The organism is Clostridium sp. CTA-7 (genome assembly GCF_054768095.1).
On sequence record NZ_BAAAAV010000003.1, the window covers coordinates 519,043 to 561,082 of the forward strand.

At 27.2% G+C, this 42,040-nt stretch carries 42 protein-coding genes and 1 tRNA gene (1 of these 43 cut by a window edge); 9 read left to right on the forward strand and 34 right to left on the reverse strand.

Annotated elements, in window-relative coordinates:
• The 4 genes from ACYUEX_RS08580 to ACYUEX_RS08595 form a co-directional block, all read right to left on the reverse strand.
• Positions 1-174: the start of a TspO/MBR family protein gene (locus ACYUEX_RS08580; RefSeq protein ID WP_411168157.1), read on the reverse strand. 414 nt of this gene lie to the left of the window's left edge; only the first 174 of its 588 coding nucleotides appear in the window; it begins with the start codon at positions 172-174; its stop codon lies off the left edge, out of view.
• Positions 175-234: 60 nt separating this feature from the next.
• Complete coding sequence (locus tag ACYUEX_RS08585; RefSeq protein ID WP_460287624.1) at positions 235-2,247, reverse strand: sensor histidine kinase; 2,013 nt, start codon at positions 2,245-2,247, stop codon at positions 235-237.
• A gap of 18 nt (positions 2,248-2,265) precedes the next feature.
• Positions 2,266-4,197 (reverse strand): sensor histidine kinase, encoded by a 1,932-nt coding sequence (locus ACYUEX_RS08590; RefSeq protein ID WP_460287626.1) that lies wholly within the window; start codon positions 4,195-4,197, stop codon positions 2,266-2,268.
• Positions 4,198-4,316: 119 nt separating this feature from the next.
• Positions 4,317-5,243 carry a lysophospholipase gene (locus tag ACYUEX_RS08595; RefSeq protein WP_460287627.1) on the reverse strand — a complete coding sequence of 309 codons (927 nt, stop codon included), beginning with the start codon at positions 5,241-5,243 and terminating at the stop codon, positions 4,317-4,319.
• Positions 5,244-5,454: 211 nt separating this feature from the next.
• Here ACYUEX_RS08595 and ACYUEX_RS08600 point away from each other — a divergent pair, with 211 nt between their 5' ends.
• On the forward strand, positions 5,455-6,813 hold the full coding sequence (locus tag ACYUEX_RS08600; RefSeq protein ID WP_460287628.1) for a MurT ligase domain-containing protein: 1,359 nt from the start codon (positions 5,455-5,457) through the stop codon (positions 6,811-6,813).
• A gap of 16 nt (positions 6,814-6,829) precedes the next feature.
• Positions 6,830-7,558: a type 1 glutamine amidotransferase gene (locus ACYUEX_RS08605; RefSeq protein WP_460287630.1), complete on the forward strand. Its 729-nt coding sequence runs from the start codon at positions 6,830-6,832 to the stop codon at positions 7,556-7,558.
• Positions 7,559-7,612: 54 nt separating this feature from the next.
• Here the strand turns inward: ACYUEX_RS08605 and ACYUEX_RS08610 are convergent, their stop codons facing one another.
• Positions 7,613-8,305 (reverse strand): polysaccharide deacetylase family protein, encoded by a 693-nt coding sequence (locus tag ACYUEX_RS08610; protein WP_460287632.1) that lies wholly within the window; start codon positions 8,303-8,305, stop codon positions 7,613-7,615.
• A gap of 264 nt (positions 8,306-8,569) precedes the next feature.
• Here ACYUEX_RS08610 and ACYUEX_RS08615 point away from each other — a divergent pair, with 264 nt between their 5' ends.
• From ACYUEX_RS08615 to ACYUEX_RS08625, 3 genes are all read left to right on the forward strand, one after another.
• On the forward strand, positions 8,570-9,862 hold the full coding sequence (locus ACYUEX_RS08615) for a D-alanyl-D-alanine carboxypeptidase family protein (RefSeq protein ID WP_460287634.1): 1,293 nt from the start codon (positions 8,570-8,572) through the stop codon (positions 9,860-9,862).
• Between the two features lie 257 nt (positions 9,863-10,119).
• Positions 10,120-10,764 carry a flavin reductase family protein gene (locus ACYUEX_RS08620; RefSeq protein WP_460287635.1) on the forward strand — a complete coding sequence of 215 codons (645 nt, stop codon included), beginning with the start codon at positions 10,120-10,122 and terminating at the stop codon, positions 10,762-10,764.
• An 83-nt stretch (positions 10,765-10,847) separates the two neighbouring features.
• Positions 10,848-11,714, forward strand: coding sequence for a 50S ribosomal protein L11 methyltransferase (locus ACYUEX_RS08625; RefSeq protein WP_460287636.1), 867 nt, complete (start codon positions 10,848-10,850; stop codon positions 11,712-11,714).
• A 26-nt stretch (positions 11,715-11,740) separates the two neighbouring features.
• Here the strand turns inward: ACYUEX_RS08625 and ACYUEX_RS08630 are convergent, their stop codons facing one another.
• The 4 genes from ACYUEX_RS08630 to glsA form a co-directional block, all read right to left on the reverse strand.
• Positions 11,741-12,286: a lytic transglycosylase domain-containing protein gene (locus tag ACYUEX_RS08630; protein WP_460287638.1), complete on the reverse strand. Its 546-nt coding sequence runs from the start codon at positions 12,284-12,286 to the stop codon at positions 11,741-11,743.
• 10 nt (positions 12,287-12,296) lie between these two features.
• Complete coding sequence (coaE, locus tag ACYUEX_RS08635; RefSeq protein WP_460287640.1) at positions 12,297-12,899, reverse strand: dephospho-CoA kinase; 603 nt, start codon at positions 12,897-12,899, stop codon at positions 12,297-12,299.
• A gap of 16 nt (positions 12,900-12,915) precedes the next feature.
• On the reverse strand, positions 12,916-15,528 hold the full coding sequence (gene polA, locus ACYUEX_RS08640; protein WP_460287641.1) for a DNA polymerase I: 2,613 nt from the start codon (positions 15,526-15,528) through the stop codon (positions 12,916-12,918).
• Positions 15,529-15,683: 155 nt separating this feature from the next.
• The gene (gene glsA / locus ACYUEX_RS08645) at positions 15,684-16,601 is read right to left on the reverse strand and encodes a glutaminase A (RefSeq protein ID WP_460287642.1); all 918 of its coding nucleotides are present in this window, start codon (positions 16,599-16,601) and stop codon (positions 15,684-15,686) included.
• A gap of 174 nt (positions 16,602-16,775) precedes the next feature.
• Here glsA and ACYUEX_RS08650 point away from each other — a divergent pair, with 174 nt between their 5' ends.
• Positions 16,776-18,008 carry an aminopeptidase gene (locus ACYUEX_RS08650; RefSeq protein WP_460287643.1) on the forward strand — a complete coding sequence of 411 codons (1,233 nt, stop codon included), beginning with the start codon at positions 16,776-16,778 and terminating at the stop codon, positions 18,006-18,008.
• 64 nt (positions 18,009-18,072) lie between these two features.
• Here ACYUEX_RS08650 and ACYUEX_RS08655 read toward each other — a convergent pair whose 3' ends face one another.
• The 12 genes from ACYUEX_RS08655 to ACYUEX_RS08710 all read right to left on the reverse strand — a co-directional run bounded on the left by ACYUEX_RS08655 (position 18,073) and on the right by ACYUEX_RS08710 (position 30,707).
• Positions 18,073-18,537 carry a DUF3284 domain-containing protein gene (locus tag ACYUEX_RS08655; RefSeq protein ID WP_460287644.1) on the reverse strand — a complete coding sequence of 155 codons (465 nt, stop codon included), beginning with the start codon at positions 18,535-18,537 and terminating at the stop codon, positions 18,073-18,075.
• A gap of 301 nt (positions 18,538-18,838) precedes the next feature.
• Positions 18,839-19,003, reverse strand: a complete 165-nt coding sequence (locus tag ACYUEX_RS08660) for a small, acid-soluble spore protein, alpha/beta type (RefSeq protein WP_411168172.1) — start codon at positions 19,001-19,003, stop codon at positions 18,839-18,841.
• A gap of 110 nt (positions 19,004-19,113) precedes the next feature.
• On the reverse strand, positions 19,114-20,331 hold the full coding sequence (locus tag ACYUEX_RS08665) for an NADP-dependent isocitrate dehydrogenase (protein ID WP_460287646.1): 1,218 nt from the start codon (positions 20,329-20,331) through the stop codon (positions 19,114-19,116).
• A 171-nt stretch (positions 20,332-20,502) separates the two neighbouring features.
• The gene (locus tag ACYUEX_RS08670; RefSeq protein ID WP_460287693.1) at positions 20,503-21,543 is read right to left on the reverse strand and encodes a YeiH family protein; all 1,041 of its coding nucleotides are present in this window, start codon (positions 21,541-21,543) and stop codon (positions 20,503-20,505) included.
• Positions 21,544-21,636: 93 nt separating this feature from the next.
• Positions 21,637-22,542 carry a LysR substrate-binding domain-containing protein gene (locus ACYUEX_RS08675; protein ID WP_460287648.1) on the reverse strand — a complete coding sequence of 302 codons (906 nt, stop codon included), beginning with the start codon at positions 22,540-22,542 and terminating at the stop codon, positions 21,637-21,639.
• 64 nt (positions 22,543-22,606) lie between these two features.
• Positions 22,607-22,897, reverse strand: coding sequence for a hypothetical protein (locus ACYUEX_RS08680; RefSeq protein ID WP_460287651.1), 291 nt, complete (start codon positions 22,895-22,897; stop codon positions 22,607-22,609).
• A gap of 132 nt (positions 22,898-23,029) precedes the next feature.
• Positions 23,030-24,460 carry an amino acid permease gene (locus ACYUEX_RS08685; protein WP_460287653.1) on the reverse strand — a complete coding sequence of 477 codons (1,431 nt, stop codon included), beginning with the start codon at positions 24,458-24,460 and terminating at the stop codon, positions 23,030-23,032.
• 288 nt (positions 24,461-24,748) lie between these two features.
• Complete coding sequence (locus ACYUEX_RS08690; protein ID WP_460287654.1) at positions 24,749-26,065, reverse strand: NCS2 family permease; 1,317 nt, start codon at positions 26,063-26,065, stop codon at positions 24,749-24,751.
• Between the two features lie 314 nt (positions 26,066-26,379).
• A complete protein-coding gene (tsaA, locus tag ACYUEX_RS08695) occupies positions 26,380-26,859 on the reverse strand; it encodes a tRNA (N6-threonylcarbamoyladenosine(37)-N6)-methyltransferase TrmO (protein ID WP_460287656.1) in 480 nt (159 codons plus the stop codon).
• Between the two features lie 399 nt (positions 26,860-27,258).
• Entirely contained in the window at positions 27,259-28,602 is a 1,344-nt protein-coding gene (locus ACYUEX_RS08700) for an RICIN domain-containing protein (protein WP_460287657.1), read from the reverse strand.
• A 393-nt stretch (positions 28,603-28,995) separates the two neighbouring features.
• Entirely contained in the window at positions 28,996-29,994 is a 999-nt protein-coding gene (locus tag ACYUEX_RS08705; RefSeq protein WP_411168181.1) for a GGGtGRT protein, read from the reverse strand.
• Positions 29,995-30,014: 20 nt separating this feature from the next.
• A complete protein-coding gene (locus tag ACYUEX_RS08710) occupies positions 30,015-30,707 on the reverse strand; it encodes an iron-sulfur cluster assembly scaffold protein (RefSeq protein WP_411168182.1) in 693 nt (230 codons plus the stop codon).
• 245 nt (positions 30,708-30,952) lie between these two features.
• On the opposite strand from ACYUEX_RS08710, the gene ACYUEX_RS08715 reads away from it, so the two are divergent.
• Positions 30,953-31,035 (forward strand) — tRNA-Leu (locus ACYUEX_RS08715).
• 375 nt (positions 31,036-31,410) lie between these two features.
• On the opposite strand, the gene ACYUEX_RS08720 is transcribed toward ACYUEX_RS08715, so the two are convergent.
• The 9 genes from ACYUEX_RS08720 to ACYUEX_RS08760 all read right to left on the reverse strand — a co-directional run bounded on the left by ACYUEX_RS08720 (position 31,411) and on the right by ACYUEX_RS08760 (position 37,534).
• Entirely contained in the window at positions 31,411-32,331 is a 921-nt protein-coding gene (locus tag ACYUEX_RS08720) for a toll/interleukin-1 receptor domain-containing protein (RefSeq protein WP_460287658.1), read from the reverse strand.
• Between the two features lie 42 nt (positions 32,332-32,373).
• The gene (locus ACYUEX_RS08725; RefSeq protein WP_460287659.1) at positions 32,374-32,736 is read right to left on the reverse strand and encodes a hypothetical protein; all 363 of its coding nucleotides are present in this window, start codon (positions 32,734-32,736) and stop codon (positions 32,374-32,376) included.
• Between the two features lie 144 nt (positions 32,737-32,880).
• Complete coding sequence (locus tag ACYUEX_RS08730; RefSeq protein ID WP_460287660.1) at positions 32,881-33,279, reverse strand: terminase small subunit; 399 nt, start codon at positions 33,277-33,279, stop codon at positions 32,881-32,883.
• Positions 33,272-33,499: a hypothetical protein gene (locus ACYUEX_RS08735; RefSeq protein ID WP_460287662.1), complete on the reverse strand. Its 228-nt coding sequence runs from the start codon at positions 33,497-33,499 to the stop codon at positions 33,272-33,274. The genes ACYUEX_RS08730 and ACYUEX_RS08735 overlap by 8 nt, the downstream gene beginning before the upstream one ends.
• A gap of 50 nt (positions 33,500-33,549) precedes the next feature.
• Positions 33,550-34,239: a hypothetical protein gene (locus ACYUEX_RS08740; protein WP_460287663.1), complete on the reverse strand. Its 690-nt coding sequence runs from the start codon at positions 34,237-34,239 to the stop codon at positions 33,550-33,552.
• Positions 34,240-34,460: 221 nt separating this feature from the next.
• The gene (locus tag ACYUEX_RS08745) at positions 34,461-35,213 is read right to left on the reverse strand and encodes a hypothetical protein (protein WP_460287664.1); all 753 of its coding nucleotides are present in this window, start codon (positions 35,211-35,213) and stop codon (positions 34,461-34,463) included.
• 149 nt (positions 35,214-35,362) lie between these two features.
• Positions 35,363-36,508 (reverse strand): Ig-like domain-containing protein, encoded by a 1,146-nt coding sequence (locus ACYUEX_RS08750; RefSeq protein ID WP_460287665.1) that lies wholly within the window; start codon positions 36,506-36,508, stop codon positions 35,363-35,365.
• Between the two features lie 220 nt (positions 36,509-36,728).
• Positions 36,729-37,049, reverse strand: a complete 321-nt coding sequence (locus ACYUEX_RS08755) for a hypothetical protein (protein ID WP_460287666.1) — start codon at positions 37,047-37,049, stop codon at positions 36,729-36,731.
• 308 nt (positions 37,050-37,357) lie between these two features.
• A complete protein-coding gene (locus tag ACYUEX_RS08760) occupies positions 37,358-37,534 on the reverse strand; it encodes a hypothetical protein (protein ID WP_460287667.1) in 177 nt (58 codons plus the stop codon).
• A 705-nt stretch (positions 37,535-38,239) separates the two neighbouring features.
• Between ACYUEX_RS08760 and ACYUEX_RS08765 the strand changes: the two genes are divergently transcribed.
• Positions 38,240-38,557: a hypothetical protein gene (locus ACYUEX_RS08765; protein ID WP_460287669.1), complete on the forward strand. Its 318-nt coding sequence runs from the start codon at positions 38,240-38,242 to the stop codon at positions 38,555-38,557.
• A gap of 134 nt (positions 38,558-38,691) precedes the next feature.
• On the opposite strand, the gene ACYUEX_RS08770 is transcribed toward ACYUEX_RS08765, so the two are convergent.
• The 4 genes from ACYUEX_RS08770 to ACYUEX_RS08785 form a co-directional block, all read right to left on the reverse strand.
• Positions 38,692-39,171 carry a hypothetical protein gene (locus tag ACYUEX_RS08770; RefSeq protein ID WP_460287670.1) on the reverse strand — a complete coding sequence of 160 codons (480 nt, stop codon included), beginning with the start codon at positions 39,169-39,171 and terminating at the stop codon, positions 38,692-38,694.
• A 77-nt stretch (positions 39,172-39,248) separates the two neighbouring features.
• A complete protein-coding gene (locus ACYUEX_RS08775) occupies positions 39,249-39,788 on the reverse strand; it encodes a nitroreductase family protein (RefSeq protein WP_460287671.1) in 540 nt (179 codons plus the stop codon).
• Between the two features lie 308 nt (positions 39,789-40,096).
• Positions 40,097-40,468, reverse strand: coding sequence for an RNA polymerase subunit sigma (locus ACYUEX_RS08780; protein WP_460287672.1), 372 nt, complete (start codon positions 40,466-40,468; stop codon positions 40,097-40,099).
• Entirely contained in the window at positions 40,440-40,829 is a 390-nt protein-coding gene (locus ACYUEX_RS08785; RefSeq protein ID WP_460287673.1) for a hypothetical protein, read from the reverse strand. Before ACYUEX_RS08785 ends, ACYUEX_RS08780 begins: the two co-directional genes overlap by 29 nt.
• 665 nt (positions 40,830-41,494) lie before the next feature.
• Between ACYUEX_RS08785 and ACYUEX_RS08790 the strand changes: the two genes are divergently transcribed.
• Positions 41,495-41,812 (forward strand): hypothetical protein, encoded by a 318-nt coding sequence (locus tag ACYUEX_RS08790; RefSeq protein ID WP_460287674.1) that lies wholly within the window; start codon positions 41,495-41,497, stop codon positions 41,810-41,812.
• The last annotated feature ends 228 nt before the right edge of the window (positions 41,813-42,040 follow it).

Consider the following 42,040-nt stretch of genomic DNA (forward strand, 5'->3'; position numbering starts at 1 on the left):
TATAAATCCTCCGCCCAATGGAATTAATATATTAATTATAAGTGGAATTAATTTAAATTCTCCATTAACTTTAAATATATTAAAGCTTTTTCTTTTTCTTACATCTTTTTTCTTTTTTACTTTCTTAGGATTATTTACAAGTTTTTTATTATTAGAATTTTCTTTATTTTTCATGTAATGCACCTCTATAAAATATTTATTATTATATATGCATTAATATTTATATTTATGTAGTTAAAAATATATGTCCGAAAATTCTATATTCACCTTTTCTTGTAACTCATTTATTTCAACATTATTATTAATATAATTACTCTTTCTCCTAATATTATCTTTATATGGAAAGGTTATTTTAAATATGTTTCCATATTTTTTCCCCGCAGCTATTGTAATTTCACCCTCATGCAGTTCAACTAATCCCTTTGTTAAAAACAATCCAAGACCACTACCTTCCGAAGGTCTGTTTAATGATGTATTTACTTTTGTAAATTTATCAAAAATAACCTTTCTTTTATCTTCTGGAATTGCTTCTGCATCATTCATAACTTCTATTACTATATTCTTTTTATCATCTATTCTTAAAATTACATATATATTACCTTTGTACTTCCCATATTTTAGAGAATTGGATAATATATTTAACATTATTCTTTCAACACAGTTTTTATCACAGTAAAAATATATTTCTTCATATTGTGGATCAAAGGTTAATTTAGTTTCTTTAAACTCCATATAAAAATTGCATGATAAAACAACATTTTCTATTATATCTACAATATTATAAACCTTTTTATTTACATCTAAATATCCTTCTGAAAGTTTATTACTATCCATAAAGTTATTTATTGTTCTAATTAATCTTAAACAATTTTGTTTTATAACATTATTATTTCTATTTATTTTTTCTATCTCACATTTTTTTAAATATATATCGTTTAACTGAAGTGCAGAGTATATAACATTTATAGGTGTTCTAAGCTCATGAGAAATATTTGAATAAAACTCTTCTTTGATATTTTCATCATTTATTGTCTTTTCAAGTTTAACTATTTCTTCTCTTTGTTTTATTATTTCTGTTACATCATTAAACATTAAGATTTTTTTGTTATTATAAATCTTTACTAAATCAATTTCTAGTTCTTTTATTTCTCCATTCTCATTAGCAACACTAATTTGCGCAGTAAATTCGTTTACTTCATCATCAACTGAATACTCCTCTTCAGTAATTTTACTTAGTATATTATTTAATCTTAATTTATCTTTATCATATGTTATTCCACCTGGTGTGTTATAGTATAACTCTCCACTGTAATTAGAATACATAAGAATATCATCTTCAAAAACTAATACTCCATCTGAAAAGGCTTTGACTACATCATAGTATTTCTTTTCACTCTTTTCTAAAAGTAGGTTTAATTCTTTCAATTCTTTTTCTCTTCGCTTTAAACTTTTATTTAAATTAATTTTTACTTTTTTTGCTCTATTTAAATTTTCATATGCACCTTCATATGAATTATACAAAAGAGCTTCTTCTACTTTATCATAAACAAAAAAATATGATGATAATTTAATTATCCATACAAAAAACCAAAGGTCTTTGTCTAAAATGGCTGTTAATAGGATAAAACAATTACTTAATACTGTGAATAAACTAGCATGTATAACCCACTTATATTTTATATCTATATTCATCTTATTATATATATATATTATTAAAAATAATAATATAATCATTATTATCCCATTAATAATAATTGGCTTATCAAATATATAAATACTTTCTCTAATATTTAAAAAATTACATGAACTTTCTATAATAGCAAAGATTATAGGTATAACTAGAATAAATACTATATTTTGAACTTTTGGAGAGTATTTTTTCTTAAATAATATAATACTTGATATTATATTTATAATCTCCAAATATGTTATTAGTTGAATAAAACTTAAAGTCATACTAATTTTGTGATTATTAAACATCTGCTCTAATTCTATAAATCTTACAATAGCTATATAAAAATACCCAATTCCCATATATCTTATTATTCCTAAATCTTTATTATTAATTTTAATAATGCTTATTATAAATATTAGGACAGATATTGAAAAACATAGTATTCTTGTTACAAAAGCATATTCATCCACCATTTCAAAAGATAAGTTAATAATAGTTAATACCAAAAGTACAGGTATAAATATATTAGACATTACACCTTTATGCCTATAATCTGTTTTCTTACTTAACATTTATTATTCAATCACCCTTCATTTATTGAACTTGATAGTGAAAATAGTTCCTTTTCCTAAATCACTCATTATTTCTATATTACCATTTTGAGCTTTTATTAAATTATAAATAACAAAAAGTCCTACTCCAAATCCACTACTATTACTATCTTTAGATCTTGATTCCTTTTCATACTTATTAAAAGCTCTTTTAGTGAAACTTTTGCTCATTCCTATACCAGTATCCCCAACTTTAATTAAAACTTCTTCTTTAGTGTTTTTAATATTTATAAAGAAAGTTCCTCCTTCATCAGTGAATTTTAACGAGTTTGCTACTAAATTCAATATAACTCTTTGCATCATTTCTTTATCAAAGCAGATAAAAATTTCTTCTTCATCTGTATCAAAAAGTACATTAAGTCCATTATTTTTAATATAAGGTGAAAGTGAAAATAAATAATCTTCAACAAATTCTACTATATTATCTAAAACTAGATTTGCTTCTAAGTTTTCTGAATCTATTTTACTAATATCTATAAGATTATTGGTAAGCTTGGTAAGTATAAAACAGTTTTGCTTACTTATTTCATTATATGAACTTAACTTTTCAGTGTCATTATTCTCTATTAATATCTTTTCAAGCTGTATAGCAGAATATATAACATTTATAGGAACTTTTAAATCATGTGAAATATTAGATAAAAAGTTTTTCTTTATTTCTTCTTTCATTTTTATACTTTTCAACTCTTCTTTCATAGAAGCTATTTTTATTTCCTCAGTCAAATCCTTCAGTAGTAATATACATTCTGCTTCTTCTTCATTCAAAGAAAAGAATCTTGCCTCTATCTTTTTATCATCCTTATCTATTGTCGTTGAATAAGGTTTTTTATTTATATCCCGAACAATTTTCCTTATATCACAATTAAAATTTATATAGTAATCTATTCTTCTGTTTACAACCTCTCTTAAATTATCTTTTCCTATTATACTTAAAAACTTCTCATTACAATAGGATATTCTTAGATTATTATTTATAATTACTATTGGATTAGGTAAACACATTAAAAATTCTTTATATAAATTTTGTCTATTACTTAACTTCCTATAAGCATTCTCTAACTCATAGTTGTTATATATTATTTCTTTATTTAGTTCCTCTAACTTTTTATTTGTATTAATAGTTTCTTTAAATATAAAATTATAATTTTCTTTTGTTATATTCACTATAATGGCAAATATTGAGCTTACGAAAATAATTAACCTTACAATACTTATTGAATCAGTTATTATATATAATTTCATATAATTCCCAAGTACCCTAGCAATAAAACTTATAGCTGCCATATTTACATTTAATTTAAATAAGTCTATTTTACTTTCAGAAAAAAAGTTGAATGTATCTAAGTATCTATATATATTTATTAAAAATATTCCCGTAATTGTAATATATATATAGTATATCCAAGTAGCATCTACTACATTGTTTATAAAGGTAATAGATAAAACTACTCCAAATAAAATCAAATATTCAAAATAAACATCACTATTATTTTCAATATTTCTGTATTTAGCTATCATATAATACATCATTATTATATTTAGCAAATAAAATTCACTGCTCTGGCCATATCCAATTCTGCTTAAAAATATCTTTATTTCTTGAAATTGGTATTTCGGAGTTAAAAAAATAATAGAAATTATACAAATTGTAAATAGAAATATTTGAATTACTCCGTATATCTCTCTTTTACTAATACTTTTTAAATGTATAGCAAACATAAGTAATATCATAATTATAATTAACTCAGCTGCGCTAATAAAGTCGTTAACAATTTTACTATCGTTTACTATAGCTATTTGAAGTAAACTAAATATAATTAAGCTTAGCAATATATATATAGCTAACCTTCTTTTTTCAATACAATAAATTTTTTCTCTAAAACTATTATAATCCACTATATTTTCCCTCATCTTTATATTATTACTACATAATTTTACATCATTTCCTTTTATATGTGAATAAGTTTAAAAATTTTTACAAATAAAATAAGTATATATATCTCTATAAGAAACATATATACTTATCTATACTATTTATTATGTTCTTCTAACCACTTTATAATGTCACTTATAACTTTATCTTTGTTAGTTTCATTTAGCATTTCATGTCTTCCATCTTTATATATCTTATAGGTTAAATCTTTTACACCTATCTTTTTATATCCCTCATAAAGATTTTTTACTCCTTCTCCAAAATATCCAACCGGATCTCTATCTCCTGAAAAAATGTATATTGGTATATTTAATTCTTTAACCCTCTCCATATTTTCCACTTTATGAATATCCCATAAACCATTTATTAAGTCATAATAAAAATGAGATGGATATATAAAGCCACAATAATCATCCTCTATATACTTGTCTACTTCACTATCATTTGAACATAACCAATCAAAATTAGTTCTTGAATTTTTAACACTTTTATTAAATCCACCAAAAGATAATTTATCCATTAAAGTACTTCTTTTATTTTCTCCATTAAAAAGTATTTGTAGCTTAGATACTATTAACCCTGCTTTAGTAAATAATTTTGGTTTTCCATTACTTCCAGATAGTATAAGAGCATCTATAGAATCTCCATATATTTGTATATATCTTTGGCTTAAAAAGGATCCCATACTGTGTCCAAACAGTATTAATGGTAACTCTTTATTTTCATTTCTGATAATATCATTAAGTTGTTTTATATCTTCAAGCATTGAATAAAATTTATTTTCTCCATTTATAAATCCTAATTTATCAGTGCTTTCTACACTATGACCATGTCCATCATGATCATGAGCATAAACTATATACCCTTCGTCGACTAGCTTTTTAGCAAAATAATCATATCTCTCAGCCAATTCTGACATACCATGGACTATTTGAATTATAGCTTTTGGTTTTTGAGAATTATTTATCCACTTATAGCAATTAATCTTTGCTCCAGCTTTATTCTTAAAAATAAAATTATCCATACTAATTCCTCCCATTTTTTACTTTATTATATTATCTTCTTTATATTTATAAGTGTCAAACATCAAGAAATTAATAAAATCTTATAATAACCTTGTTTTATATGTATATAAAGTTGTGATATACTATTCATAGTTAAAATCAAATTTATTTTTAATTATTGATTATCTGTTAATATTATTGTATATAATATTTGATAAGTATTATAGGGTGGTGAAGAAGATTAGTATTAAATCAATAGCAAGCATTATAGCTTCAAAAATTACAATTTTTCTAACAAAAACAATACTAAAAGGGGGAACAACCTTCCCTGGAAAAGTGGCCTTAAAAATAGATAAAAACATACTTTCTAAAGTATCAAAAGGCTATAAAGTAGTTTTAATTACAGGAACCAATGGTAAAACTACTACAACTAGTATGATTTATAACATAATAAAAGAATCTTGTAACAAAGTTATTACCAACAGTACTGGAGCAAATCTTTTTTCTGGAATAGTCACAACTTTTATTGACAACCATAAATTCTTCAGTAAAGTTGAAAATTCTTATGCAGTTATTGAAGTTGATGAGGCTAATTTAAAATATGTAACTGAATATATTTCTCCGGAAATAATAACTGTAACAAACCTTTTTAGAGATCAACTAGATAGATATGGTGAAGTTTATACTACCTTATCTAAGATATTGGAAGGAATTCAACTTTCTCCCAAAGCTACTTTAGTTTTAAATGGAGATGAATCTCTTTTAGGCAAATTAGATCTTCCAAATAAAACTGTATTTTATGGTTTTAATGCTAATATAGGAGATAATAAAGATATAGAAATAAATGCAGATGCAAAGTTTTGTAAGTTCTGCAAGTCTCCTTATGAATATAACCATATCACTTACAACCATTTAGGTGACTTCTACTGTACAGGCTGTGGATTTAAAAGAGCTTCTTTAAAATATGCTGTAGATGATGTATTAGAACTAACTCCTGATAGCTCAACAGTAAAATTTAATGATCTAGATATTACTATAAGTCAGTCTGGTGTTTATAACATTTATAATGGCCTTTGTGCTTATTCTGTAACTAAAGAAATTGGTATAAATGATGAAGCAATAAATAAATCTCTACAAAATCAAGATTCAAGCTTTGGAAGACAAGAAGCTTTAAACATAGATGGTAAAGATGTAAAGATTATTTTAGTTAAAAATCCTGCTGGATATAATCAAGCTTTAGATACACTTTGTTTAAACAAAGATTCCTTTGCAGCAGCATTCCTTTTAAATGATAATTATGCTGATGGTACTGATGTTTCTTGGATATGGGACGTTGATTTTGAAAAGCTACATAATCTTAGTATTGAAGAAATATTTATATCTGGTTTAAGATGTTATGACATGGCTGTTAGACTAAAAGTTGCTGGTTTAAATAAAGATAAGTTTATAATTGAAGAAACCTTTGAAGACTTAACAGAAAAGATTAAAAATAGTAGAAATGATAAGATTTACGTTCTTGCTACATATACTGCTATGATTAATTTTAGAAAATATCTTCATTCAAAAGGTTACATCAAAAAACTTTGGTAAAGAGGGAGGCTTATAAATGGAATTAAATATTTGTCATCTTTATCCTGATTTACTTAATGTTTATGGTGATGTTGGTAACATTTTGATACTTAAACATAGAGCAGAACAAAGAGGGATAAAAGTTAATATAATTAATACATCGCTAAATGATAATTTTGATGCTGAAAATACAGATATTTTATTTTTCGGTGGCGGACAAGATTTTGAACAATCAATAGTTTCTAATGATTTAAAAACTATAAAAAAACCAAGCTTACAAAAATATATAGAGGATGAAAAAGTTGTAATCGCCATTTGTGGTGGATATCAATTACTTGGAAAATACTATATAGCTCCAAATGGAGAAAAAATAGAAGGTCTTGGTATACTAGATATATATACTGAGGGCGGAGATACTCGTTTCATAGGAAATACAGTTATATATAACGAAGAGTTTAATGAAACATATGTAGGTTTTGAAAATCACTCTGGCCGAACTTACACTAATGGTTTAAATCCTCTAGGTAAATGCATCCATGGATATGGTAACAATGGTGAAGATGGAAATGAAGGTTGCATATACAAAAATACATTTTGTAGCTATTTCCATGGATCCCTACTATCTAAGAATCCTGATTTAGCTGATAGATTCTTAACTTTAGCTTTATCTAAAAAATATGGATATATAACTCTAGAACCGATTAATGATGACCTAGAACTAAAAGCTAAAGAAGTAATTATAAAAAAGTTAGATAATAAAAAATAAAAATAAGACAAATTATTATTTGGAAGAATAATGATTTGTCTTATTTTTTTATTTCTATTTATTCAAAACCTTTATATCTTTTAGATACTCAATTTCCCATTCTTCAATTTCATTTAAGGTTTTAAAAGTATATCCTTTATTTTTATAAAAACTTATTATGTCTTGAAGTGCTTCTACAGTAGTAAATTTGCCTCCTAAATCATGCATTAAAACTACTTCTACATTATATAGCCCACCTTCATCTCGTATTCGTGACTTTATAAAATCTGCTGAAGTTTCTGATAACTCAGCATCACCAGATGCTATTGTCCAATCTATATAATAATCACCATTATTTATTATAGTATTCTTTATATTAGTTAATATATTATCATTAGAAACAGTATTATCAGAACCACCCGGTAATCTTATAAAATTTAAATTTTTCTTACCTACTGTATCTTCTATAATAGATTTGCACTTATTTAAATCTTTAAAATATTTTTCTTCACTTTTATATAATGTAGCATAATCATGTATATTACAATGTGGCATTATACACATACCATTTTCATCTAAAGACTTTAAAACATATGGATATATACCTGCATAATCACCTACTATAAAAAAAGTACCTTTTACTTCGTTATTATTTAATACACTAATTAATCCCTTAGTTATATTTGCTGATGGCCCATCATCAAAAGTTAAATATACAGTTTTTCTATTATTCTCTGCATACAATGCAGAAACTGGGATATAATTCATATTATTAAAGAATATAAGCATTATGAAAAAATTAAAATATTTGTTAAACTTTTTGATATTAACCACCTCCTACTTATATTCCTATTTTGTTCAATTACTAAATTTATATTATATGTAAATTAAACCACTTAATAAACCTTCTTTATGTTGTGATTATATAAAGTAGATGTTATACTTTAAAGTATGTGTATAAAGCATATACTTAATAATGTGCTAAATTAAATGAATACATATATTAAAATCTTTAGAAATGGGGAGATGAAATTGAAAAGAAAAAATTTATTAAAATCACTGGCGGTTGCTCTTTCTATTTCATTATTAGCTCCTTTTGCTAATAAAGTTAGTGCACAAGAGACAAATATTCAAGCTCCAGAAATTATTGGAGAAGCTGCTGTAACTATGGATATTAATACAGGTGAAGTAATTTATTCAAAGAACGCTGATTTAAAGTTATCACCAGCAAGTACAACTAAGCTTATGACTTCTCTACTTTTTGCAGAAAACAAGTCAAAATCTGATTATTTAACTTTTAGTGATACAGTTTTAAAAGTTACTGAAACATCAATTAACTATTATAAAAAACTGAATCCTGGTGATAAAATTTCTGCAGAAGATACAATGAAAGCTGTAATGATATTCTCTGCAAATGATACTGCTTATTTAATGGCTGAATCAGTAGGTGGAACAGTAGATAACTTTGTCACTATGATGAATGAAAAAGCTAAGGAGTTAGGTCTTAAAGATACTCATTTTGTCAATCCTTCTGGATTAGAAATTGATCCTCTAAACCCAAACAATAAAGATATAAATCAAACTACAGCATACGATTTAGCTCAAATAGGTATTGCTGCTTTTAAAAATGATTGGGTTAGAGAAACTATGGCACCTAAAACTGGTCAAATTACTGTAAATCTTGCAGGGTCTCCAGTAATAATTGAATCTAGGAACAAAGTTCTTGGTAAAAATGGTAATATAGGTGGTAAAACTGGTACAGAAGATTTAGCAGGACATTGCTTTGTTGGTTTCTATGAAAAAGATGGAAGAGACTTAGTTACTGTAGTTTTAAAATCTGAATATGGTGCAACTGGACTTAATGTATTTGAAGATACTGAAAAAATAGCTAACTATGGATTTTTAGCACAAAAAGAAGTATATAAAAATGCTGGAGATGAAGTTGGTAGTATAGATTTATCTTATAAAGCATTTAAATTTTTTGGTCCTGAAAAACAAATTAAGGCTCCTATAGTTGTAAAAGAAAATGTAGAATATTACAAAAATGATTTTAACGATAAAAACGCTCTAATTTCTTATAATGGTGATGTAAAAGATGCTTGGAAGTTAAGTGGTGATAATGAAGTTAAATTAACTTTCTCTACTCCAGGTCATACTGAAGAGATATCTGGGATTATAAAGGTTTCTGCTTTAGAACTTATTAAAACAAATTTACCTATATATTTATTATCATTATTAATAATTATTGTTATATTGGTTTTAATAATATTTATAGTTAAAATTGTAAATATGAAAAAGAGAAAAAGAAGAAGATACTATTATTAAAATAAAAGGTAGATTAAATCTGCCTTTTATTATTTATTCTTTAGGAAATTATAAAAAGATTCCCCTGTGAATAACTTTTTATAATTTCCTTCCTTCAGTTTATAAGTGGACATATGTAAGTTTATGTTGACTTGGAGCGGAGCGACGGAATAAGTAAACTTACATATGTCCACTTTTTTATTTAAACTCTTGTTTATATAAATAATTATAAATATATGCTATAATCCTAAAGAAAATATTTTAAAGGGGAGATACTATTGAATAAAACTGATTTTAAAGGTAGTGTTGTTTTAAATCCTGTTCCAGTTGTACTAATTACTTCAAGAAATAAAGCTGGTAAAGATAATGTATTTACAGTTGGTTGGACTGGAACTATATGTACCAAACCTCCAATGCTTTCTATATCAATTAGACCTGAAAGATTATCTTATGAATATATATCAGAGACAAAAGAATTTATCGTTAATATGCCTTCCTCTAAAATGGTTAAAGCTGTTGATTATTGTGGAGTAAAGCCTGGTAGAAAGTTTGATAAAATAAAAGATATGGGCTTTACCATGAAAGAAGGTACTAATGTTAACGTTCCTTACATAGATGAATGTCCAGTTGCTATAGAGTGTAAAGTAAAGGATATAATCAAACTTGGTTCACATGATATGTTTATAGCTGAAGTTGTTGGTTCACATATAAATAACAATTTAATAGATGATAAAGGCAAAATCCATTTTGAAAAAGGTGATTTAATTTCCTATTGTCATGGGGAATACTTTAAACTTCCTCAAAATGCTATAGGCTCCTTTGGATTTTCTGTAGCTAAAAAGCCTAAAGAAAATAATAAGAAAACTTATTCAAATAAAAAAAGCTCCAAGAAAAAAACTTTAACACCTACTAGAAGAAAGTAAAAATTAAATGCTTTCCTTGACATAAATTAAAAATCTATCTATACTCTATAATGTTACAATTAATTAAATTGGGGGATTAAACTATGTTTATACTAACCTATAAAATTAAATTTGAAGAACTAGATGAAAAAATTGAAATATTACAAATAAATGATATCTTCAATATATTTTATGAAAGTCCTTTGGAAATAACCACAGATGAATATGGTTATGGTTATTTAGAGAAACCTGTAGACACTATCGATATTAAAGTTGCCTATGAATTAGATGATGCTAATTTAACTTTATTTAAAGAAAATGTTTCATCACTTTTAGAAACAGATTGTATAACTGTGGAAGAGGTAAATTATGATTATGAGAATTATGATTTCCCTGCAGTTCATATAAATGATAACTGGGTTTTAGCTTCTCCTGATGAAGTTATAAATGATAAGAATAAACATAAAATCACTTTTATTTCTCAAGGTGCATTTGGTACTGGCTTACATGAAACAACAAAGGATTTACTAAATATAATCTTAACTAAAATTGATCTATGTAATAAAACAGTATTAGATATAGGAACTGGCTCAGGAATTTTATCAATTGCATCTGCAATTATAGGAGCAGCTAAAGTTACTGCACTAGATATAAGAGATGTAAAAGAAGAAGTTGAGTTAAATGCTTCATTAAATGGATTATATAATGTTGAAGTTTTAGTTGGTAATGCTTTGACTGAAGAAGTTCAGATAAAAGATAAATATGATTGGATTTATATAAATATAGGTGGAGAAGAAACTGAATTATTTATGAATTTTATAAAAGACCATTTAAATATTAATGGTAATCTTCTTGTATCTGGATTAGTTGAGTGGAGTTTTGACAAAGTTAAAAGCATTGTAGAAAGCTACGGATTTGAATTAGAAAAAAAATATCAAACCAATGAGTGGATAACTGCTACATTTAAATAAAAGATGCACCAAAATAGGTGCATCTCTTATTTATTATATAAGTATTTATATATGTTATAATTTGCTTTTACTTTATCAACATATTTTTTAGTTTCTGGAAATGGTATATAATTTAAACTTTCTCCATCTGAAGAATACTCTTCATCACTTAGCCACTTATTAACATTCCCACTCCCACCATTATATGCTGCAAGAATTAAATCTAAATTATCAAATTCCTTTTCTAATGCTTTTAAATACCAACATCCCATTCTTATATTTAATTCTGGATCAAAAAGCATAGATGGCATAAAATAATTAATTCCTATTTCCTTTGCCGCCCACTGTCCTGTAGTATCCATTATTTGCATTAACCCTTTAGCCTCTCTTTTAGAAACTGCTTCTTTATTAAAATCACTCTCTGTTTTAATAACTGCCAATACAAGATATGGATCTATTTCATATTCCTCACTATACTTATTTACATACTCAGTATATTTGTAAGGATATATATATTTTTTCATTACTAATGTTATTCCTAAGTAAGTAATTAATATTACAATTAAAATAGTTACTATACGCTTAAACTTCATTATTTTCTCCTTACTTATTAATTACCTTTAAAAAATCAATAATTTTATCTACCTGATTTTTAGTCTTTATTAAATCTCCATTATTATCAATAACAATATGAGCATATTCTTTTTTTCTATCTAATGATATTTGTGCATTTAATCTATTTATAGCTTCATCCTTAGATAGCCTATCCCTATTTTTTAACCTAATTATTTGTGTATTGTTATCAACCCAAACTACGATTATATAATCCATATATTGGTGAAGATTATTTTCTATTAAAGTTGGTGCATCAAGTATCACCATAGACTCTCCATTTTTCTCATATTCCTCTAAGCTTTTAAAAATTTCTTCTTTTATATATGGAATTATTATATCCTCGAATTTTTTTCTTTGCTTTGGAAACCTAAAAATATGATTTCCAAATTCCCTCCTTCTAAATTCCCCTCTCCAATCGAAAAAACCTGATCCAAATTCTATATTTATTTTATCTAGAATTTCAGGGTACTTAATAAGGACATCTCTAGATATTGTATCTGCATCAATTATTTTAAAGCCCTTATCAATAAGCATCTTTGAAACAGTACTCTTACCTGAACCAATTCCTCCTGTTAACCCTATCTTAATCATTTTCAGTTAAGCCCCCTTACTTAGCTTCATACCATGTTTTACCTATATTAATATCTACTTCAAGAGGCACTTTCATCTCCAAAACACTTTCCATTTCTTCTTTTACTATTTGTTTTACCTCTTCAAACTCTTTTTCTTTAACATTTAATATAAGTTCATCATGAACTTGTAATATTATTTTACTTTCTAATCCTTTTTCTCTTAGCTTATTATAAACCTTAACCATAGCTAATTTTATTATATCAGCTGCACTTCCTTGAATAGGTGCATTCATTGCCAATCTTTCTCCTAAAGCCTTAACAATTCTATTTGAAGACTTAATTTCTGGTATAAATCTTCTTCTATTTAAAATTGTTAACACATATCCTTTTTCTTTTGCTTCTTCAATTGCACTATCTAAATATCCTTTAATTTTAGGGTATCTATCAAAGTAAATCTCCATATATTCTGAAGCTTCTTTTTTAGTTATGTGTAAATCTTGAGAAAGGCTAAAATCACTTATTCCGTAAACTATTCCAAAGTTTACAGCCTTAGCTCTACTTCTCATTAATGATGTTACCTCATTTAATGGTACTTTAAATACTTCTGAGGCCGTTTTTGTGTGTATATCACTATGATGATTAAACGCATCTATCATATTTTCATCCTTTGACATATCAGCAAGAACCCTTAACTCTATTTGTGAATAGTCACAAGATAATAAAATATCATTTTTCTCATTAGGTATAAATACCTTTCTTATTTCTCTTCCCATTTCATATTTTATAGGAATATTTTGAAGGTTAGGCTCTGTGCTTGATAATCTTCCTGTAGTAGTTACAGTTTGATTAAAACTTGAATGTATATGTCCATCATTATCTATAACATTCTTAAGGCCTTCCACATAAGTAGAATTAAGTTTTGTTATTTGTCTATAATAAGTTATTTTTGGTATTATTTCATGCTTATCTTGAAGTTTTTCTAAAACCTCTGCATTAGTTGAGTATCCTGTTTTTGTTTTCTTAATTACAGGTAAATCTAACTTTTCAAAAAGTATTTTTCCTAATTGCTTTGGAGAATTTATATTAAACTCCTCTTCTGATAAAGCGAAAATTTCTTTTTCTGTTCTAGTAATCTCCTCTTTAAATTTAACTGCTAAATCATCCAGCATATTTTTATTTATATTAAATCCTAAAGATTCCATTGAAGAAAGAACAAATATTAATGGGTGTTCAACTTCATAATAAAGTTCATCCATTTTTTCTTCTTGAATCTTTTTCTTTAATAACTCATAAATATCTTTTAGCTTAAAGTTTATCTTTCCTTCTAATAACTCTTTATCACCACTTATATCTTGACCTAAATATTCATTTATTAATGTTAATAAATCATATGATGACCTTGCTGAGTCTATTAAATAAGCAGCTATTGCAGTGTCAAATTCAAAACTCTTTATAGCAATACCCATTTTATTTAATATGGTAACTAAAGACTTTCCATCATGAATTACTTTTCTTAGGGATTCATTTTCCATAATTTCTTTTAAAGCTAAACAAGCTTCATTAGAATCAGAGCTTTGAACTTCTTTAAAATCAACTAAATATACTTTACCATCGTTTGATAAATAAAAGTTCTTTAATTCTATTTCTGAATATTTCCCACTATTTATTGATTCATAAGTAATATAGCATATATCTTTTAAGACTTTTGATAAACCCATTAACTCTTTAGAATCTTTAATTGTAATTAAATCTAACTCTTCTTCTTCTATGTTTAATTCTTCATTACTTTCAGGAAGTTTATCTAACATTGACTTCATTTGAAGTTTGAAAAATAATTTTCTTAATCCATCTTTATCGTAAGATTCTTGACTTTTTATCTCTTCTAAGTCAAACTCTATAGGCACTTCTGTAATTATGGTAGCTAACTTTTTGCTAAATATAGCTTGCTCTCTAAAATTCTCTAGATTTTCTTTTAATTTTTTCCCACTAATATTATCTATATTCTTTAATACTTCTTCTACAGAACCATAAGTTTGAATTAATTTATAGGCAGTTTTTTCTCCAACGCCTGGAACTCCAGGTATATTGTCTGACTTATCACCCATAAGACCCTTAACATCTATAAATTGAGTTGGTGTAACTCCAAAGTCCTCAACAAATTTTTTATAATCATATATAGCTGTCTCAGTAACACCCTTTTTAGTTATTACAACGTGTATATTTTCTGAAGCTAATTGAAGTGCATCTTTATCTCCTGTAACTATGTAAACTTCAATTTCGTTTTTCTCCGCATATTTTGCAAGAGAACCTATTATATCATCAGCTTCAAATCCATCAATTTCATATTTACTTATAGCCAATAAACCTAAAAGTTCCTTTACAATAGGAAATTGTTCAGCTAACTCTTGCGGCATTTTCTTTCTTCCAGCTTTATAATCTTCATATTCTTTATGTCTAAAAGTTGGTCCTTTTTTATCAAAAGCAGCAACTATATAATCAGGCTTTAACTCTTCCTTCATTTTAAATAGCATATTTGTAAACCCATAAACTGCATTTGTATGAATTCCATCTGTAGTTGTTAATTCTGGAACTGCATAAAATGCCCTATTTAAAAGTGAGTTAGAGTCTAAAATTAATAATCTTTCCATATCTTCCTCCAATTAAGGAATTAAATCCTTAAAGCTTTGTTTAATATAAATTATACTATTTTTACAATAACAAATCATTACATTTTAATTAATAAATAAATTTGTTTTCCTTATAAAAATCTCCACATTTCAATATATTAATTCATATATAAATATTAAAAAATACTTAAATCTAATTCTTCAGATAAATCTTTAATTGCATGTAGTCCTGATATACTATTTCCCTTTTCATCTAAAGATGGCCCATATATCCCTACTCCATATTTTCTTGGAGCAGCAGCAAGAATTCCTCCACCAACTCCTGACTTTGCTGGTATACCGACATGAACTGCAAATTCTCCTGATGCGTCATACATTCCACATGTCACCATAATAGTTTTTACGATTCTACACACTTCTCTAGACATAATTCTTTCATTAGTCCAAGGTATAACCCCATCATTTGCAAGAACTGAAGCAAATCTAGCTAAATCCCTTGCAGATACTTCTATTGAACATTGTTTAAAATATAAATCTAATATTTCTTCTACATCTCCATCTAATATACCTGTGCTTTTCATAAAATATGCTAAAGACCTATTTCTATTTCCAGTTTCTTTTTCTGATAAATAAACTCTTTCATTTACATATATATCTTTATTGTTAGTTACAGTTCTTATAAATTCTAAGATCTTTTCTAGCTTTTCATCAACTGTTTTTCCGTCTATTAAAGAAGTTGTTACAATTGCACCTGCATTTATCATTGGATTATATGGTCTTACTGTATCTCTAACTTCTAAGTTAACTATTGAATTGAACCCCATACCAGTAGGTTCTACATTTACCTTTTTAAAAACATTGTGTCTTCCATTATCTTTAAGAGCTAAAATCAAAGTAACAACCTTTGATATACTTTGAATTGTAAACTTTGTATCACATTCTCCTGCATAATATTCTTTTCCATTTAAATCAACTATACATATTCCTAAATCATTAGGATTTGCTTCTAATAAAGCTGGAATGTATGATGCAAGCTTTCCATCTTTCCCGTATTTTCTATTTTTATCAACTAATGTATTTAATAAATTAAACACTAATATCACCTCTTACTATCTTTAGATTATCCTACCTTTATCACTAAGTATTTCTATTATATTAATAATTATTATTATACACAAGGTAATTTATACCTCTATATTTTTAACTAGACTATTTTACTAAATTATGTAAGAATAAATAGTATAAAATTAAAAAACTGAGGTGATTTCATGGATATGAAAAATATGTTACAAAAATATGCAATGTTAGCTGTAAAAAAAGGTGTTAACTTGCAAAAAGATCAGGTTTTACTTGTCAACTCACTAGTTGAATGCTCAGACTTTGCTAGAGCAATTGCTGAAGTTGCATACAAAGAAGGTGCAAAAGAGGTTATAGTTCATTATGCTGATCAAAAACTGCAAAGACTTAAGCTTGATTATGCTTCTGTTGATACTTTAAAAGAAGTCCCAAACTGGGTATCTGAATCCTATAACTCTTATGCTAGAGAAGGATGTGCTGTTATATCTATTTCAGCTTTTGATCCTGATGCCTACAAAGGAATACCAATGGAAAAAATATCTACATTCCAAAAGCATCGTCAACTAGCGTTAAGAGAATACTACGATTATTCTATGGCAAATAAAATACGTTGGACTGTAGTATCTGCTCCTACTGAAGCTTGGGCATTAAAAGTATTTAATGATTCTAACTCTGAAGAAGCTATAGCTAAGCTTTGGGATGTTATATTTAATGTTGTTAGATTAGATAAAGAGGATCCAATTAAAGCTTGGGATGAACATAATAGCAATATAGACAAAAACTTAGAATTTTTAAATTCTAACAAGTTTGAAAAGCTTCGCTTTAGAAACTCTAAGGGTACCGATTTAACTATAGAACTTCCTAAAGAACACATTTGGCTTGGCGGTTCAGAAAAATGTTCTTCTGGAATAGATTTTAATGCTAATATGCCAACTGAAGAAGTTTATACATTACCTAAAAAAGATGGAGTTAATGGTACTGTAGTGTCATCAAAACCTTTAAGTTATGGGGGAAACCTAATAAATAACTTCTCTCTTACTTTTAAAGATGGTAAAGTTGTTGACTTTACTGCTGAAGAAGGATTTGAATCTTTAAAAGAATTATTATCTAGTGATGAAGGAGCAAGTTATTTAGGCGAAGTTGCTTTAGTTCCATTTGATTCTCCTATTTCAAACTCTAACTTAATTTTTTACAATACCTTATTTGATGAAAATGCTGCTTGTCATTTAGCCTTTGGTAAAGCTTATCCAACTTGTATAGTTAATGGAGAAGATTTAAGCACAGAGGATTTATCTAAAAAAGGAGCTAACGACTCTATAATCCATGTAGACTTTATGGTTGGTACAGATGATTTAGATATATTAGGATATACTTGTGATAATACTGAAATTAAAATATTTACTTCTGGAAATTGGGCATTTTAATTTTACTAATATTTTAACTCTTTAACAAAAAAGCTTCAGTCAAAATTTTGACCGAAGCTTTTTTTTATTCTTCTTCACCTTTGGAAATATTATTTCTTCTGTTTCTTCTTTCAATTTCCTCTTCTAATGCCTCTTTTATACCTTCCATCTTAGCTTTTATCTTCTTTCTTGCAGTAATTTTTTGAAAGAACAAAGCTACAGCAGATGAAAATGCGTATATTTCTTGCTTTTCATTTAAAACTATCTCTGTAGAATCTAAGTCTATTTCATTAAATATATACTTTGAAACATACTTATCATTATTTATTGTATTTGTTACTTCATATAATTTATTTTTTTCATACCCAGTTATACTAGTTACCATTTCGATCTTTTGTTTTCCTACATTTTTTATAACTTTCTTATAACTCACTTCTGTAGGATTTTTATCATTAAATTTAGGCATTTGCTTTTTGTTTAAATCTATAAATACTTTGAATACCCTTTCTATAGGTTTATTAACTACAATACTTCTAGTGTAATCACTCATTTGAATCCCCCTCTTTATACCTTATATTAATAATATTATTACATTTTTTCTAATAAATTTCTATAAGAAAGTGGAAATATATAAGTTTACTTATTCCGTCTCTTCGCTCCAAGTCAACGTAAACTTATATATTTTCACTCGAAAACTGAAGAGAAGAAAGGAAAGCATAAAACAAATCTACTTTTTCACATTGAATTACTAAAATCCTTATATAGTTACATTTTCAAAACTTTAAATTTTTATACTTTACTAATTATAAAAAAATAAAAGGATATTCTCCTTTTATTTTTCTATAGAAATTTTAATGTTTATCTTCAGATCTTGGCTTATTTTTTCCAAGCTTTCTAGATTCCTTAGAGTACCCAACTTCATCAGCTACTTCTACTTGCATTTTCTTTAATTCTGTCCTAGTTTTTTGCCCTGACTTCTTATTTTTCTTTGAATTTTTATTATTCTTATGTGCCATATAAAAACACCTCCTTGTCTTAAATATATTTTAAGCCAATTAACTGTTTTTATTCTAAGCAATATTTTAAAATTCAAGTTAATAATACTAGTATATTTTATTATTACAATTTAATTATTTTTATAAAATTTTTCTAATCTTTTTCTTATTTCTTTTATAAAATCATAAGAATTTGTAACTGTTATATTTTCTATGTTTGAAAGAATAGCTAAATCCTTTGTCATATATCCCTCATTAATAGTTTGCAGAGAAGCTTTTTCTAAATTATTTGCAAATTGAACTAATTCATCTATATTATCAAGTTCTCCTCTTTTCCTTAAAGCACCTGACCAAGCAAATATAGTTGCTATGGAGTTAGTAGAAGTTTCTTTGCCTTCTAGGTGATTATAATAATGTCTTTGCACAGTTCCATGTGCTGCTTCATATTCATAATAACCCTCTGGTGAAACTAATACTGATGTCATCATTGCAAGAGATCCAAAGGCTGTAGCAATCATATCACTCATTACATCACCATCATAATTCTTACATGCCCATATATACCCACCATTTGATTTAATGACCCTCGCTACTGCATCATCAATTAATGTATAAAAATACTCTATATTTAGCTCTTTAAATCTATATTTATATTCCTTATTAAATACTTCTTCAAAAATATCCTTAAAGGTGTGATCATACTTTTTAGAAATAGTATCTTTTGAAGAAAACCATAAATCTTGCTTTGTATCTATTGCAAAGTTAAAGCAACTTCTTGCAAAGCTTTCTATAGATTTATTTAAGTTATGCATTCCAAGAACTACTCCATCTCCATTAAAATTATGAACAAGTTCTCTTTTTTCCTCTCCATTTTCATTAGTATAAACTAACTCAACTTTTCCTTTGCCTTCTATTTTCATTTCGACATCTTTATAAACATCTCCATAAGCATGTCTTGCAATTGTAATAGGCTCTTTCCATGTGCTTACATAAGGTTTAATAGAGTCTACTATTATAGGTGCTCTAAATACTGTTCCATCCAAGAGAGCTCTTATAGTTCCATTTGGACTTTTCCACATTTCCTTTAAGTTATATTCTTTAACTCTTTCTGCATTTGCTGTAATAGTTGCACACTTTACTCCAACACCATATTTTTTTATTGCTTCTGCAGCTTCTACTGTAACACTATCATTAGTATTATTTCTATATTCTAATCCTAAATCGTAATATTCTGATTTTAAATCTATAAATGGAGTTAAAAGTTCCTTCTTAATCATGCCCCATAGAACTCTTGTCATTTCATCTCCATCCATTTCAACTAATGGTGTTTTCATCTTTATTTTATTCATTTTTAGCCCCCCAAGTGTATAATTTAAAAGTAATTATACATTATAACCTTCTATTTTACAATTATATTTAAATATATAAAACTAATATAGTTCATAGTGCAATAAAGGTATAGCAAAAATTGCCATACCTTTATAATCTTATTTTTTACTTAATAGTATTTATATATAGTTTTAGAATAAGAATGAAATAAGAGTTACAGCGAAAATTACTTGGCAAACCCCTACAGTACCTCCATAAAGCATTGCCTTTGGTCCTTCTTTTACTAAATCATTTATTTTCACTCTCATTCCTATACCTGCAAGGGCTATTATTTCAAAGTTACTACTAATCCATTTAAAGCTAACGGATATAAATTCAGGTACTAGCCCTATAGTATATAATATACAAATTATAAAGAATCCATTAATAAACCATGGAATATTTATTCTTTTCTTTTTATTTGATTTATTTTTAATTTTTTCTTCATTCTCACTTATTCTATCATTATTTTCTTGATTATTATTTTCTTTAGAAAAATCTATTTTTTCATAAACTAAAACAACTGCAACTAATAATATTATTCTTATTATTTTAAAAACAGTTGCTAATTTTACAACATCATCTGAAATAAATTTTGCAGAACCTATTACTTGTCCAACTGATTGCAGAATTCCTCCTATTAAAGCTGATGTGTGCAGTGCTTCATTATTATATAAAAAAGCTGTTAAAAAAGGCAATGAAATCATCATTATAGTTCCTATTACATTTACTATAGTTATTGCTATTACCTTATCAGACTCATCTGCATCAATAACAGGAGCTGTTGCACCTATAGCCGATGATCCACAAACAGCATTTCCTGATGCCATAAGTAAACAATACTTTCTATTAAATTTAAGTTTTCTCCCTATCCAATATGCTGCTGTAATTGTTAATGTCATTTGTATTATTATGAATATAAGTCCATTAAATCCAAGCTTTAATATTTCACTTAAGTTTAAATTGGCCCCCATAAGTACTATAGAATAGTTTAAAAGATCTTTTTCTGCAAACTTAGTTCCACTATCATATTTATTTCCTTTAAATATAGTATTTCCAACTAATATTCCAATAAATATGGCAAAAGTTGCAGCTCCTACTGTAGAGAATTTTTTACCTAACGCCTGAGAAATAATACCTATAACTAGACAAATTATTAATCCTGGCAATATACCTTTTACTTTTTTCACTATATGTTCACTCCTAAATATATAAATTAAATCATTTGTTTTCTAGACTAATTATAAATATTATTAATTAAAAGTTAAACTATTATTATTTTATTATTATGATAAGTAATTACTTATATATGAATATTTCTTCTTAGCGTAATCTATAAATATTCTCATATTATTTGAAATAAATTTATCCTTATGCATTATAAAATATAAATCTCTCTCAATTTTTCCTTCCTCTAATCTGAAGTAAAATAGTTTTCCAAGGTTTAAATTATCCTCTATTGCCCTATAAGATATGCATCCCACACCTAAGTTAGCTTCAACAGTTCTTTTTATTGCTTCTGTATTTCCTAGCTCTAAAAAGGTATTAAAGTTTATTTTATTCTTTTTTAAAAACATCTCTGTATGCTCTCTTGTTCCACTACCCTCTTCTCTCATTATAAGCTTTTCCCTTTCTAAGGTTTTAGCTGAAACAACATTAAAATCTTTAAGTTTATTTTCATCACCACAAATAAATACTAATTCATCCTTCCAAGCAACTTCCTTATGTATTTCATCAGAGTGGACTTCTCCCTCTACATAGGCAAAATCTATTTTATTCTCAAGTATTAGCTTTTCAATGTTTTTTGTATTTTCAATTATAAGTGATATTTCTATATCTTTAAATTTACTTGAAAAATCTTTAATTATATCTGGTAATATATAAATTCCTATAGTTGTACTTGCTCCAATTATTATTTTCCCCTTTTTATTATCTGCAAAATCCCTAATACTTTTTACACTTTCATCATATAAATTAAGTATTCTTCTAGTATAATTTAGAAACACTTCTCCTTCATGTGTTAAAAATAACTTCTTTCCTATTCTATCAAACAGCTTTACACCCAGCTCTGCTTCTAATTCATTTATGCTCTGACTTATAGAAGGCTGACTTATATACATTTCCTTTGCAACCCTTGTCATATTTAAGTATATAGCAGTTTCATAAAATATCTTAAGCTTCCTAAAATTCACAATATCCTCCCCTTATTATATAATAGAAGAACTCAGCAAATGCTGAGTTCTACAATATTATTTATTATTTATTATTTACATCTTCATATTCTACATCAATTACTTCTCCAACAGAATCGTCAACTTTAGTTGAATAGTCATTACTAAAATTTGTTTGAGCTCCTGAATTGTAACTAGTACTTGATGAGCTTTTACCTTTTTTATTATTGATATATCCTTTTATTTTAAAGAAAATATATAAACCTAATATAATAGGTAGCACCCAAACTAAAAGTTGCACAGCTAAAACTGTTATTACTCCTACTACTAAAACTGTACTAACTATGTATAATCCTGTCTTCAATCCATTACTCATAATAAATCTACCTCTTTTATTTAATATTGTTATTTTTCACTACATTAAAACTATTATACCATAGCAAAAAATCATTTTCAACAAGAGATAAAATTTATTTCTTTAAAAGGTTTATTATAACTCTTAATGTTATTAAGATGTAGTTTTATCTTTTCTTGCAATCTTTGGTAGTATTAACCCTAATCCTAATAATACAAATGGTGTTATTACATTAAGTGATATTCTAAACCACCAATCCTTTGAGTATAGTTCTACTCCAGTTGGGAACATACCCATTATACAAGCAAAAGCTGTAAAGAAGAAGCACCATATACCAAAGCCTAGTGCAATTTTATTATTCTTTACAAATTTATAGTCTGACTTAAACTTATCTGAATACTTCTTAAGCATAATAAATGCTAAGAATACCCATAAGTATCTTAATGGCATAACTACTGAATTAAGCTTTAGTAACCAATCAAATAATGAATTCATATCTCCAATTCCTAAAGCTGGAACTATTATTAATATACCAACTAATATAGCTGTCATTATATATCCATTAATTGGAGCACCGTGCTTATTCGTTTTAGTTAAACTTCTTGGTATATAATTTTCATCAGCATCTGCAATTAAAACTTTAAGCGGAGCATCTATTGAAAATACCAACGCTGAAATTTGAGCTAACATATTTGCAATAGCATATATTATTAATAAGAAATTACCTACACCGTAATATTCCCCTAACTTTTGAAATGCATAGTATTGTCCATTCATCATTAAGTCCTTTGGAATATTATTTGCATCAAACATCATTGACATAGCTATTGATCCAAGTAAAGCTGAAACTGCAACCATACCAGCTAATACAATCATTCCTTTTGGGAATTCCTTGCTTGGATTTTTCATGTTATTTACATATGGAGAGATTTTTTCTGCTCCACCAACTGCAAATACTAACATTGATAATGTTGTAAAATATGCAAAATTAAATTGTGGCATCATTGATTTAATAGTTATATTAGTAGTAGCAGGTTCTATACCTCTTATTGCAGGTGCTGCTACCATTAGTAATATATACAACATAGACATTACGAAAACTGAAGTACCTGCAATTGTTCCAATTTTCTTTAGTGATGTAACTCCTCTAGAAGCTATCCATAGGAATACTAAGAATACTGCTAATGTTAAGCCTTGTGCTACAAGTGTATTCATTCCTTTTATAAGAGTTCCATCTTGTTTTACAGCCCAACCAAGAGCTATTAAAACAGACTGAGGTTTTTGAGCTAAATAAGGCACATGCACAACCCAATAAGTCCAACCTGCAAAATATGCAAGAGTTGGTCCCATAGTTTGTTTAATCCATGTACTTACTCCACCTTTTCCATCTTTAAAGGTTGAGCCTAACTCTCCTACCATTAAAGCATAAGGTACAAAATATAAAGCGATTATTAATACCCATGATACAACTACGGTTAAGCCTTGTGTTGCAAAATTGTTAACTACGTTACCAAATCCCCAAACAGATACAAAGGCCATTAACGCAAGGTTATACCACCTAATTTTTTTAGCGTCTTCTCCCATAACGTGCCTCCTCAATTGTTAAATTATAAAAAATTAATTCCTAATAATTTTATCAATCTCAATATCTTCTCACAATATTAAAATTTTTATACTAAATATAAATTTATTATTTTGATATTTTTTTAACACTTTATTGATAATATTTCATTTTATAATGATTATTTATATTATATTCTTATAATATAGCAAAAATTCTTATGATATTACAAATTCCCTCATTTTTATTTATAATATTAAAAAGCTTAAGAATATTTAATAAATTATTCCTAAGCTTTTATGCTTACAGATTTATATTATAAACTTTAAAACAAATACTACTCCAACTATCACTGTTGGTATAGTTATATCTTTATATTTACCTGTAAATAATTTAATTAATATGTATGAAACAACTCCGAATACTATTCCATCAGAAATACTATAAGCTAATGGCATCATTATTATGGTTAAGAAAGCTGGAAGAGCTTCTGTCCAATCCTCTAAATCTATTTCCTTTATAGGTTCTAACATAAATAAACCTACTAAAACTAAAGCAGAACATGTTACAGCTGGAGTTATTACTCCAAATAAAGGAGCAAAGAATAAAGCAAAGGCAAACATAATAGCTGTTGATACTGCAGTTAAACCTGTTCTACCACCTTCTGCAACTCCTGATGCACTTTCAACAAAAGTACTTACAGTACTAGTTCCAAGACAAGCTCCAATTGTTGTTCCTATTGCATCTGCAAATAAAGCTTTCTTAATGTTTGGAACCTTACCTTCACTATCTAACATTTTAGCCTTTGTAGTAACTCCAACTAAAGTTCCTATAGTATCAAACATATCCATAAATAATAATGTAAATAATACTATTGCCATATCTACTGAAAATATATTATGCCATTCAAATTTCATAAATACAGAACTTATTGATGGTGGAGCACTTAAAACAGCTTCTGGAAGATGTGTTATTCCCATAGGAATACCTATTATAGCTGTTACTATCATCCCTATAAATAAAGCACCCTTTATTTTTCTAGCCATTAATATACCTGTTATAACTATTCCTATAATAGCAAGTAATGCTGGTCCATGTGTTATATCACCAAGAGAAATTAAAACCCCTTCTCCTTTAACCACAACTCCTGCTCCCTCTAAACCAATAAGAGCAATAAATAGACCTATACCTACTGAAATTGCCTTCTTTATATTGTCAGGAATTGAATCCACAATTGCTTCACGAACATTAAATAAAGTTAGTAGAATAAATATTATACCTTCTAAAAAAACTGCTGTTAATGCAAATTGAAATGAATATCCCATCTGTACTACTATTGTAAAAGCAAAAAAAGCATTTAAACCCATTCCAGGTGCTTGAGCAAAAGGAAGGTTAGCATATAATCCTGTTATTAATGTAGCAATAACTGCTGAGACTGCTGTTGCTGTAAATACCGCTCCACTATCCATTCCTGCAGCAGAAAGTATTGAGGGGTTAACTATTAATATATAAGCCATTGTCATAAATGTAGTAACACCTGCTAAAAGCTCTGTTTTAACATTTGTTCCTTTTTCAGTTAATCCAAAATAATTATCTAATAATTTATTTGTTTTTGATGTTTCCTTCATCTTATCCCTCTTTCGTCTTATTTTATAATTCCCTGAACTATAATACAACATTTTTCTATAAATGCCAAGTATATATGCGAATATTTTTTTATTTTTTTAAATTATTTTTTGTGATAATATTTACACAACTTTATTTTTTGAGTAATTATAGACTTATAATTCGGGAAATTTACAATGGAATATTAATGATTTAGATAATAGAAAATTGATATTCTTACAATGATATTTAAACATCAAAAGATAATTTAATGTGCTAAAAAGCCTTGTGCCTAGATTATTTTCTAAGCACAAGGCTAATATAAACTTTATTTAAATCAATCATCTGAAAGCCTTGTTGCAACATTTTGTATACTTTTTTCTAACCATCCTATTCTAATGTCTGACTTAGGTACATCAAATCCTGGAACAAAAGGCTTTATATCAATTACAGGTGTACCATCTAATACATCAATATTCTTCAAAAAAATATTATTTTCATTAATTTGATCAATTTCAACAATAGAAATTCCAATATGATTCGGCCTAACTGGAGTTCTAGTTGCAAAAACTCCATGAGTATTATCATCTAAAAATGGCTTTACAGTAAGTTTAACTTGTTCTGCTTTATGAAAACTATAAATAATTATTATATGTGAAAATTCATCTAAATCTTTTAGTCCTTCTAAATACTTAGAGTCTACTTCTATTCTACCCTTATCAGCATTATCACCAGTAGGTTGAATAGGCATGCTTTTTATATCCTTAAATTTACTGTGAATAATTCCTATAGGTTTTAAAATAATATCCTCTGCCAAAATAAATACCTCCGTTAAACATTTTTTATACCATTTTAATTATTATAACATAATTATTTAGTACTATTATTTCTATAGTTCATCATTTTCTTGTACATTTTTCTCTTTTTCTTTTCAACTTTAGTGCTTGTCACTATTTTTATAATAGCATCGTTATTTTCTCTAATAAATAGACACACTATATTATTTATACCAACAACGATGTTTTAATAACTATTACTCTACTAATAATTCATACTTTTAGAATTCTGATATAATATACTAACTACTTTAATAAAAAATCTCATGCACATATTATAAAAATCATGCATGAGACTTACACTTTTAAAACTTTATAAAAACATCATTTCAACCTTAGTCATAACTAATTAACAAAATGATAATAATTAAATTTCATTTTTACTCAGCCCTCTTAATATTCCAAAATTGATTTGCTGTGTTGTTATCTGAATATTGAATTAAGATAGTGCTATTGGAAGTTGAACTTCCAGGAACATCAATTATTTTGCTACTCTTCTTATTTATAAACTTATATACTCCGCCTTCCATATCTTCAATTTTCCAAAGTTGATTGTCAGCACCAGTATCTGTACATTGAGATAGTTTTGCATTATTATCTAGAGAATCATTAGTAACACATACAACCTTTCCAGTTAATCTACTTACAATTTTGTAATAACCATCTTCTGTACTAACAAATTTCCATTGTTGATTTAATTTATTATTAGGTGAATATTGAATTATATCTGCACCATCTGCATATGATTCACCTCTTACGTCCATTACTTTCTCACTAAAAATATTTTTTATAATATAATAGGCATTACTATCAAAAGGTGTTTCTGGGGCGCCATATTTAATAGTCCAACTTGATACTGTACTTTTATTTGAGAAGTCTCTTCCTTGAATAACTACCTTATCATTGTAAATATTAAAGAGAAGACCTTGACTTTGTTTTATAGTACCATCATTAATCATTTTAAATGATGACGATGGGAAAAAATTCATACTTGATGTTACAGGAGCATGAGTATGACCAGTAACAAGAATACTTTGAGGATATTTACTTAAAATACTTCTAAGTTGCTGATCTTGTACAACTCCATCAGGATATGACTTATTATATCCTTGTTCTGGATAGGTATCAGATACTGTTTTAACCAAAGCTTGATGTATAAAAATAAAAATTGGTTTATCTGAACTAGCATCCTCACTAAGCTTTGTATCCAACCAGTTTAATTGAGTATCTGAAAGTGTTGCCTGATCTTTAAGATCTTGATCTGAGGCTAAAAAGATAAAATGATACCCATTAATCCATTGATCATAATACATACCTGGCATATTTGTTTTTGATAAAAATCTATTTTTTCCCTCATTATATCCTCCTGATAACCATCTAAGATCATGATTACCAGTTACATAATATGGTGAAAGTGTACTGTTTGCTATATTTGTATTTACAGTGGATATTAATGAATTGTATTGAGAATCACTTCCCGATTCTGTTAAATCCCCATTAAATATTATTGCACTACAATTATTATTTTTTGCATCGGTAATAGCATTTTTTAAATTATCTAAGTAACCATGAATGTCGGAAACTACCATGAAATTTGCTATCGGAGTATCCGTAATAGTTTCAGCCTTTACTAAATTGTTATTTATACCTGTTAAAGAAATAGGATTAAAAATTAAGAATACCGTTATTATTAAGAACACTAAAATTTGCATAAGTTTATTCATATCTAAACCTCCAATTAATTATTTATTTAGTTTTTACAAGAAAACCTCATTCCTTAAATGTATACTAAAAAACAATATAATTATGAGTCTATATTATGCTTTTTAAATAATATTATAATACTTATGTAAACTATACTATTATATTACTGCTTTATATTTAGAAATATACCCCACCTAACTTACTAATTCTCCCGCTTCATATTCTTTTAAATCTTTAGATCACTCTCTTTACAAAACCAGCTATAAATTCTTCGAACCCATCTTCAAAAGTATTAAAATTATTTCTTCTAATAGTTAATCTTTTTTTCATTAATACTCCTTTCTAGGCATAAAAAAAGTACACGTTATGTCAAATTTAACATAACGTGTACTATATTTTTAAAGTCTTACTTACTATTTCATTGATTCTTCTATAGCAACTGCTACAGCAACAGTAGCTCCAACCATTGGGTTGTTACCCATTCCGATAAGACCCATCATTTCAACGTGAGCTGGAACTGATGAAGATCCTGCGAATTGTGCATCTGAGTGCATTCTTCCCATAGTATCTGTCATACCGTATGAAGCTGGACCTGCAGCCATGTTATCTGGGTGAAGAGTTCTTCCTGTACCACCACCTGATGCTACTGAGAAGTATTTCTTGCCCATTTCAACACATTCTTTTTTGTATGTTCCTGCAACTGGATGTTGGAATCTAGTTGGGTTAGTTGAGTTACCAGTAATTGATACGTCAACTCCTTCGTGATGCATTATAGCAACACCTTCTCTAACGTCATTTGCTCCATAGCATTTAACCTTAGCTCTTGGTCCCTTTGAGTATGGAACTTCTCTAACTATTTCTAATTTACCTGTGTAGAAATCAAAGTTAGTTTCAACATAAGTAAATCCATTTATTCTTGATATGATGTATGCAGCATCTTTACCTAAACCATTTAATATAACTCTTAATGGTTCTTGTCTTACTTTGTTAGCTTTTTCTGCTATCTTTATAGCACCTTCTGCTGCAGCAAAGCTTTCGTGTCCTGCTAAGAAAGCAAAACATTTAGTTTCTTCTCTTAAAAGCATAGCTCCTAAGTTACCATGGCCTAAACCAACTTTTCTATCATCTGCAACTGATCCTGGGATACAGAAAGCTTGTAAGCCTTCTCCAATAGCCTCAGCAGCTTCAGCAGCCTTTGTGCAACCTTTCTTTATAGCTATTGCAGCTCCTAAAGTGTAAGCCCACATAGCATTTTCAAAAGCGATTGGTTGAGTTGATTTTACGATATCGTAAACATCTATACCCTTTTCATCGCAAACAGTTTTTGCATCTTCTATTTTAGTCATTCCGTATTTTTCTAATACTGGAGTGATTTGATTAATTCTTCTTTCATAACTTTCAAATAATGGCATAATACTTTTCCCCCTTCAAACTATTCGTGTCTTGGATCAATAGTTCTAACTGCTTCGTCAAATCTGCCGTATTGGCCTGTTGCCTTTTCCATAGCTTCGTTAGCATCCATTCCCTTAGCAACCATTTCCATCATCTTTCCTAAGTGAACGAATCTATATCCAATAATTTCATTGTTCTCATCTAAAGCGATTTTAGTTACATAACCTTCTGCCATTTCTAGATATCTTGATCCCTTTGCAACTGTTCCGTACATAGTACCAACTTGTGATCTAAGACCTTTTCCTAAGTCTTCAAGTCCAGCTCCTATAGGTAGTCCACCTTCTGAGAAAGCAGTTTGGCTTCTTCCATAAACTATTTGAAGGAACAATTCTCTCATAGCTGTGTTTATAGCATCACAAACTAAGTCTGTATTTAATGCTTCTAATATAGTTTTTCCTGGTAAGATTTCTGACGCCATAGCAGCTGAGTGAGTCATACCTGAACATCCGATAGTTTCAACTAATGCTTCTTCGATTACCCCATCTTTAACATTTAAAGTTAATTTACAAGCTCCTTGTTGAGGTGCACACCAACCCACACCGTGAGTTAATCCTGAAATGTCTTTAACCTCTTTAGCTTGTACCCATCTTCCTTCAACAGGAATTGGCGCAGACCCATGATTTGGTCCCTTAGCAACAACGCACATTTCTTCAACTTCTCTTGAATACATCATATTATATCTCCTCCCTAATTATAGATTGCTATAGTCTTATTAGGTTTATGAACACCTTTTTAATATATGTAGACTACAAGTAATCGGGACAAATCTATACCCACTGGGATAAATTTATCCTATATCTATAATAACAGATGAATATAACTCTAACAATATAATCTTATAAAAAAATGTCTTTTATGGTATAAAATTTTACTTCTTGCTATTTTAATCCACATCTGATATAATAATTTTTGCAGTCAGTCGGCATGGCGGAACTGGCAGACGCACATGACTCAAAATCATGCGGGAAACCGTGTGGGTTCGATTCCCACTGCCGGCACCAATATTTAAAAGAAATGATCTTATCAGTAGGTTTAAACACCTTTTGATAAGGTCATTTTTCTTTTTCCCACTTCTTTTCCCACTATAAAATTAAAAAAGATACTAAACAATAGTATCTTTTTTAAATATTATTTATCATTTATTTTTCTAGTGGCAACAAACTGACTTGTCATTATACTTCCAGTTTCTTTATCACAATAAGGACATATTACTTCTTCTCGTTCCTGCATCCTGGATATAAATAGCCATGTATGACAATATCAAATTTTTCACAGCAATACTTACACTCTTCTATGCTTTTCCCCATAAAGTCCTCCATCGCAAATAATTTAAAATATTATTCTAAACTATAGTTAAGAGTTTCCTCATATAGCAATTAATCTTTTTTTACTGTAAATAAGATAGTACTATTAACTTCACTTGTATCAGGTTCAAATTCATAATAAGCTTTTTTTATTTTTTTTATATCTTCTTTGTCTAAATACTTGAAAAATCCAATAGACTCAAAATTATCACCAAATAAAGAAAGACCTTGTATTAATTTATAAATATCTTTTCTTTTCTTTAATGAATATCCACACTTGTTTGTGCATTGATAATATAATATAGCATTTTTTAACTCAACCAGTGCTTCTTTATGAGGATTAGTATTATATTTATAAATATCTATTACTTCCTCATATTTCTCTTTTGTAACCTCTTTAAATATTTCATGTATTGCTCTTATTATTATTTTAGTATCCAATGCCAACTCTTCATGTTTCTTAGTCTTTGTTTGATCAGAATACTCAATCAGTTTAGTAATTTCTTTAGCTTCCATTGCTACATTTTCAGCATTTTTATATAATCTTTTTGAAATAGCTAAATTTGTTATTACTTTATGTATATCTGGCCTAACTACTTCTATAATGCTTTTAGCTATATCATCTATTGTTTGGTTAGCACTATTTATAGCTACCTTATCTGTTAAAAACAGACTGAATTCTTCTATATCCTTCTTTGTAACATTGTGCCATATTAGTAATATAACCTTTCTATTATTTATTTCTTTACTTAATAAAGATCTTAATTCATAATCTGTCCATCCTTTTTTCATAAAATCTTTACTTATGACTATTAATCCATAATTAGACTTGATTAGCCCTTCGTCAATTTTTTTAGATAAGCTATCTCCAATCTTAAGTTCAGTCTTATCAAACCAAACATTTATTCCATAGTTTTTTAATATTTCAACAAGTGGAATTACAAATTGCTCTTTATCTTCTGACGCATGAGAAATAAATACATCCCATTTCATATTATCCTCTCCCTTTATTACCACATATAATCGATCGCATTTTTATCTGAAAACTTCCATTCCATAATTGCTCATATAATCTTCTATATCGTATAAATTGCTACTTAATGTTTCGTATGCTGTTGGCCTATTTTGTTTTGCAAATGCTTCATATAATCCGTTGTAATATGTCATGTACATATTATTAGCATTTATATATCTTTGTACTTTTGATTTACTATAATAACTAAATTCTTCTTTCATATATATTCTTATTTCTTTTAATACTTCCATAGCTACTTTTTTATTATTGTCATTAAGAAACTCAAATCCTTTTTTAGCCATACTAATATAATAATCTACATTCTCTCTTATCTCATCTATGCTTATTTCTCTTTTATCAAATTCAAGTATATTGTTTTTCATTCTATCAACTCCTTATAATTACAATTCTATAAATAATTATAAAATCCTCTAAAATAAAAAATGATACCCTATTTTAAGGTTCATATAAAAATAGATAACACCTTATTTATTTTTATTTTCGTATAATCATTATTTACTGAAATTCTAATCTTCTAATTCATCTTCTCCAGTAAACACTACTGTTTGATTTACATCTGCTTCAACTTTATCTACAAACAATCTATATCTCTTACCTAATAATTCAGCAGCTTTAGTTCTATCCTGAAGTGATGCATCTAATCCAAATTGGTCTTTTTCTTCTCCCCTCATTACCTTTGTGAGATATTGAAGGACTTCTTCTCCTTTGGCTATTCTTGCATCTTCTATTTTAGCTAGACGTTCTTCTATATATTGTTTTATGCTATCATTTGCTATCAGTCTTGCAGAATTTGCTCTAGCACCTTTCTTATTATATCCAGCCTTTATATAAGCTTCTGTACCATTTCCTAATTCTATATAGTAATCTGTAAATGCCTTTTGTTTAGGTGTTAATACCTTATTCATTATTAGAACCTACCTTCTTATATAAATCTGCTAAATATATTAGCATCTTAACCTTACTATAAAATACTACTCCATTTTTAGGATGGCTCTCATAAAGAATATACTTAGTCATTATTCTACTTTCATATTCTGATAAGAATTGTTCCGTATCTATCTTTAATATGTATCCTTTAATTCTAAATGCTTGTAGTAGTTTATTTATTTTGCTTTGTATATTCATTATTTCACCTTCTTTTATAAAAAAAGTAACTCTAGAGTTACTTTTAAATTCTAATCTATATAAAATTTACTTGCTTTCTTTATATATATATCATTCTTCCTTTCTATTATTTTTTCTATCTTTTTCTTTTCCATTGTGTATTCATCTTGTATACTATTTATCATAAACTTACTCATTTTTATAGATACAACGCTTAATCCCATACTTAGTATTATCATAAATATAGAACTAATAATATTATTTTTATTTAACATATGGTACCCCTCATTATAATAAGCATATATCGTTTCTAACAATATTTTTAAGTACATTATTCCAAATATTAAACTTGCTAAAGTACAAAGAATATATGTAAATATTATAACAAGAGTCATATGTTTATATACTGAATCTATAGTTTTTTTTACTATATTTGAATCATTTGGGAATTTGTTCGAATAGTCTACCACTAAAATTTTATGTAATAATTCTTTTTCATCATTTTCAACTAAATAAAAAACATAACTCGGTATAAAATAATCTTTCTTTTGATAATTTCTTTTTATGTATTTTACTGTATTTATTGTTTTATTTTCATTATATTTATTTATATACTCTACTAATACTTTCTCAAAATATTCGTCAGATAACTTGTAATACTTTTTCTGTTCATTATTAAAATATGATATAAAAAATGCTACTATAGCACTAATTGTTGCAATACATGTACCTAATATTTTTAAATAATCTAAATTCCCCATATTATCCCCCTTCTAATAATTTCGTTTTATTTATACGTAACTTTATATATTAAAAGCCAGTAGAGTTAGTATTAAATAAATATATTGTATAGTGGAAGGTCTTTCACCTACCTTTTCTTTTTATTATTTGTTGTATATTCATGGATCTTTTTTTCTACTGGCTCCTTCAGGCTATTTATATAAATAAAAAAACCCTATTTCTAGGATTCTTTTTAAGTGTATTATTTTTCAAAAATTTTTTCTAAATCACTGCACAATATTTTTATAATTTCTCTATAAATTTGTATAGACTCTCCTACTAAATTAACCTCTAGGGTTATTGTAATTTCATCTAAATCAATATTATCTAGATTTTCAAAATTTATAAAGCCTTCCAATTTCAAGCACTCAGACTTACTTATATTTCCCTTCCTATGTACTAATGCGTTTCTAATTTTACTGAATGCACTTATTGCTCCTATTAAATCTTTATCGATATTTGACTTACTATATCTAACTATAAATTCTATAATTTCTTTTATGTTTTTAGAATACATTATTGAATTAACATTCTTTTCTATGAGTTCTTTCATAATATCTTCTTTCGACTTTTCTCCTAGTAATTCACTACATTTAATTGAATTCTCTTTATTTAAAACAATTTGAGGTTTTTTATAGTGTATATATATTATTATTTCACTTATATTTTTTTCAAATAATTCATATGAATTCATGAAGCATCGCTTTTTTTCATTTTCTAATCCTTCTTCAGTATTAATGTATTCAATTAAATCATTAAAAGTTATTTCAGGCACCTCTTGAAATAAAGGCATTTCTGGTTTCTTATTAAATAGATCAATAAATTGAAGTTGTGTCGATGCAATTGAATATAACTTTGAATTACATAAAAACAGTTTTATTTCTTCATTAAAATCTATATCAGCATTATCTCTTATTATATCACATGCACCTTTTGTATATAATTCTTCAAACATATTAACTCCCCCTTATAACATTACTATTCTACAAATAAATGTAAAATCCTCCGAAAATCACCTAACATTTATTATGCTAAGTGCTTTTCTATAAAGGGGTGAGAATTTATAAATAAAAAAGAACCCTATTTCTAAGGCTCTTCACTCTATTAATTAGAACTTACATATTCTTTGATTTCAAAAGAAGCAATCTTATCTTGTGCTATATATTCCTTTATTTCCTTATACGGACTTCCCTTCTTAGAGAAAGCATATATATTTGATCCTTCTCCTTTAGTTCTTGTTTCATACCATTGTATAAATTTATTTACTTCTTCCATGCTTACATCATATTCCTTAGTACTTCCATTCACTAATGATATACTTAATATTGCATTTCCTGTTTCTTCTGGAACTTGTGGTTTTGTAACATTTACTACACAAGTAGCTGTTAATTCAGTTCCTTCTACTTTTGCCATTATAGTAGCTTGTCCTTCTTTAGCTGCTGTTACATTTCCATTTTCATCTACTGTAGCTATATCATTATTACTTGATGTCCATATAACCTTCTTATTAGTAGCATTGTCTGGTAAAACTGTTGCTGTTAATTTCTCTGAGCTACCTTCTAACAAATTCATAGATGTTTTATCTAAAGATATGCTTGTTGCTTCTATATCTTTAGAAACTTCACCATAAGGCTTAATTTCGCTATTCTCATCTATATCAAAACCTTTTATAAATATGTAATTATATTGACCTGTTTTAGTGCCTTGTATAACTATACTGTGCTCTTTAGATTCTAATCCTGTCTTTTCATAAAGTACTATAGGATTAGCAGCATTTCCCCCCTGGCAAGAGAATGAGCCTTCATCCTTACCATCAATAGTGACATTTACCTTTCCACTTCCACTCCACCATGTATTAGAAATAATCCTTATCTTATCTCCAGTAAAATTAAATTTTACATATGAACTATCATCAGACCAATTACCAAAATACGATTTTGTATTGTCACCATCATAGCGCCATTCTTCCCTTCCATATTCAATATTCTTATTGTTATATTTCACCCTTCCATATTCAATATTCTTATTGTCATATTTCACTCTTGCCCAACCCTTTTCAGGCGATTCTAATTTTGACCCTAATTGTGCACTGTTATTTTCTGTATTATTTAGATTGGAGGTTCCTATCATATAACCTTTACCTGAAGCACTTGTTGATAAAGCTCCCATTCCGATAAAGCTAAGTAGTAATGCTGCAATAACGCATCCTATAATCTTAAATTTCTTTTTAGTAGTTTTAATTATGTCCATTCTATACATCCCCTTATTTATTTTTCGTGTATAATATTATCAAATATCTTATTATTTTTCAATATTTATATTATTTTACATATAATATAATAAAAGACACCTATATTTCTACAAGTGTCTTTTAAATATAAAGGGTATTGAGAATTTATGAGAACTATGAAAATTTAATCATCTTCACAATACTATTATAAATCTTATTTTCTAATAAATTATGCGTCTTTTATGCGTTTTTTATGCTACTAATCCACATATCCCACATAGCTATTTTCTTTATTATTTGTTTTTTTCTTCTATTAACTTGCGATTGGTCCAAGTGCCTTTTCTGCCCTATCTTTATTTCATTTAGCCCTTCTTTGTATTTTAATTCTAATAACTGTTTTAATGAACCTTTAAAATCTCTTATCTTCCAATATATCTCATTATATTCTATTTCAAGGTTATCTAACTGCTCTAGTATATGTTCCCTATCTATACATTTTTGAGTTACTCTCCTTATTTTTAATTCTGCTACCCTCATTACTTCTCTTTCAGCATAGCTCATTCCATCTCCAGATGTTTGTACCCTGTCTTCAAAGCTAGAACTTTTACTCTCTGGTTCTAAATTAATATTACATTCTCTTAGATCTTTATTTATTGTTCTATCCGATTATCTAGTATCTCTAATCTTTGTTTTAATGACCTCTCATGTTCATCTTTTGAATAATATCTATATAATTTTCTTTCTATATCATCAAATAGTTCTTTATCCATTCTATCCCTCCTTAATAATAAAAAAATACCGCATATTCGTTTTTGAATAATACGGTATTCTAAAGTTTATCTTCATAATATATTAAACTTATTTGTTAATCATATACCAGATAAAAATATTGTGCTAATCCATAGATATATCAATGTTATACAACAAACAAATGTATTTTTAATTGTATCTTCTTTTCCATCCCTAACTTTATGCATAATAGATATAATATTATTTACAAAAAGTATTATACATATAATTCCAATAGATAATACTAATAAGATCATTCCCCTCAACCTCCTTATAGCATATTAACTCTATAATTAACAATATAATACAATTATACATAATTATTAATATATACTCCAATAAATTTCAAAAACCGCATTATTCAATTTTCAAAGAACATGTTTTATTATTTAGATCAATAATCCTTTTTATATTTATTAGAAATAAAAAGACCACAAGATAATATTCAGTTTAAACTGATATACTTCCCGCGGTCTCTTATATAAAACCTTCCACTAAAATAGTGGGGTACTAATTTTATTTAATTATTATGTTTATGTTTGCTTTGCATAAAATATCTTTAAAATCTAGTTATATCAACGATTTAAGTGTAGTTACTACATAAATTTATTGAATAACTACTATATACCCCATTCTTCTTCTAGCTGATTAACTATTTTCATCATTTCTCCATCATCTTTTACTATATCTGGATGGTATACCTTTGCTAAAGTTTTATATAGTTTCTTATATTTACTTTTGTCTTCTTCATTGTGGTTACTATGTTTATCTCTCTGATAACTACCATATTAATTATAATTATTAATAAATTTATTTACTTGTCTTTATTATAGTATCTATATAACTTTCCTTCTGTCTTTCTAAATAGTTCTTTATCTATTCACCCCATCCTTAATCTATACCTTTTTGTATATTTAAATATTTATCTAGCCAAAATAACCTTGAATAAGGCGGTTATTATAATGAGAAAATTTATTTCTGTTATTTTAGTTTCTTTATTTTTAAATTTGAATATTGTCAAAGCTCAGCCTAATCCTGCTTCTAATGTATATACTGAAGGAGTATATAAAGTATCTGATTTTAATTTTCCATCTGGACATGAATACATTATCCAAAATGTATCTAATAAAGATCAGGTTTATGTCCAAGTTTTTAATGAAAATTTAATTACTATGCAAACCATCCGTTTCGATCCTTCGTCTAAAAAATATACTCTAATTCCTTTATCACCTGATTATAGAGTTGTAATTATTGGTGCTGGAAATGTGTTTGTTTCTTAAGTAAATTATGTTATATAGAGTGAATTACTTACGTAGCCCACTCATTTATTATTTATAATTGCTAATAAAAAAATACCTTATATTCATTTTGAATAATACGGTATTTTAATTAAATTCCTATTTATATTAACAAATTATCTTTTATTTACAGTCAATCCTAATTCTTTTTTTTGAATTATATAACAAGCTACCTCTCCCTTTTCATCTTTAACAACACCAATAGTAAATTTTGATAAGTCTAATAAACCTTTTAGTATTTGAGGAATTTCTATATTCCATTCAATATTATCTAGATTGTAAGGAAATTCTTCATTTGGACTTTTGGTGTTAAAGTAAATAGCATCATCTATACCATCATTTTTATCTAAAAATATCCATGTTTGAAACTCTCTTTTTACTCCCTTTGTTTGTTCCTCAATTTTATCAAAAATCTTAAAGTAATATAAAATATGATTCTTTCTATGCTTACTACTTGAAGAAGTTATTCCATTCCAATCTAAATGAGTGTGCCATAATTTATACCACGAATTCTCACTTATGTCTATCCTAAAATCTCTTACTTCTCTTTCTACATTTCTATAGTGTTGCTTTAGAACCCTACTTTTATTCTTCACCTAATCTTTACCTCAATAACATTTTTATGAATTATAATTTACTTCATCATTATAGCATATTTTGTAAATGCTTAACTTTATAACCAACTTATAATATTTTCAGAAATGTCTCTTCTATTAGATTTTAGATTACTTCTACTTGAGTAGCCAACAGATATAACGGCCATTAATTGTAACTCATCTGAAGCTCCCAATAATTCTCGTACTTTATCTTCATTTTTTAATATTTCTCCAATCCAACAAGTACCTAACCCTAGTTCATGAGCAGCAAGTAGCATATTTTGTATTGCAGCTCCAATTGATTGAGCATGTTTCAAGTAAATACTTGGAACCTTATCGTCTAGAACTTTAGTATCTAAAAAAACTGCTACCAAGCAAGGGGAAGTCTCTACCCAATTATGGTATACAGTAAGAGACGCTACTTTTTTTATTAGTTCCTTATTATTCATTACTACAGAGAATCTCCATGGTTGCATATTATTACCAGATGGAGCCCAATTAGCTGCAGTTAACATCTGCATGATAGCATCTTTACTAACTTCTTCTGAAGTATATGCTCGGACACTTCTACGATTTAATATACATGGCATCGCTGAATTTATCTTTTCCTTCTCCATTTATACTCCTCCATTAGTTAGTCCTATTTTATGACTTTATTAATGATAATTATATCATAATTTGCGTGATAAAAGATGATTGTCTCCTTAATAATTGTAAAATAATTCTATTTCTCAACACCGCATTATTCAATTTTCAAAGAACATATTCTATATAGAGTGGATTACTTATGTAGCCCACTCATTTATTATTTAAATATAAAAATACCGTATATTCTTTTTTTGAATAATACGGTATTATAATATGTTATTTATTCTCAACTTAATAATGTTCTAATATGACCAGAATTTATCATAAAATCTACACTTTATAAATTTGGATTATTTAATTCAAAAATATCTTCTTCATAAATCCTTCCTAAAAAATATCCATCCATTGCAAATCTAAGTCTTTCAAGATATAAATTATATTTTTTCCTAGGAAAATATTTAATTTTATACAAATCATTTGGGTCAAAGTGATGCGCAATACTTTCTAATATATATCCATAAGTAAAAATAACTTTGTATGAAATTTCATTATCGATCCCATTAGAAATAGATTGCCTACTTAGTTTCACAAGACAAATATAATAATCCCAAAAACTTTCTTTATGAAATTTTGATTCTTCATGAAGAAAATATATAAAACTTCCTTGAATTCCGCTATAATTAGCATTGAGTATTTCTATTGCATCCATTTTTATCTCCTAAATTTCTCTGTATACTATAAATTGGTTCTTGCACAGTATAATTTCCTGAATTACATATACTTATCTCTATAACAATTTCACTATTTTGTGGAAGTAATTTATCCAATAATTCATAAATTTTTTTAGCAGAGGATAGTACATCTCTTGATCTCATATAAATAACATAATGTTGCTCTAAATCATATAGATAATCTATACAATCTAAAGAAATTTCATTTTCAATAACGTCTATTAATTTTTCTTCTATTTCCTCATTTTCTCTAAGGTTTAATTCTTTCTCAAGATTCATTTCATAATAAATACTATCTCTTTCTTTTATAGGATAAAAGTACACCGCAATTATACCCATTATTTTTACCTCCATTAGAAATCTGAACAAATTTACATTTCTATTTTAAGTAAATTATACCATATTTAAATACCTCATTATTCAATTCTCAAAGAACATATTTTATTATTTAGATTAATAAAAATTGCTTATATTAAAAATAAAAAGACCACAGGATATTCTTCAGCCTAAACTGATATACCTCTACAGTCTCTTATATAAAACTATCCACTAAAATAGTGTCGTACTAATTCTATTTAATTATTATGTGTATGTTTGTTTTAGCATAAACCATCTTTAAAAGCTAGTTACATCAACGATTTAAGTGTAGTTACTACATAAATTTATTAGGTAACTACTATATACCCCACTCCCATTTTAGTTGATTAACTATTTTCATCATTTCTCCATCATCTTTTACTATATCGAGATGATATGCCTTTGTTAAGGTTTTATATATCTTCTTATACTTGTCTTTATCTTCCTCATTGTGGTTACTATGTTTACCTCTCTGATAACTACCATATTAATTATAATTATTTACTTATCTTTATTATAATATCTATATAATTTTCCTTCTGTCTTTCTAAATAGTTCTTTATCCATTATATCCCTCCTTAATCTATACCTTTTTGTATATTTAAATGCTTATCTAGCCAAAATAATCTTGAAAGGTGGTTACTATAATGAAAAAATTTATTTCTGTTATTTTAGTTTCTTTGTTTTTAAATTTTAATATTGTTAAGGCTCAGCCTAACCCTGTTTCTAATGTATATACTGAGGGAGTATATAAAGTATCTGATTTTAATCTTCCATCTGGCCATGAATACATTATCCAAAATATATCTAATAAAGATCAGCTTTATGTCCAAGTTTTTAATGAAGACTTAATTACTATGCAAGCCATCCGCTTGGATCCTTCATCTAAAAAATATAATCTACTTCCTTTATCACCTAATTATAGAGTTGTAATTATTGGTGATGGAAAGCTATTTGTTTCTTAAGTAAATCATGTTATATATAGTGGATTACTTATGTAGTCCACTCCTCTATTATTTAAGTATAAAAAATACCGCATATTCATTTTTTTAAAATGTACCCTATAAGATAGACAACTAAAAAATGTCTATTTTATAGGTTTTTTTATGTATAATAAAACATAACGATAGGAGTGGATTAGATGAGTAGCAAGTTATTTACGAAGGAAGAAATAGAATTATTAGCTAATAATA

What these genes read in the sequence shown, in the direction of transcription:
- ACYUEX_RS08605 (WP_460287630.1), top strand. Translation starts at nt 6,830, where the DNA reads ATGGAATTAAATATTTGTCATCTTTATCCTGATTTACTTAATGTTTAT.
- ACYUEX_RS08740 (WP_460287663.1), bottom strand. Translation starts at nt 34,239, where the DNA reads ATGGGGAATTTAGATTATTTAAAAATATTAGGTACATGTATTGCAACA.
- ACYUEX_RS08735 (WP_460287662.1), bottom strand. Translation starts at nt 33,499, where the DNA reads ATGAATATACAAAGCAAAATAAATAAACTACTACAAGCATTTAGAATT.
- ACYUEX_RS08690 (WP_460287654.1), bottom strand. Translation starts at nt 26,065, where the DNA reads ATGAAGGAAACATCAAAAACAAATAAATTATTAGATAATTATTTTGGA.
- ACYUEX_RS08665 (WP_460287646.1), bottom strand. Translation starts at nt 20,331, where the DNA reads ATGAATAAAATAAAGATGAAAACACCATTAGTTGAAATGGATGGAGAT.
- ACYUEX_RS08780 (WP_460287672.1), bottom strand. Translation starts at nt 40,468, where the DNA reads ATGGATGCAATAGAAATACTCAATGCTAATTATAGCGGAATTCAAGGA.
- ACYUEX_RS08595 (WP_460287627.1), bottom strand. Translation starts at nt 5,243, where the DNA reads ATGGATAATTTTATTTTTAAGAATAAAGCTGGAGCAAAGATTAATTGC.
- ACYUEX_RS08660 (WP_411168172.1), bottom strand. Translation starts at nt 19,003, where the DNA reads ATGGCACATAAGAATAATAAAAATTCAAAGAAAAATAAGAAGTCAGGG.
- ACYUEX_RS08685 (WP_460287653.1), bottom strand. Translation starts at nt 24,460, where the DNA reads ATGGGAGAAGACGCTAAAAAAATTAGGTGGTATAACCTTGCGTTAATG.
- polA (WP_460287641.1), bottom strand. Translation starts at nt 15,528, where the DNA reads ATGGAAAGATTATTAATTTTAGACTCTAACTCACTTTTAAATAGGGCA.
- ACYUEX_RS08755 (WP_460287666.1), bottom strand. Translation starts at nt 37,049, where the DNA reads ATGAGCTATGCTGAAAGAGAAGTAATGAGGGTAGCAGAATTAAAAATA.
- ACYUEX_RS08725 (WP_460287659.1), bottom strand. Translation starts at nt 32,736, where the DNA reads ATGAAAAACAATATACTTGAATTTGATAAAAGAGAAATAAGCATAGAT.
- ACYUEX_RS08700 (WP_460287657.1), bottom strand. Translation starts at nt 28,602, where the DNA reads ATGAATAAACTTATGCAAATTTTAGTGTTCTTAATAATAACGGTATTC.
- ACYUEX_RS08745 (WP_460287664.1), bottom strand. Translation starts at nt 35,213, where the DNA reads ATGTTTGAAGAATTATATACAAAAGGTGCATGTGATATAATAAGAGAT.
- ACYUEX_RS08585 (WP_460287624.1), bottom strand. Translation starts at nt 2,247, where the DNA reads ATGTTAAGTAAGAAAACAGATTATAGGCATAAAGGTGTAATGTCTAAT.
- ACYUEX_RS08610 (WP_460287632.1), bottom strand. Translation starts at nt 8,305, where the DNA reads ATGAATTATATCCCAGTTTCTGCATTGTATGCAGAGAATAATAGAAAA.
- ACYUEX_RS08710 (WP_411168182.1), bottom strand. Translation starts at nt 30,707, where the DNA reads ATGATGTATTCAAGAGAAGTTGAAGAAATGTGCGTTGTTGCTAAGGGA.
- ACYUEX_RS08775 (WP_460287671.1), bottom strand. Translation starts at nt 39,788, where the DNA reads ATGGAGAAGGAAAAGATAAATTCAGCGATGCCATGTATATTAAATCGT.
- ACYUEX_RS08705 (WP_411168181.1), bottom strand. Translation starts at nt 29,994, where the DNA reads ATGCCATTATTTGAAAGTTATGAAAGAAGAATTAATCAAATCACTCCA.
- ACYUEX_RS08720 (WP_460287658.1), bottom strand. Translation starts at nt 32,331, where the DNA reads ATGAAATGGGATGTATTTATTTCTCATGCGTCAGAAGATAAAGAGCAA.
- ACYUEX_RS08765 (WP_460287669.1), top strand. Translation starts at nt 38,240, where the DNA reads ATGAGAAAATTTATTTCTGTTATTTTAGTTTCTTTATTTTTAAATTTG.
- coaE (WP_460287640.1), bottom strand. Translation starts at nt 12,899, where the DNA reads ATGATTAAGATAGGGTTAACAGGAGGAATTGGTTCAGGTAAGAGTACT.
- ACYUEX_RS08760 (WP_460287667.1), bottom strand. Translation starts at nt 37,534, where the DNA reads ATGATCTTATTAGTATTATCTATTGGAATTATATGTATAATACTTTTT.
- ACYUEX_RS08680 (WP_460287651.1), bottom strand. Translation starts at nt 22,897, where the DNA reads ATGAGTAATGGATTGAAGACAGGATTATACATAGTTAGTACAGTTTTA.
- ACYUEX_RS08790 (WP_460287674.1), top strand. Translation starts at nt 41,495, where the DNA reads ATGAAAAAATTTATTTCTGTTATTTTAGTTTCTTTGTTTTTAAATTTT.
- ACYUEX_RS08785 (WP_460287673.1), bottom strand. Translation starts at nt 40,829, where the DNA reads ATGGGTATAATTGCGGTGTACTTTTATCCTATAAAAGAAAGAGATAGT.
- ACYUEX_RS08625 (WP_460287636.1), top strand. Translation starts at nt 10,848, where the DNA reads ATGTTTATACTAACCTATAAAATTAAATTTGAAGAACTAGATGAAAAA.
- ACYUEX_RS08655 (WP_460287644.1), bottom strand. Translation starts at nt 18,537, where the DNA reads ATGAGTGATTACACTAGAAGTATTGTAGTTAATAAACCTATAGAAAGG.
- ACYUEX_RS08750 (WP_460287665.1), bottom strand. Translation starts at nt 36,508, where the DNA reads ATGGACATAATTAAAACTACTAAAAAGAAATTTAAGATTATAGGATGC.
- ACYUEX_RS08730 (WP_460287660.1), bottom strand. Translation starts at nt 33,279, where the DNA reads ATGAATAAGGTATTAACACCTAAACAAAAGGCATTTACAGATTACTAT.
- ACYUEX_RS08630 (WP_460287638.1), bottom strand. Translation starts at nt 12,286, where the DNA reads ATGAAGTTTAAGCGTATAGTAACTATTTTAATTGTAATATTAATTACT.
- ACYUEX_RS08650 (WP_460287643.1), top strand. Translation starts at nt 16,776, where the DNA reads ATGGATATGAAAAATATGTTACAAAAATATGCAATGTTAGCTGTAAAA.
- ACYUEX_RS08590 (WP_460287626.1), bottom strand. Translation starts at nt 4,197, where the DNA reads ATGAGGGAAAATATAGTGGATTATAATAGTTTTAGAGAAAAAATTTAT.